This window comes from Actinophytocola sp., from assembly GCF_035762905.1.
Classification (GTDB): Bacteria; Actinomycetota; Actinomycetes; order Mycobacteriales; family Pseudonocardiaceae; genus DASYTH01.
In genome coordinates this window covers 1-47,682 of record NZ_DASUCC010000078.1, presented here as the reverse complement: position 1 = coordinate 47,682, position 47,682 = coordinate 1, and the positions used below count along the sequence as shown (strand labels likewise).

Sequence of the window (47,682 nt, the reverse complement as noted above, 5' to 3'; positions counted from 1 at the left end):
GTCCGGTGGCCAGCGCCGCGCCGGCGGTCCGGCGGCCGGGCCGCCGGCGTGACCCGGGGCGAGATCAGCGAGACCACATGGACTCCTTGCGCACCAGCGGAATCAGCTGCCGCTGGACAGGGACTCCGTGATCGCCGGGTTGTGTTTGTCGAGTGCGTCGGAGACCCCGATGTCACCGAAGATCGCTTCGATCGCGGTGCCGGTCCACGGCCCGTTCGGGTCGTTGTAGGTCTTGCCGAAGTTGACCGAGATCGGCGTCTGGCCCGCACCGGCGAGCTTGTTGAACGTGCCCAGCCGCGGATCCTGCTTGGCATAGGTGTTCTCGGCCAGGTCACTGCGCACGGTGATGTTCTTGTTCTTCGCCACCACCTCGACCTGCGCCTGGTCGGACAGCGTCCAGGAGATGAAGTCCCAGGCCTGTGCGGCCTTCTGGCTGTTGGCCGAGATGCCGAGCACGTCGCCGCCGACGAACGAGGAGGTGCCGCCGGTCAGACCGGGGATCGGCGCCACACCCACCTCGAGGTCGGGTCCCTCCTTGACGCTCTGCAGCACCGTGGAACCCAGTGGCTGGATGCCGATCTTGCCGTTGGTGAAGTCCTGCGTCCAGGTCGGACCGTTCTCGTTCTTGGCCGTCTGCGGGACGATGCCTTCCTGGAACATCTTCCGGTACAGCGTGTAGACCTCGGTCGCCTGCTGGTTGTTGATGGTCGAGGCGGTGCCCTCCTCGTTGAGCACGGAGCCGCCGGACGCCCAGATCATCGGCCAGGTGGTGAACAGGATGCAGCCGGGGCACTGGCCGCCGAAGAAGTAGCCGCTCGCGCCGGTGCCCGCCGCGCTGATCTGCTTGGCGTGGTTGTACAGCTCGGTGAGGTTGGTCGGCGGCTTCTCCGGGTCGAGACCGGCCTTGCGGTAGAGGACCTTGTTGTAGAACACCGCGGACAGGTCGATGTCGTGCGGCACGCCGTAGATCTTGTCGTCGTGCGTCGCGGTCTTCATGTGCGCGGGCGCCAGCGTGTCCTTGAAGGGCAGCTGGTCGACCCGCGCGGTGATGTCCAGGAAAACGCCCTTGGACGCGTAGTTGGGTGCGTAGACGACGTCGGCGGCCAGCACGTCGGGCAGGTCGCGCGCGCCGGCCGCGGTGCCGACCTTCTGCTGGTAGGAGTCGGCCGGGATGACCGTGAGCTGCACCTTGTTCTTGTGGCTCGCGTTGTAGGCGTCGATCAGCGTCTGGGTGAAGGTTGCCGTCGGGGCCCTGGTCCACATGGTGATCGTGCTGCCGTCGTCGGTGGCGCCGGTGTCCTGTGGGGACGAGCCTTCGGGCGCGCTCTGGCAGGCGGCCAGGAGCACTGCCGAGCCGAGCACGGCGACCAGGGAGGTGGAGAGCCTCATCGCTGCTCCTCGCGGTCGGAAAATCCGGAAACCGATTTCCGGATCTTAGGTTCGCCCTGGGCGGGCTGTCAATCGTCGGGTTACCCTGTAGCGACCGGTTAGGACGGTAAGGACATCGGAAAATGACGCAAACCGCAGGAAAAAGGTCGGACCCGGTGACGATCAGCGACGTCGCCGCGCTGGCCGGGGTTTCGGTGGGCACGGTGTCCAAGGCGCTCAACGGCCGAGGGTCGCTGCGCCCGGAGACCCGGGACCGGGTGCGCGAGGCGGCCGAGCGGCTCGGCTTCCAGGCCAACGCCGCGGCCCGCAGCCTGAACACCGGCCGCACCTACACGGTCGGGATGATCACCACCGACACGATCGGCCGGTTCAGCATCCCGCTCATGATCGGCGCGGAGGACTCGCTCGGCGCCGGGCAGATGTCGGTGTTCCTCTGCGACGGTCGCGACGACCCGATCCGGGAGCAGTACTACCTGGACACCCTGCTGCGCCGCCGGGTGGACGGCATCATCGTGACCGGCCGCCGGGCCCGGTCCCGGCCGCCGATCCGGGCCGGCCTGCCGGTCCCGGTGGTCTACGCCTTCGTCAGCTCGACCGACCCGCGGGACTGCTCACTGGTGCCCGACGAGGGTGGCGGCGCGGCCAAGGCCATCGAGCACCTGCTCGCCGTCGGCCGGTCCCGCATCGTCCACGTCACCGGTCCCGAGCACCACCACTCCACCCAGGTCCGCGCCGCCGCCGCGGCGGCGGCCGTCGACCTCGCCGCGCCCCCGATGTTCGGCGAGTGGAGCGAGTCCTGGGGCCGGCACGCGATCGGCATGCTGCTCGCCACCGGCGCCGAGTTCGACGCCGTGTTCTGCGGCAGCGACCAGATCGCCCGCGGCTGCGCCGACGCGCTGCGCCTGGCCGGCCGCCGCGTCCCCGACGACGTCGCCCTGGTCGGCTTCGACAACTGGGACGTCATGGCACTGGCCTGCCAACCCCCGCTGAGCAGCGTCGACCTGGAACTCCAGGCCCTCGGCCGCGCCGCCGCCGACCGCCTCCTGGCCGCCATCAACGGCTCCCCCGCCCCCGGCCTGCACACCCACCCCTGCCGCCTGATCGTCCGCGAGTCGAGCGCCGCTCCCCTGCCCGGCTGACGCCGGCGCTAGCGCGGCGCCGGCCGCGGCTCCCCGGCCAGGCACCAGTGCGGGCCGACCGACCAGCCGAGCAGCCGCCGGCCCGGCCCGCCGCGGTTCGTCCCGGTGAACGCACCGCCGGCCACGACGTGCGCCAGCCCGTCCACCGCCGGAGCGAACCGAACCAGCCCGGCCTCGGTGACCCGGTCGCGCAGCGTGCCGATCGCCACCTCCTGAACCTCCCGCTCGCAGAAGCTGAGGAAGAACACCGCCTGCCGCCAGCCGTAGGCGACGTTCTTGATCATCTGGAGCGCGGCGTGCCGGTCGGGGCACGGCATGGCCTGCCGGCGCACCACCCAGCGCAGGATCCGGTCGGCCAATTCCGGGGCCACGTCCCGGATCTGCTCGCGCAGGTCCAGCGCGTCCACGAGCACGGCGAGGTTGTGCGTGGACAGGATCTGGCTCTGCTCCAACACCGTGCCGTTCCTGGCGACCGGCTGCCGGCGTCGAGCTGCGCCTCCCTTGCCCGTGCCGCGCAGGCCGCGGCGAAATCGTCCGCGGTCCGCCGGGCCCAGCGCGGCCGCTTGCGCCGCGGGCGCGGCGCGGCGGCCCAGGTGCCGGCGTCCGGCAGGTCGTAGTAGCGGGCATAGAGCGACCCGGCGAGCAGCGCGCTCGCCCGCTCCGCCGCCAAGCGCCACTTCACGGTGAAGGTGCCCATGAAGATGTCGGCGGCCACCTCCTCGACCAACGGCACCGACAGCCCGGCCTCGGTGGCCAGCGCGCCCAGCTCCCGAACCAGCGGGTTGGGCAGGATGGCCGCCGGGAAGGCGGTCAGGGCCAGCATCGTGGCCTGCCGCAGAGTGCCGAGCGCGGCCCGCTTCGTGTCCGGCCGGTGCGCGCGGAGCGGCTCGAGGGCGGCGATCCAGGGCAGCTCGCCGAACTGCACCTGGTGCTCGAGGTTGAGCAGCAGGAGGCTGCGCCGGCGCCGGAAGGCGGCGTAGGTCAGCGCGTAGACCGGCTCGATCTCCGCGTCGTCCAGGTTGGCCGCGAGCAGACTCGCGGTCAGCTGCGGCAGGACCTTGGCCAGCACCTCGCCGGAGTTGATCACGCCCCGCGCCACCAGCTCGTCCACCGGCGCCTCGAGCGCCCGGGGCACCTTCGCGACCACATTGTCCGGAACGGCCACGCCGGCCGGGATGCCCGGCGCCTCGCCCACGGCGGTCTCGGCCGTGACCGGGTCGAGCTCCGGGAGCCCGCCGTCGGCCGGGTAGCGATCCAAGCGCCAGCCGATCGGCGGTTACTTGATGCCGGCCGCGTCCATGCCGCGCAGTTCCTTCTTCAGGTCGGCGATCTCGTCGCGGAGGCGGGCGGCGAGTTCGAACTGGAGGTCGCGGGCGGCGTTCATCATCTGGTCGGTGAGTTGTTGGACGAGGTCGGCGAGTTCGGCGCGGGGCATGGTGGAGACGTTCTCCCGGACGTAGACGCCGGAGGAGCGGCCACCTGGTTCGCCTGCGGCGCGGCGGCCACGGGAGGCGTTGCGGCCGGAGCCGCCGATCGGGACCTCGGAGTCGGAGGCCTCGGTGTAGACGCGGTCCAGGATGTCGGCGATCTTCTTGCGCAGCGGCTGAGGGTCGAGACCGCGTTCCTCGTTGTAGGCGATCTGCTTGGCGCGGCGGCGGTTGGTCTCGTCGATGGCGTGCTTCATCGAGTCGGTGACCGTGTCGGCGTACATGTGGACCTGGCCGGAGACGTTGCGGGCGGCCCGGCCGATGGTCTGGATGAGGGAGGTGCCGCTGCGCAGGAAGCCCTCCTTGTCGGCGTCCAGGATCGAGACCAGCGAGACCTCGGGGAGGTCGAGGCCCTCGCGGAGCAGGTTGATGCCGACCAGCACGTCGAACTCGCCGAGCCGGAGCTGGCGGAGCAACTCCACCCGGCGCAGGGTGTCCACCTCGGAGTGCAGGTAGCGCACCCGCACGCCCAGCTCGAGCAGGTAGTCGGTGAGGTCCTCGGACATCTTCTTGGTCAGCGTGGTGACCAGCACCCGCTCGTCCCGTTCGGCCCGGGTGCGGATCTCGTGCACCAGGTCGTCGATCTGGCCCTCGGTGGGCTTCACGATCACCTCGGGGTCGATCAGGCCGGTCGGCCGGATCACCTGCTCGACGAACTCGCCGCCGGCCTGGCCCATCTCGTACGGCCCGGGAGTGGCCGACAGGTACACCGTCTGACCGATCCGGTCCTGGAACTCCTCCCAGGTCAGCGGCCGGTTGTCCAGCGCGCTCGGCAGCCGGAACCCGTGCTCGACCAGGGTCCGCTTGCGCGACGCGTCGCCCTCGTACATGCCGCCGATCTGCGGCACGGTCACGTGCGACTCGTCGATCACCATCAGGAAGTCGTCCGGGAAGTAGTCGATCAGCGTGGCCGGCGCCGAGCCCGCGCCCCGCCCGTCCAGGTGCCGCGAGTAGTTCTCGATCCCCGAGCAGAACCCGACCTGCCGCATCATCTCGATGTCGTACGCGGTGCGCATGCGCAGCCGCTGCGCCTCCAGCAGCCGGTTCTGCTTCTCCAGCGTGGCCAGCCGCTCCGCCAGCTCGGCCTCGATGGTGCGGATGGCGTGCTCCATCCGCTCCGCGCCGGTGACGTAGTGCGTGGCCGGGGAGATCCGCACGGTCTCCACCTGCCGGACGATGTCGCCGGTGAGCGGGTGCAGGTAGTACAGCGCCTCCACCTCGTCGCCGAAGAACTCGATCCGCACGGCCAGCTCCTCGTAGGCCGGGATGATCTCGACGGTGTCCCCGCGCACCCGGAACGTGCCGCGGGTGAACGACAGGTCGTTGCGGGTGTACTGGGTGTCGACCAGCGCGCGGAGCAGCACGTCGCGCTCGACGGTCTCACCGACGGCCAGCCCGATCGTGCGGTCCAGGTACTCCTGCGGGCTGCCGAGGCCGTAGATGCAGGACACCGAGGCGACCACGACCACGTCCCGCCGGGACAGCAGGCTCATCGTCGCCGAGTGCCGCAGCCGCTCGACGTCCTCGTTGACCGAGGAGTCCTTCTCGATGTAGGTGTCGGTCTGCGGGACGTAGGCCTCGGGCTGGTAGTAGTCGTAGTAACTGACGAAGTACTCCACCGCGTTGTCCGGGAAGAACTCGCGCAGCTCGTTGGCCAGCTGCGCGGCCAGCGTCTTGTTCGGCGCCATGACCAGGGTCGGCCGCTGCACCCGCTCGATCAGCCAGGCCGTGGTGGCCGACTTGCCGGTGCCGGTCGCGCCGAGCAGCACCACGTCGCGCTCCCCGGCGCGCAGCCGCCGCTCCAGCTCGTCGATGGCCGCGGGCTGGTCGCCGGCCGGCTGGAACGGGCTGGCCATGCGGAACCGGCCGTCGGCCCTTGGGATGTCGCCGATCGGTCGCATCGCGGAGTGTGAGGTCACGATTGCCACGCCGACGAGGCTACGCGCGGCCCCCGACAATCTCAGGCGACGACCTCGAGCCGGCCGCCCCGGATCCGCTCCAGCGCCACGCCGGTGCCCAGCACGGACCGGGCATGCGAGCTGCACCAGTAGAACCGCACCGCGTGGTAGACCGTGGCCGGGTCGCAGGCCAGCCGCGCGGTGCGCACCGACTGCCGGCGGCGCCCGCAGCGGATGACGATCGCGTTGCGGCCGAACGCGGTCACGGCCTCGACCGCGGTGATCTCGTCCCACGGGATCAGCCGGGTGCCGGCCCCGGCCTCGAACACCACCCCGGCACCGGCCAGCAGTACCGACGGCGGCTCGGTCCGGTCCCGGCGCAGCCCGGTGAGCGCGGCGCCGGCCAGCATCCCGCCGGCCACCGCGCAGACCACCGCGCCGATCAGGAACGCCGGCGCCCGCCGGGTCAGCGCCAGCACCACGCACAGCACCCCGCAGCCCACCAGGACCACGGCCAGCACCGCCCACCCGGCCAGCGCGGGGTTCGGCGCGCGCATCGGGAACCGCGGGCCGCGCAGCACGCCGCCGGCCAGCGTCACCTCGCCGGTGGCCACCCGCACCGGCCGGTCCCGGCCGAGCAGGAACGCCGCGATCAGCACCGCGACCGCGGCGAGGGCGAACAGCGCCCCGGCCACCGGGTCGTCGAGGGAAACCACGACCGCCGCCCCGAGTCCGACCACCGCGACCGGCATCGCCGGAGCGAACCAGGCCCCCGGGTCACGCCGTGACCAGGGCGAGGTGCGCGTGGTCGTCGCCGGCTCGGTCACGGGGCGAGACTAGCCAACGGTGTGCCAACCTCGCGGTGTGAACGGCGCACTTCACCCACCCAAACTCGAGGTGTTCGACATCGAGGCGATGACCAACACCGATCCCAAGGGCTTCGTCCGCCCGGTGGACGAGTACCGGCTGGTGGAGCACGGCCTGTTCATGGCCCGTCCGGTGGCCGGCCATCCCGATCTCGCGTACTTCCAGTCCTGGCTGCTCCCCGGCATGGGGCTGCGGGTGAACAAGTGGGACCGGCACCCCGGCGTACCGTCCGACCTGGACTTCTACATCGACGTGGTGGACATCGAGACCGGTCCGGCCTGGCGCACCACGGACCTGTACCTGGACATCGTCGTGCGCACCGGGCTGGACCAGCGCCTGCTGGACGCCGACGAGACGCTGGCCGCGCTGACCGCCGGACTGATCGACCAGGACGCGGCCGAGCGGGCGTTTCGCCGGGCGTTCCGGGCGGTGGACGGGATCGCCGCCGCGCGGTGGGACGTGGACGCCTGGCTGGCCGCCCAGGGTGTCGCGATCACCTGGCGGCACTAGTCAAGGCCCTGAATCGATCTTTGTTCGGATCGGTATCCAACCGGGTGCCAGACGTGACATAACGAATCAGGACCCGCCGTCACGGCCCGCACGCTGACGACTACCCTCTGGACCTGTGGGAACGGCGATCACCCCGCAGCTGGTTGATGTGGTTGACACGGTCACGGCGGTCCGTAGTTACTCGTCGGGTACGGCCCGGCAGTTGCGGACGTGCCAGGAAGAGCGCTGGGGGTTGCGCACCGAGTGCCCCACGCCCGAGGACCCGTTCTACGACTCCGAGGTCAGCTGGCTGATCCCGGAGGCGAACCTGCGCCTGACCCACCGGCGGCCGCGGTCCCGGCACGCCAAGGGCGCGCCCAGCGAGCTGACCGCCGTCCGGGTGTTCCACGACGGTCGCTACTGGCGGACCACCGACCTGCTGCTCGGCCTGGCCGCGCCGGGCGGGTCGAGCGCACGCATCATCCGGTCGGAGGAGTTCGCCGCGGCGGTGGCCGGCCGGGTGCTGCTGGTCGGCGACGCCGACCTGGCCCTGCGCACCGTGCACAAGACGCTCGAGGAGCTCAGCCGACACCGGCACGACGTGAGCGCGTGGCTGACGTTCAAATACATCTTCGAGGTATGGCCGCCGTTCTGATCCGGCATCCACCGATCGGTTGATCCAGGCTCTGGCCGGCCAGGTGATTCGCCCGCGTCCGCGCGCCGGCAGGCTCGTCGCATGGCGATCATCGAGGTCTACGACCTGGTCAAGCGGTACGGCGACAAGCCGGCCGTCAACGGTGTGTCAATCACGGTGGAGCAGGGCGAAATCTTCGGCATCCTCGGCCCGAACGGCGCCGGCAAGACCACGACCGTGGAATGCGTCGAGGGCCTGCGCCGGCCCGACGGCGGCACGGTCCGGGTGCTCGGTCTCGAACCCGACGACCCCCGGCTGCGGCACCGGCTCGGCGCGCAGCTGCAGGAGAGCGAGCTGCCCGACAAGATCACCGTGCGGGAGGCGATGGAGCTCTACGGGTCCTTCTACCGCACCCCGGCCGACTGGCGCGAGCTGCTGAGCACGTTGGGTTTGGGGGACAAGCACGACGCGCAGTACCGCCGGCTGTCCGGTGGGCAGAAGCAGCGGCTGTCCATCGCGCTGGCGCTGGTCGGAGCGCCGGAGGTGGCCGTGCTGGACGAGCTGACCACCGGCCTCGACCCGCAGGCGCGCCGGGACGTGTGGGAGCTGATCGAGACGGTCCGGGCCCGCGGGGTCACGATCCTCCTGGTCACCCACTTCATGGAGGAGGCCGAGCGGCTGTGCGACCGGCTTGCCCTGATCGACTCGGGGCGGGTGGTCGCGCTGGACACGCCGGCCGGCATCGTGTCCACAGTGGACGATGAGCAGCGGATCCGGTTCCGCCCGTCCGCCCCGCTGGACGACGCCCTGCTGACCGCGCTGCCCGAGGTGACCGCGGTGAGCCGATCCGGTCCGCAGATCCTGGTCACCGGCAAGGGAAACGTGCTGCACGCGGTCACCTCGGTGCTGGCCCGCAACCAGATCATCGCCGCCGACCTGCGGGTCGAGCAGACCACCCTGGACGACGCGTTCGTCGCGCTCACCGGCCGCGCACTCGAAACCGACAAGGAGAACCGATGAACCCGCTCGCCCGACTCACCCTCACCGAGTCGAAGCTGTTCTTCCGCGAGCCGATCGGCGTGTTCTTCACGCTCGTCGTCCCACCGCTGCTGCTCGTGATCCTCGGCTCGGTGCCGGCATTCCGGGAGCCCCAGGAGGGCCTTGGCGGGCAGCGGGTGATCGACCTGTACGCACCGATCATCATCGCGACGGTGATCGTCATGTTCGCGCTCAACGGGTTGCCGCAGATGCTGGCCTCCTACCGGGAGAAGGGCATCCTGCGCCGGATGGCCACCACCCCGGTGCGCCCGCTGACGATGCTCACCGCGCAGCTGGCGATGTGCACGGTGCTGTCCATCGTGGCCAGCGTCGGGGTGCTGGCCATCGCCCGGATCGCCTTCGCCGTGCCGCTGCCCGACCAGATCGTCGGCTACGCCCTCATGTTCGTGCTGTGCACGGTCGCCTCGCTGTCCATCGGGCTGCTGATCGCGGCGGTCGCGCCGAGCGGGAAGGCCGCCGGGGCGATCGGCTCCATCCTGTTCTTCCCGGTGATGTTCTTCGCCGGGCTGTGGATTCCGCGGGCCGTCATGCCGGACGTCCTGGTTCGGATCAGCGACCTCACCCCGCTCGGGGCCGGAGTGCAATCATTGCAGGACACGGCGAGCGGGTCGTGGCCGCAGCTGCTGCACGTCGCCGTGATGCTTGTGTGGACTGTCGTCGCGGGCGCCGTGGCGGTTCGGTACTTCCGCTGGGAGGCGGCAAGGTGACCCACCCGCACCTCGAGGAGCAGCCGTGGGAGCGGCGGGAAACCGTGATGCTGCGGGTCATGCCGCTCGGGCTGCTCGGCGTCTCGACGGTGATCACCTTGGTGCAGCCGGCGCCGTCCGGGTCCGAGCTGCTGGGCACCCTCGCCGTCGCGGCCGTGGCGGCGGCCTGGGTGCTCGCCCTGGATACGTTCCACCCTGGCTGGAAGCTGGAGCGGCGCCGGCTGCCCGTCGTGTACTACCTCGGTCTGCTCGTGCTGTTCGCGATTCTGATCACCCAGGCGTCGTGGTACGGCATCTTCGCCTTCACCGGCTACTTCCGGGCGTTCGAGTGCCTGCCCGGCCGCTGGAGCTTCGCGGGCATCGCCGCGACCGCGGTGTTGCAGGCATATTCGCAGGTCGGCGGGCCGCAGTACGTGCAAGCGGTTGGCATCGTGTCGTTCGCCCTGCTGGCCCTGCTGAACATCACTCTGGCCGCGGTGATCTCCTACTTCGGCTGGCGGACCATCGAGCGGGATCGCGAACGCAAGCAGGCGCTCGCCGAACTGGCGGCGGCGCTGGAGGAGAACGCCGGCCTGCACAAGCAGTTGCTCATCCAGGCGCGCGAGGCCGGCGTGCTCGACGAGCGGCAGCGCATGGCCAGGGAGATCCACGACACGCTGGCTCAGGGCCTGACCGGGATCATCACCCAGCTCGAGGCGGCCGAGGCACGCCCGGCGGACTGGCTCCGGCACGCGGACACCGCCATGACGCTGGCCAGGGAGAGCCTGTCCGAGGCACGCCGTTCGGTGCACGCGGTGCGGCCGGTGGCGCTGGACAACGCCCGGCTGCCGGAGGCGATCGCCGACGTGGTGCGGCGCTGGTCGGAGATCAACGGGGTACCGGCCGAGGTGACCACGACCGGCACGGCCCGCCCGATGCACCCGGACGTCGAGGTGACCCTGCTGCGCGCCGCCCAGGAGGCACTGGCCAACGTCGCCAAGCACGCCGGCGCGTCCCGGGTCGGGCTCACCCTGTCCTACATGGAGGATCTGGTGACCCTGGACGTGCGCGACGACGGGGTGGGGTTCGCGCCCGGCCGGGCGAGCCGCAACGGCTCGAGTTTCGGGCTGACCGCGATGCGGCAGCGGGTGCGCGGACTGAACGGACGGCTGGAGATCGAGTCCGAACCGGGCGGCGGAACCGCCGTGTCGGTCAGCATTCCGGCGGGAGACTGACGTGCCGATCACGGTGCTGATCGTCGACGATCATCCGGTGGTGCGCGACGGGCTGCGCGGCATCCTCACCGGCGGGGACCGGTTCGAGGTGATCGGCGAGGCCGCGGACGGCGCCGAGGCGGTCACCCTCGCCGAGGCGCACCGGCCCGACGTGGTGCTGATGGACCTGCGCATGCCGCGGATGGACGGGGTGGCGGCGATCGCCGAGTTGGCCCGGCGCGGGGTGCCGTCCCGGGTGCTGGTGCTGACCACCTACGACACCGACAGCGACGTGCTGCCGGCGATCGAGGCCGGGGCGACCGGGTACCTGCTCAAGGACGCGCCGCGGGAGGAGCTGTTCCGGGCGGTCGAGGCCGCGGCCCGCGGGCAGGCCGTGCTGTCCCCCGCGGTGGCCACCCGGCTGATGGGCCAGATGCGCGCGCCGGCCTCGGATGCGTTGTCCCAGCGGGAGTTGGAGGTCCTCGGCCTGATCGCGCGCGGCTCGACCAACCGCGAGGCAGCCGCCGCGCTGTTCATCAGCGAGGCCACCGTGAAGACCCACCTGCTGCACGTCTACGCCAAGCTCGGCGTGAACGACCGCGCCGCCGCGGTGGCCGTGGCGTTCGAACGGGGGCTGCTCAGCCGGCGCCGGTAAGCGCACCGTCCAGCACCCGCGCCCATTCCTTCAGGATCCGGCGGCGGCGTTTGCTGTCGTCGGTGAGCAGGTTGGCCAGGCCGAGGCCGCGGGCCATGTCCAGGGTCGCCTGGACGATCTCGCGGACGCCGGGGGTGGACTCCTCAACACCGAGGAGTTCCAGTGCCACCCGGTGCGTCTCCCGGCCGACCCGGGCCTCGAGCGGCACCACCCGGGCGCGCAGTTGTTCGTCCGAGGTGGCGGCGAGCCAGAGTTGCAGGGCGGCGCGGAACAGGTGGCCGGTGTACATCCGGTCGATCAGGTCGATCACGGCCTGGACCCGGCCGGGACCTTCTGGCAGCCCGGCGAGGTGGTCGCGAAGGCGCGCGGTGCGTTCCTCGGCGACGTACTCCACCGCGGCGGTGACCAGGTCCTCCCGGGTGGGGAAGTGGTGCTGGGCGGCGCCCCGGGAGACGCCGGCCCGCTCGGCCACCACGGACACGGTGCTGCCCGCCCAGCCCAGCTCGGCCAGGCATTCGATGGCGGCCTCCAGCAGCCGCTTGCGGGTCGCGCGGCTGCGATCCTGTTGCGGCTGCCGGAGTGCTCCGTTGTCTACGACAGGACTCATATCAATATGACTTGGGCAGGCCGAGCGAGTGCTGGGCGACGAAGTTGAGGATCATCTCCCGGCTCACCGGCGCGATCCGGTTGGCCCGCGAGGAGGCGATCAGCCCGGCGAGGCCGTACTCGGCGGTCAGTCCGTTGCCGCCGTGGGTCTGCACCGCCGCGTCCACCGCCTTGACGCAGGCCTCGGCCGCGGCGTACTTGGCCATGTTCGCCGACTCGCCCGCGGCCAGGTCGTTGCCGCCGTCGTAGAGCCAGGCCGCCTTCTGCATCATCACCTTGGCCAGCTCCAGCTCGATCTTGGCGATGGCAAGGGGATGCTGGACGGCCTGGTGCGCACCGATCGGGGTTTTCCACACCTGCCGGGAGTTGGCGTAGCCGACCGCCTTGTCCAGCGCGTACCGGCCGAGCCCGATGGCAAACGCGGCAGCCATGATCCGTTCCGGGTTCAGGCCGGCGAACAACTGCAGCAGCGCGGCGTCCTCCGACCCGACCAGCGCGTCGGCCGGCAGCCGGACGTCGTCGAGGAACAGCATGAACTGCTTGTCCGGCGAGATGATGTCCATCTCGATCGGGGTGAACTCGAACCCGGGCGTGTTGGTCGGCACGATCCACAGCGCCGGCTTGAGCTTGCCGGTCTTCGCGTCCTCGGTGCGCCCGACCACCAGCACCGCGTCCGCCTCGTCGACGCCGGAGATGAACACCTTCCGTCCACTGAGGACCCACGAGTCGCCGTCCCGCCGGCCGGTGGTGGTCAGCTTGTGCGCGTTGGACCCGGCGTCCGGCTCGGTGATCGCGAACGCCATCCGCACCGACCCGTCGGCGAACCGGGGCAGCCAGTGGGCCTTCTGCTCGTCGGTGCCGAACCGGGCGATGATCGTGGCGCAGATCGCCGGCGAGACCACCATCAGCAGCAGCCCGCAGCCGGTCGCGGCCAGTTCCTCCATCACCGCGGCCAGGTCGCCGATCCCGCCGCCTCCGCCGCCGTACTCCTCCGGCACGTTCACGCCGAGGTAGCCGAGCTTGCCGAACTCGTCCCACAGCTCGGTGGTCTTGCCACCGGTGCGGGCCTTGCGGGACATGTACTCCGGCCCGTACCGGCGGGCCACCTCCGCCACGGCCGCGCGCAGCGCCTGGCGTTCCTCGGTCTCGACAAAGCTCATGACAACTCCTCCACTACGGCAAGCACGCGACCCACCTCGACCTGATCGCCCGCGGCCACCGCGAGCTCGGCCACCACGCCGTCGGACGGCGCGGCGATCCGGTGTTCCATCTTCATCGCCTCCAGCCACAGCAGCGGCTGACCCTCGGTCACCTTGTCCCCCAACGACACCGCGACCCGCACCACGGTGCCCGGCATCGGCGCGAGCAGCGATCCGGCGGCCACCTGGGACGCCGGGTCCGGGAACCGGTCCACCGGGGACAGCGGCACCGACCCGAGCGGCGAGTCCACCCAGACCTGACCCGGATACCGTGCCACGTCGAAGGTCCGGCGCACACCGCCGAGGAGCAGCACCACCCGCTCCGGAGTCGCCTCGAGCACGCGGAGACCCTCGTGCCCGGCAACCGTGACGCCGGACCGGGTGTGCCGGTAGCGCACCTCGACCTCGTCCGGCCCGCACCGGTACCGCTTCACCTGCGGCGCGGCGCCGACGTTGCGCCAGCCGCTCGGGATCCGGCCGAGCACGGTGGCCGCCGCCCGGTTGGCGGCCGCGTCGGCGAGCGCCGCGGCGACCACCGAGACCGCGGTGGACTCCTTGTCCGCCAACGGTTCGGCCAGCCCGGCCAGCCCGTGCCGGTCGAAGAACGCGGTGTCGGTGTCGCCGGCGAGGAACGCCGGATGCCGCAGCACCCGCACCAGCAGGTCCCGGTTCGTTGCCAGGCCGTGGATCCGGGACCGGGTCAGGGCGCCGGCCAGCGCCCGCGCGGCGGCGTCCCGGCTCGGCGCCCAGGCGATCACCTTGGCCAGCATCGGGTCGTAGTGCACGCTCACCACCGACCCGGTGCGCACGCCGGAGTCCAGCCGGATGCCCGGGCCGGCCGGGTTGCGCAGCTCGGCGGTCACCCCGGGCACCTCGAACCGGTGCAGTGGCCCGCTCTGCGGCCGCCAGTCGGCGGCGGGATCCTCGGCGTAGAGCCGAACCTCGATGGCGTGCCCGGACGGTGCCGGCGGCTCGGCCGGCAGCGCCGCGCCGCCGGCCACGGCGAGCTGCAGGGCGACCAGGTCCAGCCCGGTCACGCACTCGGTCACCGGGTGCTCGACCTGCAGCCGGGTGTTCATCTCCAGGAAGAAGAACCGGCCGGACTCGTCGGCGAGGAACTCCACGGTGCCGGCCCCGACGTAGCCGATCGCCCGCGCCGCGGCCCTGGCCGCGTCGAACAGCCGCTCGCGCATCCCGGAAACCCGCTGCACCAACGGAGACGGCGTCTCCTCGACTACCTTCTGGTGCCGGCGCTGGATCGAGCACTCGCGCTCCCCCACCGCCCACACCGTGCCGTGCGCGTCGGCCAGGATCTGCACCTCGATGTGCCGGCCGGTGGCCAGGTACGGCTCGCAGAACACGGTGGGGTCGCCGAACGCCGAGCCGGCCTCGGACCGGGCCGCCTCGAGCGCGCCGGCCAACTCGGCCAGCGCCCGCACCACCCGCATGCCCCGACCCCCGCCACCGGCGGATGCCTTGACCAGCAACGGAAGATCGGCCTCGGTCACCGCGTCCGGGTCCAGCTCGGACAGCACCGGAACCCCGGCGTCGGCCATCAGCCGCTTGGACTCGATCTTGGATCCCATCGCCGCGATCGCCTCGGCCGGCGGGCCGATCCAGGTCAGCCCGGCCTCGGTCACCGCCCGGGCGAACGCGGCGTTCTCGGACAGGAAGCCGTATCCGGGATGCACCGCGTCCGCGCCGGCCCGCTTCGCGGCGCCGATCAGCGCGTCGGCGCGCAGGTAGGTCTCGGCCGGCGCGTTGCCGGGCAGCCGCACCGCGGCGTCCGCCTCGGCCACGTGCGGTGCGCCGGCATCGGCGTCGGAGTACACCGCGACGGTGCCGATGCCGGCGTCGGCGCAGGTGCGGAACACCCGGCGGGCGATCTCGCCGCGGTTGGCCACCAGTACGTTCGTGATCACGGTCATCACATCCGGAAAACGCCGAAGCGGTCGGTGCCTTCGACGGGGTTGTTGTGGATCACGGACAGACAGATGCCGAGCACGGTCCGGGTGTCCCTCGGATCGATGATGCCGTCGTCGTAGACCATGCCGGACAGGAACATCGGCAGCGACTCCGCCTCGATCTGGCCCTCCACCATGGCCCGCATGGCGGCGTCGTGCTCCTCGTTGTACTCCTGGCCCCGGCCGGCCGCGGCCTGCCTGGCCACGATGGACAGCACGCCGGCCAGCTGCTGCGGGCCCATCACCGCGGACTTGGCGCTGGGCCAGACGAACAGGAACCGGGGATCGTAGGCCCGGCCACACATTCCGTAGTTCCCGGCACCGTAGGAGGCGCCCATCAGGATCGAGATGTGCGGCACCCGCGAGTTGGCCACCGCATTGATCATCATGGCGCCGTGCTTGATGATCCCGCCCTGCTCGTAGTCCTTGCCGACCATGTAGCCGGTGGTGTTGTGCAGGAACAGCAGCGGCGTGTCGATCTGGTTGGCCAGCTGGATGAACTGCGCCGCCTTCTGCGACTCCTCGCTGAACAGCACGCCCTGCGCGTTGGCCAGGATGCCGACCGGGTAGCCGTGCACCCGGGCCCACCCGGTGACCAGGCTGGTCCCGTACAGCGGCTTGAACTCGTCGAAGGCCGAGCCGTCCACCACCCGGGCGATCACGTCCCGCGGGTCGAACGGGACCTTCAGGTCGGTCGGCACGATGCCGAGCAGATCCTCGGCGTCGTACTCCGGCTCGGCGAAGTCGGGGGCGGGCGCCGGGCCGTGCTTGCGCCAGTTCAGCCGGGCCATGATCCGCCGGCCGATCCGGATCGCGTCGAGCTCGTCGACGGCCAGGTAGTCGGCAAGGCCGGAGATCCGGGCGTGCATCTCCGCGCCGCCGAGCGACTCGTCGTCGGACTCCTCGCCGGTGGCCATCTTCACCAGTGGCGGCCCGCCGAGGAACACCTTGGCCCGCTGCTTGACCATCACCACGTAGTCGGACATGCCGGGCAGGTAGGCGCCGCCCGCGGTGGAGTTGCCGAACACCAGGGCGACGGTCGGCACCTTCGCGGCCGAGGACTTGGTCAGGTCGCGGAAGATCCGCCCGCCCGGGATGAAGATCTCCTTCTGGGTGGGCAGGTCCGCGCCGCCGGACTCGACCAGGTGGATGGCCGGGAGCCGGTTCTGCGCGGCGATGTCCGCAGCCCGGTAGCCCTTCTTGGCCGACCACGGGTTGCTCGCGCCGCCCTTCACGGTCGGATCGCTGGCGCTGACCATGCACTCGACCCCGGACACCACCCCGATCCCGGTGACCACGCTGGCCCCGACCGTGTAGTTGCTGCCCCACGCGGCCAGCGGGGACAGCTCGAGGAACGGCGAGTCGGGATCGAGCAGCAGCTCGACCCGTTCCCGGGCAAGCAGCTTGCCGCGCTTGCGGTGCCGGTCGACGTACTTCTCCCCGCCGCCGGCGATCGCCTTGGCCTGCTCGGCCTCGATCTCGGCGAGCTTGACCAGCATCGCCTCCCGGTTGGCCTGGTGCTCGGCCGACCGCGGGTCCACCGTCGATCTGAAAATGCTCATTCGTGGTATCCCAACAACTTGGCGGCCAGGTCGACGAGCACCTCGGTGGCGCCGCCGCCGATGCCGAGGATCCGCGCGTCCCGGTAATGCCGCTCCACCTCGGACTCGCGCATGTAGCCCATCCCGCCGTGCAGCTGGACGGCCTGGTCCACCACCCAGTCGCAGGCGGCCACCGCGGAGTTCTTGGCCAGGCACGCCTCGGCCACCGGCTGCTCGCCGGCCGCCGCCCGGACGCAGATCGCCCTTGTGTAGGTGCGGGCCAGCTCGATCCGGGTCCGCATCTCCACCAGCTTGTGCCGGACCACCTGCCGGGAGATCAGCGGCCGGCCGAACGTCTGCCGGGTCCGGACGTGCGCGACGGTCAGGTCCAGCGCCCGCTGCGCCACCGAGTAGGCGTGCGTGGCAAGGCCGAGTCGTTCCATCACGAACTGCTGCATGATCAGCACGAAGCCGCCGTGCTCGGCGCCGACCAGGTTGGCCGCGGGCACCCGGGCGTCCACAAAGGACAGCTCGGCGGTGTCCGAGCAGAGCCAGCCCATCTTGTCCAGCTTCCGGCTCACCGTGAAGCCGGGCGTGTCGCGGTCGAGCACCAGCAGGGAGATCCCGCCGTGCCCGGGTCCGCCGGTGCGCACCGCGGTGGTGACGAAGTCGGCCCGCACCCCCGACGTGATGAACGTCTTGGCACCGTTGACGATGTAGTGCTCGCCGTCCCGGACCGCCCTGGTGCGCAGGGCCGCCACGTCCGATCCGCCGTCCGGCTCGGTCACGCCGAGCGCGCCGATCAGCTCGCCGGCCAGGGTCGGGCGGACGTACCGGTCGATCAGGTCCCGGTTGCCCACGCTGATCATGTGCGGCACCGCGATGCCGTGCGTGAACAGCGCGGCCAGCAATCCCGACGAGGCACCGGCCTCGAGGAACGCCTCGGTCACCACGGTCGAGTCGATCACGTCACCGCCGCCGCCACCGGCGTCCTCCGGCGCGCCGACCCCGAGCAGTCCCACGGCCGCGGCCCGCTTGTGCAGCTCGCGCGGCACCTCACCGGCCCGCTCCCAGTCGGCCAGGTGCGGCCCGATCTCCCGGCGCACGAAAGCCGTGCAGGTGTCCCGGAGCGCCCGCCGTTCCGGCGTGTCGAAAACATTCACAGCGGCACCTCGCAAGCTCGGAGCCGCCGAACCCCGCCGCCTCGCAAGCTCGGCGGCGGGGCAGTGCTCGATGGTTCGCTCGCAAGCTCACTCACAGCAACACCTCCGGGACCTCGACCGTCCGCGAGCGCAGCCACTCGCCGAGCGCCTTGGCCTGCGGGTCGAACCGGGTGGACGCGGCGACGCCCTGGCCGAGCAGGCCGTGCAGCACGAAGTTCAGCGCGCACAGGTTGGGCAGCGGGTGCCGTTCGATCTCCAGATCCTTGGCCTCCGGCAGGAGTTGGCGCAGCCGTTCGATGGTCAGCTCGTGCGCGAGCCACGCGTAGGCGGCCTCGTCCCGCACCCACACGCCGAGGTTGGCGTCGCCGCCCTTGTCGCCGGACCGTGCCCCGGCCACCGCACCCAGCGGCATCCGCCGGGTCGGCCCGCCCGGAACCTCCGCCCCGGCCGCCCATTCGATCGCCCAGGTCGGCTCGGCGAACTCGGTCGGCGCGGCGACCGGCCGGCGCTCGCCGCCGGGCAGCACGGCGACGTGCTCGACGGCGGCCTGTGGCACGAACTCCGGCCGGTACACGCCGACCGGGGTGCCGTCGGCCGGCGGCGCGGTCAGCGTGAACCCGGGATACGAGGCCAGCGCGAGCTCGACGCAGGTGCGGGAGAACGCCTTGGCCCGCTGGGCATCCGGCGTCTTGATCGTGGCGTGCAGCAGCGCGCTCGCGGTCTCCTCGGTGTCCGCGTCCGGGTGGTCGGTGCGGGCCAGCGTCCAGGTGACGCCCTCGGCACCGACCGCCCGCTCGACCTGGTGGCGGGCCAGCGCCGCCTTGCGCTCGATGTCGAGTCCACACAGGACGAACGTGGTGCTGTTGCGGAACCCGTCCAGGGTGTTCAGGCAGACCTTGAGGGTGGCCGGCGGCGGGGCGCCGCGCACGCCGGAGATCCGCACCCGGTCCGGGCCGTCGTCGGACAGCGTGATCGTGTCGAACCGGGCGGTCACGTCCGGGCCGAGGTAGGCCGGTCCGCCGATCTCGTAGAGCAGTTGGGCGGTCACGGTTTCCCGGGTCACCGCGCCGCCGGTGCCGGGGTGCTTGGTGATCACCGACGAGCCGTCGGCGTGGAGCTCGGCGATCGGGAAGCCGGGTGCGGCGAGGTCGGCCAGCTCGGTGAAGAACGCGTAGTTCCCGCCGGTGGCCTGGGCGCCGCACTCGATCACGTGCCCGGCGACCACGGCTCCGGCCAGCGCGTCGTAGTCGTCCCGGGCCCAGCCGAAGTGCGCCGCGGCCGGCCCGACGACCAGGGCCGCGTCGGTGACCCGGCCGGTGACCACGATGTCCGCGCCGGCGGTCAGGCACTCGGCGATGCCCCAGGCGCCCAGGTAGGCGTTGGCGGTGAGCGCCCCGGTGAAGCCGAACTCGGCGGCCCGGGTGCTCAGGTCGTCCCCCTCGACGTGGGCGATCGCCGGATGCAGCCCGAGCCGGTCGGCCAGCTCGCCCAGTGCCGCGGCCAGCCCGGCCGGGTTGAGCCCACCGGCGTTGGCCACGATCTTCACGCCCCGGTCCAGGGCCAGACCGAGGTTCCCCTCCATCTGGCGCAGGAACGTCCTGGCGTAGCCGCGGTTCGGGTCCTTCATCCGGTCCCGGCCGAGGATCAGCATGGTCAGCTCGGCCAGGTAGTCGCCGGTCAGCACGTCGAGCGGGCCGCCGGTGAGCATCTCGGACACCGCGGCGAGCCGGTCGCCGTAGAACCCGGATGCGTTGCCGATCCGCAGCACGGAGGTCATACCCGTTCCCCGGGTTTACGCCCGTCCCCAGGCAACCCGGCAAACGCCTGCGCGATGTCCAGCCACGTGTCGGCGTCCGGTCCGACGGCCACCAGCGCGGTGTCGTCCCGGTGCACCCGCTGGGTGACCAGCAGGCAGAAGTCCAGCGCCGGGCCGGTGATCCGCTGCGCGGCGTCCTGCGGTCCCCACGTCCACGACTCGCCGTCCGGCGCGACCAGCTCGATCCGGAACGGCTCGGCCGGGGCGTCCAGGTTGTGCGCCGCGTAGGCCCAGTTCCGGGTGCGCACGCCGATGTGGGCCACGTGCCGCAGCCGCGCGGTCGGCGCCCGCCGGATGCCGACCGCGTCGAACACGTCGGTGGCGTGCGCCCAGGTCTCCATCAACCGGGCGGTGGCCATCGAGGCGGCGGTCATGTCCGGCCCGTACCAGGGCAGCCGGGTGCCGTCCGGCACCGCGGCGAGCGCCGCCTCGAGCCTGGCCCGGCCGGACCGCCAGCGCTCCAGCAGCTCGGCCGGCGGGACCCGGGCACCCTCTTCAGCGGTCTGGTTCACCCACTCGTTCGGCTCCATGTTCTCGGCCAGCGCCTCGATCGTCGCCAGCTTGAACGCCTCGCCGTCGGTCGCCGCGAGCAGCGCCTGGTCGTCGGTCCAGGCCAGGTGCGCCACCTGGTGGGCGATCGTCCACCCGGCGGCCGGCGTCGGCCGGGCCCACTCGGTCTCCGGCAGCCGCGCCACCAGCTCGTCCAGCTCGTCGCCCTCGGCACGCAGATCACCGAGCAGTCCGGTCAGGTCCACCATGCGAACACGGTGGCACGACCCGCGGCGGCATTTCAAGCATTCATGCTTGTTTTTTTCTTCACACGGGCGACCTGCAGGTCGCGCAGCGCGGTGGTGGCCGCACGCAGCACCTCGGGCGGGACGGTGCCGAACAGCTCCTCGTGCGCGGCCGCCACCGCCCGCACCACCTCCTCGGCAAGGGCGATGCCCCGGGCGGTGAGCCGGGTCAGCGTGCTGCGGCCGTCCCCGGGGTCGGGCTCCCGCTCCACCAGACCCTCGGCCACCAGGTGGTTGATCACGTTGCTGGTGCCGCCGGAGGACAGCAGCAGCGAGCGGCTGAGCTCGTTGGGCTTCAACCGGTACGGCGCACCGGACCGGCGCAGGGTGGCCAGCACGTCGAACTCGGCTGCGGTGAGGCCGAACCCGGCCAGCTCGGTCTTGGTGGACGCGGCCAGCAGACCGGACAGCACCATGATCCGCTTGCTCAGCTCGGAACTGGGCCCGAGGACGTCGGGCAGTTCGGTCTCCCAGGCGCCGATCAGCGCCGCGACCGGATCGGACTCAGCGGGCATCGTCGCATGCTAGTTGACACAGTTGATAGCTTTCACAAAAGCTTTCTTCTGGGAGGTCCTCATGCGCATGGTCATCCGCGGCGGAGACGTCATCGACACCGAGCCGGAGCCGGTCGTGCACCGCGGCGCCGACGTCCTGATCGACAACGGCCGGATCGCCGCGGTCGGGCCGAACCTGCCGGCCGACGGCGCCGAGGTGCTCGACGCCACCGACCGGATCGTGCTACCCGGCTTCGTCGACACCCACCGGCACCTGTGGCAGACCCCGCTGCGCGGCCTGACCGTCGGCCTGGACCTGCGCGCCTACCTCGGGCTGGTGATCGCCCGGATCGGGCCCCGCTACCGGCCCGAGGACCTCCGGGTCGCCACGCTGGCCGGCGCCCTCGAGTGCCTCGACGCCGGGATCACCACCGTGCAGGACTTCAGCCACATCCAGTACACGCCGGAGCACGGCGAGGCCACGCTCGACGCGCTGCGCGAGTCCGGCATCCGCGCGGTCTACGGGCACGGCTACCCGGTGTTCGAACCGGACCGCCGGCAGCCGGACAACACCCGCAGGATCCGGGAGCGGCACTTCCCCGGCGACGGCGGGCCGATCACCATGGCGCTCGCCCCGGTCGGGCCGTCGTTCGCGCCGATCGAGCTGGCCGAGCAGGACTGGCGGCTGGCCGACGAGCTGGACCTGCCGATCGTCGTGCACGTGGCCAGCGGACCGGTGGCCAGTCGGCCGGTGCACGAGCTGCGTCGGCGCGGCCTGCTCCGCCCGAACACCCTGTACGTGCACGGCAACTCGCTGCCCGACGAGGAGCTGGCGCTGATCGCCGACTCCGGCGCCGCGGTGTCGATCACCCCGTCGACCGAGGAGCTGATGAGCCTCGGCCCCCCGGTGCTCGACCGGCTGCGCGCCGCCGGGATCACCACCGGGCTCGGCGCCGACGTGGTCACCACCGTGGCCGGCGACATGTTCTCGGTGATGCGGGCGACCCAGCTGACCAGCGCCCCGAACGGCCGGCCCCGGGTGGCCGCCGCCGACGTGCTGCGGATGGCCACCCTGGACGGGGCCAGGGCGCTCGGCCTCGGCGAGACGACCGGCTCGCTGCGCCCGGGCAAGGCGGCCGACCTGGTGCTGCTGCGCACCGACACGGTGAACATGGTCGCCGCGCACGACCCGATCACCGCCGTGGTCACCGCCGCCCACCCGGGCAACGTGGACACCGTGCTGGTGGCCGGAAGGGTGGTCAAGCGGGACGGCCGGCTGGTGCACCCACACCTGCCGGCCGTCCTGGACGCCGTTCGCGCGGCGGCCGACCATCTGGTCAGCCCGTGACCGCGATCGGCGACCCCTTCTCGTCCACCAGCACCCGGTTGCCAAGCGGCTTGGCCAGCCGGAACCGGTACTCGGCCATCCTCAGCATCGCGACCTGCTCGCAGAAGCCGCCCGAGGCCGGTGGATGGAACCGCACGGTGACCTCCACGGCGGTGTCCGTCTCGGTGGCCAGGGGCTCGGTTCGGGTGGGTTCCTCGCCGGGACACGGCGGTGACGGCGCGGGCAGCGTCACGGTGAGCGTGCCGTCCGCGCCCAGCCGGGCCGGGCCCGCGTGCACCGGGTACGGCTTGTCGTGGGCGAAGAACGCCTCCTCCGGCAGGGCCGGCCAGGCCATCGGGCTGAGCGTGTCGGTCGAGTGGAACCGCCACGCCGGCAGCACCAGCTCACCGCGGTCGGTGCGGAAGGGCGCGGTGCCCAGTTCCGCCCGCTGGATCCGGATCGGCGTTGTGGGCTCCGGCGACGGCGTCCCGGTCTCGCGCATCGCGGCCAGCGCTCCCTCGGCAGGCAGGGTCCGGAACTCGACCGGGCCGTCCGGGAGCTGGGCGGTGACCGTCGGCGGAGCGTCCGGGAACGGACCGGTCATCTCGTAGTTCCCGACCTCGCCCGCCATCTTGGCTTCCCCGCTGGTGTACCCGTCCAGCACGGGCGACCGCAGGGTCAGCACGAGCGGCCGCGGAACCTGGTCGACCGGGAAGGACGACCAGGGGTCCAGCCCGGGACTCGACACGGCCACCGGCGTGGCAATCGGCAACCCGTCGCGTGGCGGCCCGCCGCACGCCGCCACCCCCAGCAGAAGAATCAGTCCAACCCCAGTAAGTACTCGCATACCCGGCAGACGGACCGGGACGGCCGGTTGGTTGCCCGGCAGCTCACCCGATCATGGCGTAACCGCGATCGGCGCGCCCTGATCGTCCACCAGCACCCGGTTGCCGAGCGGGGCGCCGAGCCGGACCTGGTACTCGGTGAAGCGCAGCATGGCGTCTTGGATGCAGTCGCCGGCGGGCTGGGGCGGGTCGAACCGGATGGTGACCGCGACCGCGGTGTCGGTCTCGGTGACCACCGGCTCGGCGCGCTGCGGTTGCTCGCCGGGGCACGGCGGGGCGGGGGCGGGCAGCGACAGGGTGAGCGTGCCGTCCGGGCCCAGCCGGGCCGGGCCGGGTCCGCCCACGGTCGCGCCGGCCTTCCAGAACGCCTCGTCGGGCAGGGCCGGCCAGGCGATCGGGCCGGTGGCCTGGTCCGAGTGGAACAGCCAGGCCGGCAGCGCCAGCCCGCCCCGGTCGGTGCCGAAGGTCGCGGTGCCCAGCTCCACCTTCTGGATCCGCAGCGGTTGGGCGGGCTGGGTGCCCGCGCCGGATCCGGCCGCGCGCAGCCCGGCAAGCGCCGCCTCGGCCGGCAGGGTGCGGAACTCGGCGGGGCCGTCCGGAAGCTCGGCGGTGACCGTCGGCGGAGCGTCCGGGAGCGGGCCGGTCACCTCGTAGCTCCCGGCCACGGCGGCCAGCTTCCCCTCGTCCGAGCTGAAGCCGGCCAGCATCGGGGGCCGACGGGTGAGCACGATCGGCCGGGGCACCTGGTGCACCGGGAACGATTCCCAGGCGGCCAGGCCGGGCCCGGGGACGGGAGCGGCGATGGGACCGGTGGCGATCGGCAGCACGACGTTGGGCTCGCCACCGCACGCCGCCACCCCCAACAGCAGCGTGACACCGATCAGAATTCGCATGCTCCCTGGACGGAATCCGGCGCCAGGACGGTTGCCCGAGCTACCAGGCGCCGCCCCGATCGGGTGACGCCAGCGGGTTGCGGGCCCGGCCGAACCGCACGTCGAACTCGTCGTCCCGCTCGACCTTGTCGAACCCCTTGCCGGCCAGGTGCTCGCGGTTGAGACAGACCCGCTCGACGTCCTGCGCGAACAGCTGACACGCGTCGAACCGGGCGGCCACCTCGGGGTGCTCCGCCCGGTAGCCGCGCACGATCGACCGCACCAGCTCCCACAGCCGGCCCCGGGCGAAGCCGAGGTCGTCCAGCAGGATCTCGGCCAGGAACCGCAGTTGTCCGGCGAACACCGAGCTGAACAGCGACTGGGCCAGCAGGTGCGGCGGCCAGCGCAGCATGTGCGCCCGGGCCTCGGCGGGCAGGCTCGCGTACGCCGGCAGCTCCTCGTTCAACAGGTCCACACCCTGCGCGAAGTCCTTGATCGCCACCCGGAGCGGGGCACCGGCCGCGTCGGTGATCAGGATCAGGTTCTGGCCGTGCGGGCAGAACCCGACGCCGTGGGTGAGCAGCCAGTGCAGCAGCGGGGTGAGGGTCAGGTCGAGCAGCCGGCGCAGCCAGGCCTCCGGCTCGGCGCCGGAATCCCGGATCAGCCGGGTCAGCACCGCTTCGCCGCCCGGTCCGCGGTAGGGCAGGGCGGCGAACGAGATGGCCCGCTCCCCGGCCGCCAGCCGGGTCCGCACCGGCTCCCGCCACAGCGCGCCGAGCGTCTCGTGGAACCGGTACGGCAGCTCCTCGATGTGGCCGAACAGGGGGTGCCGCACGGACACGCTGGCCACCTCGCCGAGCAGGTCGAAACCGTAGGAGCGGAGCAGCGGGTCGTCCGCGTGCACCGACCGGAGCCAGGTGGTCACCGCGGGCGCGGCCAGCGTCGCGGCCGAGTCGAGGCCCCGGTAGACCAGCGTGTTGCGCACCGACACCGCGGTCTTCACGTCCAGCCGGGTGGGGTGGTCGGCATTGGCCAGGGTCCGAACCGTCTGATGTGGACGGTAGTGGTCGGTGCTCTCGCCGACCCGAACCACCGTGCCGGCGGCCAGCTCCGCCGCGTAGAGCGTGCCCACGATCTCGTCCGCCTGCCAGGGATGCACCGGCATCAGCAGGAAGTCGGCCGGGTCGGCCAGCCCGGCCCGGAAACCGGCAAGCAGCTCCGGCCCCAGCTCGGCGGTGAGCAGCCGCTCCTCGTCCAGCTCGGCGACGCACCGGAACGAGGCCAGGTCGCGGTGCACGGCCAGCCACGGCAGCCGGAACGGCACCCCGGCCTCCGGCGCGTACCGCTCCCGGTCGGCCGCCGAGAAGCCCATCCGGCCCTTGTTGAGCACCAGCCGCGGATGCCCGGTCAGGTGCCCGTCGGCCCGGTCGTAGTCCATTGTGGACAAATCGGCGGCGGTGGGCGCCCGGGACAGCCGGGCCGCCTCGTTGGCCACGGTCGCGGTCAGCTCGCTGAGCACGTCGGCCAGCCGCAGCCCGGTCAGCCCCAGCTCGACCCGGGCGTCCGCGACCAGCGTCCTGGGATCCTCGGCCGGCGCGTCGCCCCGCCGGGCGCTGCCCGGCTCGACCACCCAGCACTCGAACGCGCCGCGCCGGGCCCGGAACCGGTAGCGGGTCCCGCCGGCCAGCTCGAGCAACCAGCCGCCGTCGCCGTCCGGCACCGGGCAGAGCAGCCCCTCGTAACTCAGCTCGCCAAGCATCTTGTGTGTCACAAGGGAACCGGCCGCCCGCCACGCCTCACTCATCGAGACCTCCCAACCCGAACGTGGTGTACGCGGTCCGGTCCGGCAACCGGTGCACCGGCCGTCCGCACACCTCGTTCAGAATGGTCGCCGACCGCCACGCGGCCAAGCCCAGATCGGGCGCGCCCACCCCGTGCGTGTGCCGCTCGGCGTTCTGCACGAACAGCGATCCGGTGACCTCCGGTGCCAGCCCGACCCGGTAGTCGGTGCCGACGGCCAGCCGGCCGGAGCCGTCCCGGTGCAGCTGACCCGTAAGCGGGGCAAGCAGATCGCCGAGATCGCGCTCGGCGTACCCGGTGGCACAGACCACCGCGTCGGTCAGCACCGTGGCGGTGCCGCCCTGCTGGACGTGCCGCAGGGTCAGCTCGATCCGGCCGTCCCGCTCGCCCGCCGCGGTCACCTCAACAGCCGGGGCGAGCGTCACCCCCGGCCAGCCCCCGCCCACCGTGCGCTGGTACAGCTCGTCGTAGATCTCACCGATCGTCTCGGCGCTGATTCCCTTGTACAGCTGCCACTGCGTCGGTTCCAGCCGGTCCCGCACCGCCTCGTCCAGCCCGTGGAAGAACCGCACGTAGTCGGGCGTGAACTGCTCCAGCCCCAGCTTGGAGTACTCCATCGGAGCGAACGCGGGCGTGCGGGCCAGCCAGCGCAGCCCGCCATCCGGCCGCCGCCGGAGCAGGTCCAGGAACACCTCGGCGCCGGACTGCCCGGACCCGAGCACGGTGACGTCTCCGGCGGCGAGCAGCCGCGGCCGCTCCGGCAGGTACTCGCTCGAGTGCAGCACGCCGGGCAGCGAGCGCAGCGGTGCCGGAACCCGCGGCGCGGTCCCGACGCCGAGCACCACGTTGCGGGCCAGCACCCGCCCGCCCGGGCGCACCTCGACCGCGAACGCATCGTCCACAGTGGACCATTCGATGCACAACACCTCGTGCGCGAACCGGCAGGCCGGCAGCCGTTCACTGGCCCACCGGCAGTAGGCGTCGTACTCGGCGCGCGGAATGTGGAACCGCTCGGCGAAGTAGAACGGAAACAGCCGGTCGCGGTCGCGCAGGTAGCTCAGGAACGACAGCGGGCTGGCCGGGTCGACCAGCGACACCAGGTCGGCGAGGAACGGCACCTGGATCGTGGTCCCGTCGATCATCAACCCGGGATGCCAGCGAAACTCCGGCGTCCGCTCGAAGAACGCCGCGCGTAACTCCCCGACCGGAGCGGCGAGTGCGGCCAACGACAGGTTGGCCGGGCCGATGCCGACACCGGCCAGGTCTAAGACCTCGGTCACCGGACGACCAGCGCCCGATCCAGGTCGGCGACGACGGACTCCAACTCCTGGTGTGCCCTGGCGGCGACGATGTCCAACAGCGGCAGGTAGTCCCGCAGCTCGGCAGTGGGGTGCAACAGGGTCAGCTTGAGCCACAACCGGCTCGCCCCGTCGTCGCCGTCCGAAGTGGACGGTCCGGCGGACGCCCGGCCGAGCACCGCGACACCGTCCTCGAGCAATCGCCTGCGCACCCGGGCCACCAGGATGTCGCCCGCCTCCGCCCCCAGCTCGCCGGCCAGCTCGTCGGCGAGCAGTGGCCGCACCAGCACGGTGGACAGGTCCGGCCGGCCCCACAGCCGCAACCCGGGATGGGCCGCCACGGCACCGGCCAGCTCGGCGGCCGTGGCGCAGCAACGCTCGACCAGCCCGGCCAGGCCGGACCGGCCGAGCGCCCGCAGCGTCACGGCGATCTTGAACACGTCCGCTCGCCGGGAGGTGCGCAGCGACCGGCCGAGCAGGTCCGGCAGGCCGGCCTCGGTGTCGTCCGCCGCGTTGAGGTACTCGGCCCGAACATCCAGCGCGGTCAACGACTTCGTGTCCCGGACGGCGAGCAGCCCGGCGGCGATCGGTTGCCAGCCGAACTTGTGCAGGTCCACCGACACGGTGTCGGCCAGCTCCAACCCGTCCAGCAGCGGCCGCAGTCGCGCACTGCACAGGACGCCGCCGCCGTAGGCCGCGTCCACGTGCAGGAAGGCGTTCGCCGACCGGCACAGCTCGGCGATCCGGGGCAGCGGGTCGATCACCCCGGCGTCCGTGGTGCCGGCGGTGGCCACCACGATCGCCGGGTCGTACAGGTCGGCGAGCACCTCGGCCAGCGCGTCCGGGCGCATCCGCCCACCGTGGCAGGGCACCACGATCGGGCTCGGCAGGCCGAGCAGCCAGGCCGCCCGCGCCACGCTGTGGTGGGCGTTGGCCCCGCACACCGTGCGCACCACCGAGAAACCCTGGTCCGCCGCGGTCTGCCGGGCCAGCAGCAGACCGAGCACGTTGGACTCGGTGCCGCCGCTGGTCACCACCGCGTCCGGGGACGGCGCGGCCGGAAAGCACAGCCGGGCGAACTCGGCGGTCAGCTCGCGTTCCAGCTCGCTGCCCATCGGCGCCTGGTCCCAGGAGTCCATCGACGGGTTGAGCACCGCGGCCACCAGATCGGCCACGGCGGCCACGGCCAGCGGCGGGCCGTGCAGATGCGCGGCGCACCACGGATGGCTCGGGTCCACCGAGCCGGCGGCGAGCAGCCGGGTCAGCTCGCGCAGCGCCGCCTCCGCGCCGATGCCGTTGTCCGGCAACAGATCCACGCCCTGTGCGGCGAGCATCGCGGCCACCGCGGCCGGCCCGCCGGCCGGCGCCGGCCCGGACCGGTCGACCGCCCCGTCGGCCAGTGCCCTGGTCGCGGTCTCGACGAGCTCGAGCACCTCCTCGGCACCGGCCACGCCACCCGCGAGCCTCGGGCGGGTCTCCGGGCGCACGTGTGCCCGCACGTCAGCCGAGGTGTGCATATGCAGGGCTTCCCTTCGCCAGACCCAGTCTCCCGCACAATACGGGCGCCCGGGCCCCCTCTTTCGGGTGACCCGGGCGATCAACCTACCGGGTGGGCGCGAGCGCCCGTACCTGGTGGAACGGATCCTCTCCGGTGGGCAGCAGCGCGATCGCCGGAGTGTCCAGTCCGGCCTCGAGGTAGGCGGCGATCCGCTCCCGGCAGTACGCCGGGCTGCCGTGCACGATCAGGTCGTCGACCACCTCGTCCGGGATCGCGGCGTTGGCCCCGGCCCGGTCGCCGGCCGCCCACGCCTCGTGCATCGGACGCAGCACGTCACCGCGTCCCAGCCAGTCGTGGAACGCCGCGTACACCGGAACGGTGATGTAGCTGGAAATCAGCAGCCGGCCGAGCCGGCGGGCCGCGTCCACGTCCTCGGTTGGACAGACGAAGATCCGGGCGACCAACTCCCGGTCCGGACCGATCTCGGCGCGTACCTTCGGCACGTCCGTCGGGGCCAGCCAGTTCGTGATCGCCCCGTCGGCCTCCCGCGCGGCCATCCGGAGCATCCCCGGCCGCAGCGCCGCGATCATCAGCTGCGGTGGCTGCTGCGGCGCCCGCTCCAGCCGGAACTTCTCCACCGAGAAGGTCGGGTACTGCTCGCTGACCTTGGCCCCGGCCAGCGCCGCCCGCAGGAACCGCACCGTGTCCCGGGTCCGGGCGTACGGCTCGGTGAACGGCACGCCGTTCCAGCTCTGCACGATGGTCGGCGTCGAGGTGCCGATGCCGAGCACGAACCGGCCGGGGGCGAGGTCGGCGATGGTCGCCGCGCTCATCGCCAGCAGCCCGGCGCCGCGCGTGTAGACCGGCACGATCGCGGTGCCCAGGCGCAGTTCGGGCGCCCACTCGGCGGCCAGCGCCAGCGGGGTGAACGCGTCCGACCCGGCCGTCTCGGCCGACCACGCGTCGGTGTAGCCCAGCGCCGGCAGCTCGCGCACCAGCTCCCGGTGCGCGGACAGCGGAACTCCGGTCAACGGCAGGGTGATTCCCCATCTGGTCACGGTTTGTCTCCGATCCCGAGTGCGTCCCTCAGCCAGTGCAACTGCACCAGCATGAAGTTCTCGGACACCTCGTCGTCAAGCGGAGTCATGTGTGTCACACCCGGCAGCGGCAGCAGCGAGTGCGGCCGGCCGGCGGCCAGCAGCGCGGAGGACAGTCGCAACGAGTGCGCGACCACCACGTTGTCGTCGGCCAGACCGTGGATCAGCAGCAGCGGCCGGGTCAGGTTCGGCGCGTCGCCGAGCAGCGAGTTGCGTTCGTAGACTTCCGGGCGCTCGTCCGGGTGGCCGAGGTAGCGCTCGGTGTAGTGCGTGTCGTAGAGCCGCCACTCGGTCACCGGTGCGCCGGCGATCGCGGCGTGGAAGACGTCCGGCCGGCGCAGCACCGCGAGCGCCGCGAGATACCCGCCGTAGGACCAGCCCCGAATGGCCACAGTGGACAGATCGAGCTCGGGATAGGCCCGCCCCACCGCCTCCAGCGCGTCCACCTGGTCGGCCAGCGTGGTGCCGGCGAGGTCGAACGCGATCGCCCGGTCCCAGTCCGGACCCCGGCCCGGCGTGCCGCGCCCGTCCACGATGAGCACCGCGAAACCCTGGTCGGCCAGCCACTGCGCGCCGAGGAAGGCGTTGCGGCTGGCCAGCACGCGCTGCGCGTGCGGGCCGCCGTACGGGTCGAGCAGCACCGGAAGCCGGCCGTCCTGCGTCCGGTAGCCGGTGGGCAGCAGCAGCGCCGCGCGCAGCGCCCGGTCGCCGATGGTGAACAGGTGCAGGTTGGGCACGATCGGCGGGGTCACCGCGAACGAGGCCACCTCGGCGATCGGCTCGGCGCCGCGCAGCACCGTGATCCGCGGTCCGGAGTGCTCCAGCGACCACGAGGTCAGCACGGTCACCGCGCCGGACCGGGTAGCGCCGTGCACTCCGTCCACAGTGGACACTTGGATCGGCTCGGCGTCCCCGACCCGGTACACGTGCACCTGGGTGGGATCCTCGGCGGACGCGGTGAACAGCACGTCCGCCGCCACGTCCAGCACCGAGCGCACCTGCAGGTCCGGCCCGGTGACCTCCTTGTCGGCCACCACCAGGCGATACGCGCCGTCCCGGGCGGACACCCGGACCAGCCGGCCGTCGGTGGTCCAGGCCGGCACCCCGGCCACGATGTCCACCCAGTGCGCGTCGGTCTCCTCGTGCACCAGGCCGGTGCGGCCGGTGTCCGGGTCGACCGAGCGGATCTGCATCGTGCGCTGGTCCCGGGTCTGCACCGCGATCAGCGGCGGTCCGCCGGCCGACCAGTGCACGCTGGCCAGGTAGGGCAGCGTCGCGCCGTCCCAGTCGACCTCGACCCGCCCGCCGGCCACGCCGATCACGGCCAGCCGGACCTCGACGTTGTCGGTGCCGGCGGCCGGGTAGGCCACCACGTTCGGCGGCGCCGCCGGGTTGGCCGGGTCGGCGATGTGCCAGCGCCGCACCGGCCGCCGGTCGGTGTGCGCGACCAGCAGCCGGGTGCCGTCCGGGGACCACCAGTACCCGCGCGAGCGGCCCATCTCCTCGGCGGCGATGAACTCGGCCAGCCCGCAGGCCCGGTCCGGCCCCTCCGGCTCGGCCAGCGCGCGGTCGCCGGTCCCGTCCACCCCGACCACCCGCAGCGCGTCGCCGGCAACGTAGGCGACGTGCCGGCCGGTCGGGTCCGGCCGCGGGTCCACCACCGGAGCCGCGGTGTCCAACTCGCGCACCTCGCCGCCGACCGCGTCGGCCACGAAAAGCCGGCCGGACAGGGCGAAGGCCACCACCCGGACCGCGTCGTCGGTGGCGTTGCCGAGCACGCCGCCACCCTGCTCACGGGACCGCTCCCGGCGGGCCCGCTCCTCGGCGGGCAGTTCCTCGTCGCCCCCGGCGAGCAGCTCGGCCGGATCGGCCAGCCTGCTCTCCGTGCCGGTGGCAAGATCCAACCGCCACAACAGGTGCCGACGGTCCTCCCCGGACTCCGAGCGCAGGAACAGCACCCGGGAACCATCCGGCGAGATCCGGAACTCCCGGGCGGTGCCGAGGGTGAAGCGCTGAGTTCTGGCCTGCAGCCGCAGGAACGAGGTCTCTGAGTTCACCCCTGAAACCCTACGGTCCGCTCCGGCTCACAAGTACATAGGCCGGAACCGGGGGTCGGTGTCCGGCTCGACTCCGGCCATGTCGCCGAGCAGCGCGCGCACCGTCTCCACCGCCGCGCGCCCGTGTTCGCGCACCAGCCGCCGCTCGTAGCGCTGGTGGAACCGCCGGGCCGCGGCCAGCGCGTCCCGGCCGCGTTCGGACAGGTGCAGCAGCCGGGCCCGGCGGTCGCTGGGGTCCGGACGGCGCTCAACGTAGCCCCGGCGCTCCATGTCCTCGACGATCTGGCCGGCGCCCTGCTTGCTCATGTGCAGCCGCTCGGCCAGTTCGCTGGTCGTCATCGGCCGGGCACCCAGCGACCGCAGCACATAGCCGTCGGAGGGTCCCTGGTCGTCGAACTCCCGGGCCAGCTCGGCCCGCAGCTCGGCGACGAACTCCTGGCAGGCGAGGACGAGCAGGATGCCGAAGTCGAGCCTTGTGGCGGTCATGCCGGTCATGATAGACAAGCGCAATTGAACAAGCTGACTTGTCTATCTGGAGGGAAGAACATGACGGTGATCCGGTATGCGGACGCGCCCCGGTTCCAGCTGCCCGGGGTCGAGTTCACCGCCCTTGCCGCGCCGAGCCGGGGCTCGGCCGGGCTGTGCACCTGGCGCCTTTCGGTCGAACCGGGCCGGACCGAGCCACCGCCACACACGCTGGACCAGGACGAGGTGTTCATGGTGCTGTCCGGCACGGTGCGGGTGACCCCGGACGGCGACGAGGCCGGGCCGGGCGACGCGGTGGTCGTGCCGGCCGGCGCGCCGATCGCGCTGGTGAACACCGGGGACGGGCCGGCCGAGCTGTACGTGGCCATCCGCGCCGGGTTCGTCGGCACCGGCGCGGATGGCAGCAAGATCAGGCCGCCGTGGGCGCAGTAACCGCAACGTACCGCCCGAGGTTGTCCGACCAGCCGTTGGACGCGTCGACCCCGCGCAGCACGTCGGCGGCGCCGTCGTGCCGCTCGATGTGCCGGTGCTCGAACTCGACCCGGGTCCGGTCCGGGCCCTCGGCCAGGAACCGCACCTCCACCTCGCTGGCCTTGGCCGGGTCCGGGTTGAACTTCCAGTCCCCCTGCAGGTGCCAGGCCAGCACCAGCCGGTGCGGCGGCTCGTAGACGAGCACCCGGCCCCAGTCGTGCTCGGAGCCGTCCACGTTGCGCTCGTAGAGCCGTCCCCCGGCGGCCGGCTCGATGATCGCCTCGGCCAGGTCGGCCTCGCCGAGGTGGTGATCGCGCGGCCACCAGGTGCCGAACCGCTCGGCGAACACCACGAAGGCGCGGTCCCGTGGCGCGTTCACGATGAGGGTCCGGCGGATCGCGGTGCCGGTCCGCTCGGCCTGCTGGGTCATTGCTCGGTTCCTTCCTCGGTACGTTCCACGGCGTCGGCGAAGGCCGCCAACGCCTTGTCCCACAGCGTGTCCAGATAGGTCCGCAGGGCCTGCACGCCGCGGGGGTCGACCCGGTAGAGCCGCCGGGTGCCCTCGGCCCGGTCCAGCACCAGACCTACCTCCTTGAGCACCCTCAGGTGCTGGGAGACGGCGGGCCGGCTGATCGGCAGCTCCCGGGCCAGCTCTCCGACGGCCATCGGGCGGGTGGCCAGCCGCTCGAAGATCGCCCGCCGGGTCGGGTCGCCGAGCGCGCCCAGCCCGGCGAGTTGGTAAGTGGGCACGAACGGTAAGCTACAACTTACCTAGTCTTCTTGGCAAGACCTGCGGGTATTCACAGGTTGCTCTCACGCCTGGGTCGCATCGTTGAACCATGACCGAGAACCCCAGCACCCCCGCGCAGCAGCAGCCCTTCGCCTACCAGCCGTGGATGACGCCGGTCGCGCCGCCGACACCACCTGCCCCGCCGCGCCGGGTCCGCCGCGGCACGGTCGCTCTCGCCGCCGCGGTCACGCTCGTCGCCGGCGGGCTGGGCGGCGCGGTCGGCGCCCTCGTCTTCGCGCCGGACAGCCCGGTCGCGGTCAGCACCGGCGCCTCGGCCCAGCCGGTGTCCGCCAACGCCCCGACCGACGTCACCGCCGTGGTGGCCAAGGTGATGCCGAGCGTCGTGCAGGTCAACGTGAGCGCCGGCGGTTCGCAGGGCGTCGGCTCCGGCGTGATCATCAGCACCGACGGCAAGATCCTCACCAACAACCACGTGGTGTCCGGCGCCGATCAGATCACCGTGACGCTCTCCGACGGCCGGACCGTGCCCGCCGCCGTGACCGGAACCGACCCGAGCAACGACCTGGCCGTGCTGACCGCGCAGGGCGTCGACGGCCTGACCGCCGCCACGCTCGGCGACTCCGGTGCGGTGAAGATCGGCGACGAGGTGATCGCGATCGGCTCGCCCGGCGGCCTGCAGGGCACGGTCACCACCGGCATCGTCAGCGCGCTGGACCGCGAGGTGAACGTGCCCGACTCGGAGCGCTCGCAGAGCCCGTATCCGTTCTCCCGCGGCGGCGCCGACCCGTCGGTGAGCTACCACGCCATCCAGACCGACGCCTCGATCAACCAGGGCAACTCCGGCGGGCCGCTGTTCAACGCCGCCGGCCAGGTGATCGGCATCAACTCCGCCATCTACTCGCCGGTGTCCGGGCCGGACGGCGCGGCGGGCAGCGTCGGGATCGGGTTCGCCATCCCGATCAACTCGGCCAAGGAGGTGATCAGCTGAACGCTGTACCAGAGCGGGCCACCGCGCCGAACGCGGTGGCCCGCCGTCATTCCGGGTCCTCGGTCCTGAGGTCCGCCCGCACCCGCCCGGCCCGCTCCGCCTCGCCGATCGCCGCCTCGGTCCTGGTCAACAGCCAGTCGACCCGGCGGACCTCCCGCCCGAGCCGCCGGGCCAGCGCCAGCAGTACCGTCGCCCCGACCAGCAGCACCAGCCCGGCCGCCAGGACCAGGTCAGCGGACACGGTGCAGCCGCACGTCGGCCCGCACCCCGGAGCTGGCCAGGTTCGCCCGCACCCGGCCGACCAGCCGCCGGTGAATGGCGTCTCTCAGCAGTCTCGGGGTGAGCAGGCTCAGCGGCCTGGCCACCCAGGTCTCCCGGTGTGCCAGCTCGAACAGGTTGAGCAACTCCACCGAGATCACATGCCGGTCCTCGGTGCCGAGCACCTTCGACAGATCCGGCGGCAGCGCCTCCACCCGCCGCGCCGTTCGCGCCGCCCGCTCACCCAGCCGCCGCACCTCCCCGCGCAGCCGCACCACCGCCGCCACCCCCACCGCGACCGCGACCACCCCGACCCCGAACACCACCACCGCGACCGTCTGCACAGCGGGATTCTCCCCCCACAACGCCCACCACACCGGCCACCTCTCCTATGGCCGACACCATCCCACACAGCGCCCAGTGCACCGGCCACTCCCCGCCGGCCATCCCTCGCTCACAGCGCCCGGTGCATCTCCTGTAACCGGTGCACCAGATCGCGGTGCGAGGCGGGAGCGATGAAGATCCGGTTGTCGCCGTTGCCCACCGGGGTGGTCTGGTTGAGCCAGCGGCCGTTGGGTGTGTCGGCGAACCGCAGCGGATGCGGGCTGGCCTTGCGCCGGCCGATGCCGTCCCGGACCGCCACCGACAGCTGCCCGCCGCCGGTGGTGGGCTGCTCGGCGATCTTCTGCGCCAGCCGCACCTCGGCGCTGGCCATCCGGGTGCCGACCCCGGCCTCGGTACGCCGATGCCCGCCGGCCGAGGCCAGCGCCTCGGACTGCAGCATGCTGAACGCGTCGCCCCGGCCGGGCGGGATGTCCGCGCTCTGGCCGACCAGCGACTCGGGCAGGGTCTCCGGTCGGATCTGGCTCAGCGTCACCTGGTCGCCGGTGCGCACGGCCAGCACCGCCTCCCGGCCGATGGCCGCGGCCAGCACCCCGATCGTCGTCTCGTCCCGGCTGATCCAGCCGTAGAACTCCACCCCCGGCCGGCACAGCACGGCCAGGCTCGCGACCAGCTCCACGTCCAGCCGGCCCCGGCGGTCGAACAGGCCAAGGCGCCGGAACTCCGCGCGTGCCCGGGCTTCCTCCTCGTCCTCGAGGTGCCGGGGCCGCCACATGGCCGGCGGCTTGAGCGTGATGTGCAGTTCGCCGAGGCTCTCCAGCGCGACCATCCGGGCCAGCGTCTCGGCCGGCAGGGTCAGCCGCTTCGGTAGCACCACCGTCGTTATTCCCCGATCACCGGCGGTGCGGTGACCTCGTCGGTGCCGAACGTCTCGTCCGGGTCGGCCTCGACCAGGAACGACGGCCGCTTGTGCTCGGTGTCCTCGTCACCCTGGCCGCGCGCGCCACCCATCGGCATGCCGCCCATGCCGGCGGCCCGCCCACCGGCCGCGCCACGCCCACCGCCCCCTGCGGCCTCCGCCGCCGCGGCCGCACCCGGCCCCAGCGCCGTCGCGCCGCCGCGAGCGGCCATCCGGCCCTCCTCGCCGAACGGTGCGCCACCGCTGACCGGCCCGAACCCCCGCGCGCCCTGGCCACCCGGCCCGCCCGATCCCCCGGGCCCGGCGCCGCGGCCACCCGGCCCACCGGGTCCGCTCCCGGTGCCACCGCCGCCGCCCGTCGGGTTGAACGTGGGCACCGGTCCCGGCCCCGGCATGAACACCGGCGGCTGACCCGGGTTGGGCCCCGGATTGGGAATCGGTCCCGGCCCCGGCGTCGGTCCCGGCCCCGGCACGAAGTTGTCCGGATCGGTCCCCCCGGGCCCTGGCCGGGTCGGCCCGGTCGGCCCCGGACCACTCGGATTCCCCGACCCACCCGGCCCCGGCACCGGACCCGGCCCGCCGGTACCCCCACGGGACCCGCCTCCCCCGGTCGACACCGACGGCGGCGGCTGCGCCTGCCCGATCTGATCCTGCGCCTGCCGCTCCTGAATCCCGATCGCCGAATGATCCGGCTGAATCGACCCGTAAGACGTCGGCATCCCCGAAGTATTCTGCCCCGTCACATCTTCGTAGGTCCGCATGGCCGTAACATTGCGCTCATTAGCGGCGTTATACTCCTCCTGCTCCCGCTCATAAGTCCGACTGGCCCCGCCCAACGAAGTAAAATTGTCCCAAAACCCAGGCTCCTGCGGCATAGGCGGCACCGGAACAACCGAGTTCTTGGTCTTCTCGAAAACCGCCACCTGCCGATCAATCATGCTCTGCGCCGTATTCATCTCCGGCGCCGCCATCCCATGCTCCACCGCCAACGGCCCCGCCCCCCGTCGAGCCGCCCCCGAAGCATCCCCCTGCCAAGCCGACTCCATCCGCACCGTAAGGTCGCTAATCGATTGGAGCCGGTTCTCGTAGTTCCCGATCAGCCCCTTGAGCCGGTCCGATGCCGTGATGAGCCGTGCAGGTCCGGCGCCCTGCTGGAAGTTCTGGTAGATGGCGTCACCGGACATGCAGGAGGACGCGCCGCCGCCGTCCATTTCATTCCCCCTTCAACGATGTGATTACCGCGGCCGCTATCTGCTTGGCACCCTCACACGATTGCGTACCACGTTTCCGGTCCCACGACTCGGCGGCCCGGAATGCCAACGTGTTGGAAATTCCGACCGTGATGTTGCAGATCCCCCTGCTCCGGCCATCGACCAGGTCGTTGAACACTGCCGGATAACCGTCCACCTCTGCGGGCTCGAAATAGCCGGGAAACGCCGCTCGCCCACCCCGGATCGTATCGGCCAAGCCATTCTTGTTACTTACGAGAAATCCGACCGAAATTCCTCGCGGCACGGGATCATCGGAACTCCAGTTACAATAAGGTCCGGTGGACCTGGCCGTCGGATCGTCAGTGTGCGGAGTACCCGGGTTGCTGATGTTGAACGCTTGCAGTTGGGTCGGGGAAAGCACTGCGCAGGGCTGGGACAGGAACCGAGTGGCATCCAGCGGCGCGTCGATCTTCGGCGAATTGTTGGTGCCGGACGGCGACCCGGTAGAGCCCGTTGTTCGAGTGCTCGTGTCGCCGCCGGTACCGGGTGTGGGCGTCGCGGTGCCCTCCTGCTTGGCCGTGCACCCGGCAAGCAGGACCAGCGCCACGGCGGAGGCGACGGTCAACGTGAGGGGACCCGAGGGCACTGCATCAACCCCTGTCTTCGCTGGTCATCCGGTCCCGGCCGGTCAGGTCGCTGTTCACCATGCTTTGCCGGCTGGCCAGCAGCTTGTCCAGGTACTGGGTGGCGTAATCCTGCATGGCGAAATTGTGCTCGAGCAACGTCGTCAACGACTTCCGGGCGGCGTCGGCATGGCCTGTGCTCATCCCGTCATCGGCCGGTTCTCCGATGTCGGCCACTGCCTGCTGGATCTCGTTGCCGTCCGCGGAGATCGCCTGAACTTCGGCCCGCCACTGGGCGATGACGCTGTCCAGTTGTTCGATGCTGGCGAACATGAATTGGCCGCCGGTGCCGCCGCCGCCTGCGGTGGGGGCGGTCCAGTTGGAGCCGAAGAGGCCGCCGAGGGTGTCGATGACGCGGGAGAGGGCGATCTCGGTCTGGATCTGGTCGCCGGGGGCGGGCGGGGGGTCGGAAGCCGTGGGGTCGGAGGAGGGGGGTTGGTTGGTTCCCGTGGTTCCGTCTGGCACGTCGACCTCCCCTTACTGGCTGCGTGCGGGACCTGCCGGCAGCTTACCGGCGGTGAGCGACATCCGTTCGGACGGTGGTCACCCGGCGGTGGTTCCGTGCTCGTGGGGGTACGTGGTCACGACTTCGCCGGGCGGGTAGTGGGACCAGAGGGGCGGGGTCGGTTCGGTGATCAGGACCTGACCGCCGGCGACCGGGTCGCCGCGCGGGTCCCAGCCGGCCGGGGCGCGGGCAAGGGTAGGGGCAGGGGCAGGGGGGCGGGTGGGGTCGGCTTGGTACTCGGTGCGCTCCGGGGCGGGGTGGCCGGGCAGGCGGGGTGGGTTGGCCGCGTGTCCGTGGCGGTAGACGTACGCCGTGCCGGGCGGGGTGTAGTGCGGGCACGGGGTCAGGCCGAGGGGGTCGGCCCAGGTTGTGGGGTTGTGGACGTAGGTGTGCGGGTTGGGGGCGGGGGCGAGGCCGAGTGGGTCGGCGCTGGCGTAGCGGGCGCTGGCCGGGTCGTAGTGGCGGAAGTAGTTGTAGTGGTGGCCGGTTTCCTGGTCGTGGTACTGGCCGGGGAAGCGCAGGGGGCAGTCCGGGCCGGCGGGGGCGGGGGTGGTGATCAGCAGGCCCCAGGCGGTGCTCAGGCGTTGCCAGGCTAGCCGTCCGTTCGGGTCGATGAGTTCGGTCGGGGCGCCGACCAGGTCGGTGATCAGGGCGTAGAACTGCTGGTCGATCCATTCCTGGGGGGCCTCGCGCACTCGGATCCGCTCGGTCTGGGTCAGTGGGCGGAACTCGCCTGCGGCCCAGTTCCAGGTGATGGCGTGGCCGCGCGAGTGGATCTGTTCGGCGAGCACCAGGCCGTCCCAGCTGAAGTCGATCTGTTCGGCGACGCCGGTGTCGCCCAGTCGCTGCTTGGCGATCCGGCGGCCGAGCGGGTCGTACAGGTAGCGCCACCGGGTGCCGGTCGGGGTGACCACGCCGACCAGCCGGTCCTCGGCGTCCCAGGTGAACCGCCAGCTCAGCGTCTTGCCGGACAGGGTGCGGCGCTGGCGCAGGATCATCCGGCCCTGCGCGTCGTGCCGGTAGTGCATGTTCCCGGCCCGGGAGATCAGCGTGCCGGTGTACTCGCGCCGGCCCTGGTCGTCGCCGCCGGAGGCGTCCGGCGGCAGCGGCCAGGTGGCGGCGCTGATGTTGCCGGACGGGTCGTAGCCGTACCGCTCGGTCCAGTCATCACCGAGCACGGCGAGGAGCCGGCCGGCCGGGTCCAGTTCGAACCGCCGCGTTCCCCCCGCCTCGTCGTGCACGCCGACCAGTTGGCCGTTCGCCCGGTACCGGTAGTCCCGCCGCCGCACCTGACGCGCCCGCCGGGCATCCTGCGGCGCGTACAGGTCCGGCGCGGTGACCGCCTGCGCGGCCAGCCGGCCGTTGGGGTCCCAGGTCTGCGCCAGCACCGCGCCGGCACCGAGGCCGCGCAGGATCTCCCGGCCGGCCCGGTCGTAGCCGAACCGCATGGTGTGCCCGCCGGTGTGCAGCGCGACCGGCCGGTCGTTGGGGTCGTACTCCCAGCGCGCGTCCGCCCCGGACGGCGTGGTCAGCCGCAGCCGGCGCCCGGCCACGTCGTACACCGAGGACACCGCCCGCCCGTTGACCGACTCGACCAGCACCCGCCCCATCGGGTCCCGCTGGAAGATCACCTCGGCGTCCGGGTTGCTGGCGTGCACCAGCCGGCCGATCGTGTCGTAGCCGAACGTCGTCAGCACGCCGGCCGCGCGCTTCTCGGTGATCCGGCCCATCGTGTTGCGGGTGTACCGGACCGTCTCGCCGGCACCGTTGGTGCGATGGATCAGCTGGTTGGCCCGGTCGTAGCCGTAGGCGGTGCGCCGGCCGTTGAAGTCGGTCTCGGACACCAGCCGCCCGGCCGCGTCGTAGCCGTAGCTCCACACCAGGCCCTGCGGGTCGGTCACGGACACCAGCCGCAACTCGGTGTCGTAGCCGAACTCGTGGCGCGCCCCGTCCGGCCCGATGCGGGCGGCCGGCAGGTCGAAGCCGGTGTACTCGGTGCGGGTGACCGCTCCGGACGGATCGGTGTGCTCGATCGGGTTGCCCTCACCGTCGTAGCGCCAGTGCTCGGTGGCGCCGTCCGGCAGGGTGCGCGCGATCAGCCGGCCCTCGACGGTCCACCGCAGCCGGGTGACCCCGCCCTCCGGATCGATCACCTGGGCCACCCGGCCGAACACGTCCCGCACGTAGCGCCGGGTGGCGCCGAGCGGGTCGGTGACCGCGACCGGCAGCCCGGCGGCGTTGGTGGTCACCCGCCGGGCGTGGCCGAGCGGGTCGGCGATCGAGGTGAGCCGCCCGTTGGAGGTGTAGGAGTACCGGGTGGTGGCGCCGGCCGGGTCGGTCTCGGACAGCAGGTTGCCGCGTTCGTCGTACTCCCGCCGCCACACCGCGCCGTCCGGGTCGATGACGGTCAGCGGCAGCCGCAGCGGGTTGAACGTGACGGTGGTGCGGCTGCCGTCCGGATGCACGACGGCGGTCGTCTCGCCGTTGTCGTCGTAGTCGTACCGGATCGTGCGGCCGAGCGGGTCGGTGCGGGAGAGCAGCCGGTCGTGCCGGTCCCACTCGGAGACGGCGGCGTGGCCGAGCGGGTCGACCTCGCGGACCACCTGGCGGGCCTCGTTGAAGTGGTACCGGGTCTGGTGGCCGTAGGAGTCGGTGACGATCGTGAACCGGTCCCGGTAGTCGAAGCCGCCGGCCAGGAAGCCGCCGGAGCCGTCGGTGCGGATGCACTGACCGCGCCGGTTGTAGGTGTAGCCGTACCACTGGCCGTTGCGATCCTCCCACCGCACGATCCGCCCAGCGGTGTCGTAGCCGAACCGCAGTGCGGCGGCGGAGGAGTTGGTCACCTCGGTGAGCCGGCCGTCCTCGTCGTAGCCGTACCGCAGCAGCCGCACGTCGCCGGAGCCGTCCTGGCTGATCAGCCGCAGGCCGGTGATCAGGCCGTCGGCGCTGTCGATGCCGATCCGGTAGCCGCCGGAGTGCCGGACCTCGGTCGGCCGGCCGTCGGCGTCGCGCAGCACGTCGATCCGGTTGCCGTTGCGGTCGCCGATCGCGGCCAGCGGCACGGTGTCCGCGGCGGACCCGGCGAAGTGCAGGATCCGGCCGCCGTCGGTGATCACCTGGTGGCCGTCGCCGGTGACCGACAGCGGCCAGCGCGGACCCTCCTCGGGCAGCACCGGATCGTCGCCGTCCGGCCGCGGGTAGACCAGGATCATGCCCTCCTCGGCGACCAGCACGACGCCGTCGGCATCGAACTCCAGCCGCTGGTCCAGCGTGGTGGACCAGGACCGGCCGAACGAGCGCCCGGCGCGGTAGGTGGAGACGTGCGTGCGGGTGAGCACCAGCGGCATCCGCCCGTCGAGCTCGACGTCCACCTGGTGCAGCACCATCTCCCCGGACGACACGTCGACCGGGTCGTTGCGGCAGCGCCGCCCGGAAACCGGGAAACAGGTGGTGCGTGGGTTGTCCGGCCGGCTGGTCCGGCCGGCGGGCGGGACGGCGGTGCCGCCGTTGGCCGGATCGGCCGCCGCGGGAACGTCCGGTGGGTCCGAACCGACCGGGCCGTCCGGGGTCCCGGCCGGCGCCGTGGCCGGTGCGGCCGGCGGTGGCGCCGGGACCGCTCCGGACGGCGTGGTCGTTCCCTCGGCATCGCGGGTCAGCTTGGCGATGATCTCGTCCAGCTTGTCGAGCACCCGGCGGATCCGCGGCGCGACGTTGCCGATGGTCCGGACCAGCTTTCGCACCAGGTCGGCGACCGCGCCGACGGTCTCGGAGATCGCCGCGGTGGCCCGCGCCAGCACGGCCGGGGTGGCCAGCCCGGGTGTGCCGGCCGCCGCCATGGTCCACGAGATCAGCCGCCCGACCAGATCCCCCACCAGGATCTGGATGCGCTGCCGGACGAACGCCACGGCCTCGCCCATGATCATCGCGCCGGCGGAGATCCCGGACGCGAGCGCGCCCAGTCCGGCCACCGCGTCCGCCGCCCCGCTGGCCTGCCCGCGATAGGCGTCCCCGGCCTCCCCCCGCCACCCGGTCGTACCGGCCGCGGCCTCGGTGACCAGTTCGCCGGCCACCCGGTCCACCTCGGCGGCCACCCCGGCCCAGGTCTCGGCGAACGCCCGGATCACCGGCGGGTTCCCGGCAAAGGCGTCCAGCGCGTCCTGCAACGGCCGGACAAGATCGATCGGCCACGTCACCCCGTAGGACGTCAGCGTTCCCACCGGGTCGACCACCAGCGACAACACCTCGAGCCCGGCGTCCGTCCCGCCGAGCCCGGCATCCACCCAGTCCCCGTTCGACAACCCGTGCGCCACGTCGGCACAGGACTCGGCGAGTCCCGTCCCGGTCGCCTCCGTGGTGGTGTCCACGGACGAGGCACCCGGCGGGTTGCCTTCCGGCACTACAGATCGCCCTCCATGCCCTGGTACTGGGCGGCCTCCGAGGTGTCGGTCGTCGTGTAACCCTTGGCGGTGTCGCGCACCTTGCGCGCGGTGTCGGCGAGCGCGTCGACGCCCTGCCGCAGCGCCCGCACCCCCAGCTCCTCGAACGGTTGCAGCAGCTGCGCGAACGGCTGGCAGACCACGCCGTAGGCGTCGTTGTTCATGGTGACCTGGTTGGCGGCGTCGGCCGCCGTCCGTAACCGGTCGGTCAGCCCGTCCACCCGCCCGGCGTGCGCGTCGAGCTCACCGGTCAGCACCTCGTAGCCGTCCATGGGCAGTGGCCTCTCCGTCAGCGGTAGATCGAGCCGTCGCCGAAGTCCTCGTCCCCGCCGTCGGTCGGCGCCCGGCGCGGCGGCTTGACGGGATGGGGCGGGGGCTCCTCGTCCTCTTCGACCCCACCGATGTTCATCCGGCCCGGCGTGCCGAGCGGGCGCCCGGCCGGCTCGGCCGGCTCGTCCGGCACGGACGGGAAGCTCTCCTCCGCCTTGGCCAGAATGTGCCGGGCCGCCGGGTCCTCGGTGCCGACCGTCTCGGCCAGGATCTCGGCCAGCCGCTGCGGGTAGCGCGACTGCGCCTTGCGCATCGCGGCCATCACGTTGGCGGCGATCTCGTCCGGCTCCATCGACCGCACCCCGTCGGACATGGCCACGTTGGTGGGCAGACCGTTGGATCCGACGGTCACGCTCACCGCACCGTTGGCCACCGACTCGGTGATGGTGACCTGCTCGACCTGCTCGGCCATGCGCTGGAACCGAGCCGCCTTCTCGGTCGCGTCCCGCTCCCAGTCGTCGACCATCCGCATCGCTTCGGAGACCGAGTCAACCATCCAACACTCCCCACAATGGCGCGGTCCGGGTCAGGGCAACTGCGAAGACAATACGGGCAGCGCCCGGCAACCGTTACCGGTTCGTGGGTTCTTGTCCGGTCAGTCGTTGCGTGGGAATCCGAGGTTGATCCCGCCGTGCGACGGGTCCAGCCAGCGGCCGGTGACGACCTTGGTCCTGGTGAAGAAGTGGATGCCGTCCGGACCGTACGCGTGGGTGTCGCCGAACAGCGAGTCCTTCCAGCCGCCGAAGGAGTAGTAGCCGACCGGCACCGGGATCGGCACGTTCACGCCGACCATGCCGACCTCGATCTCGTTCTGGTACCGCCGGGCGGCTCCCCCGTCGTTGGTGTAGATCGCCGTCCCGTTGCCGTACGGGTTGAGGTTGACCAGTTCGACCGCGGCCTCGTAGCTGGGCACCCGGACCACGGACAGCACCGGCCCGAAGATCTCGTCGGTGTAGATGGACATCTCCGGCTGGACGTGGTCGAACAGGGTCGGGCCGAGCCAGTAACCCGAGTCGTCGCCGTCCACCGGGTGGTCGCGGCCGTCCACCGCCAGCGTCGCCCCCTGCGCCACCCCGGCGTCCACATAGGACGCGACGCGGTCCCGGTGCAGGCGGGTGACCAGCGGTCCCATCTCGCAGCCGGGTCGCCGGCCGTCGCCGATGCGCAGCCCGGCCATCCGCGAGCCGATCTTGCCGACCAGCTCGTCACCGACCGGGCCCACCGCGACCACCACGGAGATCGCCATGCAGCGCTCGCCTGCGGAGCCGAACCCGGCCGACACCGCGGCGTCCGCGGCCAGGGCGAGGTCGGCGTCGGGCAGCACCACCATGTGGTTCTTCGCGCCGCCGAGGGCCTGGACCCGTTTGCCGTTGCGGGTTCCGGTCTCGTAGACGTACCGGGCGATCGGCGTTGAGCCGACGAACGAGATGCCGCGCACGGTCGGATGGTTGAGCAGCCCGTCGACCGCCTCCTTGTCCCCGTGCAGCACGTTGAGCACGCCGTCCGGCAGGCCCGCCTCGGCCCACAGCTCGGCCAGGAAGTTCGCCGCCGACGGGTCCTTCTCCGACGGCTTGAGCACAACGGCGTTTCCGCAGGCGATGGCGTTGGGCACGAACCACAGCGGCACCATGGCCGGGAAGTTGAACGGCGAGATCACCCCGACCACGCCGAGCGGCTGGCGGATGGAGTAGACGTCCACCTTGCGGGACACGTTCTCGCTGAACCCGCCCTTGAGCAGATGCGGGACGCCGCAGGCGAACTCGACCGCCTCGAGCGCGCGCTGGATCTCGCCGCCGGCGTCGTCGAGCACCTTGCCGTGCTCGGCGGTGACGATCTCGGCAAGGTCGCGCTTGCGGGCGTTGAGCAGTTCCCGGAACGCGAACAGCACGTTGCTCCTGGTGGCCAGGGAGGCGTGGCGCCATTCGCCGAACGCCCGGGCCGCGACCGACACCGCTTCGTCCACTTCGGACGGTCCGGCGAAGTCGACCAGCCCGGTGCGCGCTCCGGTGGCCGGGTCGAACACGTCCCCGGTCCGGCTCGGCACGCCGGCCCAGGGCTTGCCGTCGATCCAGTGGCTGATCCGTTTGGGCTGCACGGTCACCTGCTCCCTCCGGCGGCCTCGATCGCCCCGGCCAGCGCCTCGAGTGCCTCGTCCACCTCATCCTCGGTCACCGTCATCGGCGGGGCCAGGCGGATCACGTTGTTGTGCAGTCCGCCCTTGCCGACCAGCAGGCCGCGCGCCCTGGTCTCCTCGAGCACCGCGGTCGCGGCCGGCACGCTCGGCGTGTTGCCGCCCGGCTCGACCAGCTCGATGCCGATCATCAGGCCCTTGCCGCGCAGGTCACCGACCACGGCGGACCGCTCGGCGATGGTGCGCAGGCCCTGCATCAGCCGGGCGCCCTGCTTGGCCGCGTTCGCCTGCAGGTCGTGGTCGAACACGTAGTCCAGCACGGCCTTCGCGCCGACCGTGGCGACCGGGTTGCCGCCGAAGGTGGAGATGGAGTTGGCCGCAAGGCTGTCCATCACCTCGCCCCTGGCCACCACGCCGCCGATCGCCAGGCCGTTGCCGAGGCCCTTGGCGAAGGTCATCATGTCCGGTACCACGCCGTGTGCGTCGATGCCCCAGAAGTGCTCGCCGGTGCGCCCCCAGCCGGTCTGCACCTCGTCGGAGATGAACAGGATCCCGTACTCGGCAAGGACTTCGGCGAATGCGCCGTACAGCCCGTCGGGCGGCACGCAGAACCCGCCGACGCCCTGGATCGGCTCGGCGATCATGCAGGCCACGTCGCCGGAGGTGGTGGTCTGGATGATCTCGCGCAGGTCGTCGGTGCACGCCTTGATGTAGTCCACATCGGACAGTGCGCCGAACGGGCTGCGGTAGCGGTAGCCGCCGTGCACGTAGCTGACCTTCACCGGGGACAGCGAGCTGGCCGACCAGCCGCGGTTGCCGGTGATGCCGACCGTGGCGAACGCGCGCCCGTGGTAGGAGTTGCGCATGGCCAGCACCTGGTTGCTGCGCCGGTACTGGGTGGCCAGCATCAGCGCGGTCTCGTTGGCCTCGGTGCCGGAGTTGGTGAAGAACACCTTGGCGTCCGGGATCCCGGACAGCTCGGCGATCCGCTCGGCCAGCTCGACCTGGCTGCGGATCAGGTAGAGCGTCGAGGTGTGCATGATGCCGGTGTCGAGCTGCTTGCGGACCGCGTCGCCGATCTCGGCCACGTCGTAGCCGATCGCGTTGGTCAGGATGCCGGCGAAGAAGTCGAGATAGGTCTTGCCGTGCGAGTCGGTGACCCGCCGGCCGTGGCCGTGCACGATCTCGATCGGGTCGGCGTAGTACAGCGCAAGCCAGTTCGGCAGCACGGCACGATGGCGGTCGATCAACCCTCGGTCACCCATGCGTTCGAGTGTGGCCGGGGGCCAGGGTGGGCGCCAATGGACAACCTGTATCGCCGTCACCACTCGAGCCTTACAGTGTGCCCGTGTACCCCACGGTCTCGGACGCGATCGCGCTGCCCGCGATCCGGCAGGGCCGGCCGAAGGTGGTGGCCGGGGCGGCCGGGCTCGGGCGTCGGGTGCGCTGGGTGCACGTGGCCGAGATCGCCGACATCGCGCACCTGCTGCGCGGCGGGGAACTGGTGCTCACCACCGGAATCGCACTGCCGGACGATCCGGCCGCGCTGACCAGGTACGTGGACGAGCTGGCCGACACCGCGGTGGCCGGGCTGGTGGTGGAGCTGGTCCGGCACTGGAGCGACGCGCTGCCCGAAGCGCTGGTGTCGGCCGCGGAGCGGCACGGCATGCCGCTGGTGACGCTGTCCAGGGAGACCCGGTTCGTCGCGGTGACCGAGGCGGTCGTCGGGCTGATCGTGGACGCGCAGGTCGCCGAGCTGCGCGCGGCCGAGCAGGTGCACGAGACGTTCACCGCGCTGACCGTCGCCGGCGCCGAGCCGACCGAGGTGCTGCGCGAGGTGGTCCGGGCGTCCGGGCTGCCGGTGGTGCTGGAGACGCTGGCGCACGACGTGCTCGCCTACGACACCGCCGGCGGCGACCCGGGCGAGCTGCTCACCGAGTGGGCGCGCCGGTCCCGGGCGGTCACCGTCACCGAGCGGACCAGCTACCACGCCGACGCCGGCTGGCTGGTCACCGTGGTCGGCGCCCGCGGCAACGACTGGGGCCGGCTGGTGCTGCTCTGCCCGGACCCGCCGCAGCACCGCCAGCTGGTGATCGTCGAGCGGGCGGCGTCGGCGCTGGCCGTGCACCGGCTGGTCGCCCGGGACCGGGAAAGCCTGGAACGGCACGCGCACCGCACGCTGCTGACCGAGCTGCTCGCCTCGCCCACCCCGCCCGCCGACCTCACCGCCCGCACCACCGCGCTCGGCGTTCCGCTGGACCGGCGCCAGCTCCTCGGCATGTC

The 47,682-nt window shown here is 72.2% G+C and carries 45 protein-coding genes; 11 read left to right on the top strand and 34 right to left on the bottom strand.

Annotated features, from left to right (window positions below; all coding sequences use genetic code 11):
• Positions 1 to 102: 102 nt before the first annotated feature.
• The gene (locus tag VFV67_RS16345; RefSeq protein WP_326470960.1) at positions 103 to 1,389 is read right to left on the bottom strand and encodes a sugar ABC transporter substrate-binding protein; all 1,287 of its coding nucleotides are present in this window, start codon (positions 1,387 to 1,389) and stop codon (positions 103 to 105) included.
• Between the two features lie 155 nt (positions 1,390 to 1,544).
• Between VFV67_RS16345 and VFV67_RS16340 the strand changes: the two genes are divergently transcribed.
• Positions 1,545 to 2,528, top strand: a complete 984-nt coding sequence (locus VFV67_RS16340; protein ID WP_326470959.1) for a LacI family DNA-binding transcriptional regulator — start codon at positions 1,545 to 1,547, stop codon at positions 2,526 to 2,528.
• Positions 2,529 to 2,536: 8 nt separating this feature from the next.
• On the opposite strand, the gene VFV67_RS16335 is transcribed toward VFV67_RS16340, so the two are convergent.
• Genes VFV67_RS16335 through VFV67_RS16320 form a run of 4 tightly spaced genes read right to left on the bottom strand, consistent with a single transcriptional unit; the run spans position 2,537 to position 6,740 of the window.
• Positions 2,537 to 2,845 (bottom strand): hypothetical protein, encoded by a 309-nt coding sequence (locus tag VFV67_RS16335; RefSeq protein WP_326470957.1) that lies wholly within the window; start codon positions 2,843 to 2,845, stop codon positions 2,537 to 2,539.
• A complete protein-coding gene (locus tag VFV67_RS16330; RefSeq protein ID WP_326470955.1) occupies positions 2,809 to 3,786 on the bottom strand; it encodes a hypothetical protein in 978 nt (325 codons plus the stop codon). The genes VFV67_RS16335 and VFV67_RS16330 overlap by 37 nt, the downstream gene beginning before the upstream one ends.
• Before the next feature lie 18 nt (positions 3,787 to 3,804).
• Positions 3,805 to 5,916: an excinuclease ABC subunit UvrB gene (uvrB, locus tag VFV67_RS16325; protein WP_326470961.1), complete on the bottom strand. Its 2,112-nt coding sequence runs from the start codon at positions 5,914 to 5,916 to the stop codon at positions 3,805 to 3,807.
• Positions 5,917 to 5,975: 59 nt separating this feature from the next.
• Positions 5,976 to 6,740, bottom strand: a complete 765-nt coding sequence (locus VFV67_RS16320) for a hypothetical protein (RefSeq protein ID WP_326470953.1) — start codon at positions 6,738 to 6,740, stop codon at positions 5,976 to 5,978.
• Between the two features lie 37 nt (positions 6,741 to 6,777).
• On the opposite strand from VFV67_RS16320, the gene VFV67_RS16315 reads away from it, so the two are divergent.
• The 6 genes from VFV67_RS16315 to VFV67_RS16290 all read left to right on the top strand — a co-directional run bounded on the left by VFV67_RS16315 (position 6,778) and on the right by VFV67_RS16290 (position 11,517).
• Positions 6,778 to 7,290, top strand: coding sequence for a DUF402 domain-containing protein (locus VFV67_RS16315; protein WP_326470950.1), 513 nt, complete (start codon positions 6,778 to 6,780; stop codon positions 7,288 to 7,290).
• Between the two features lie 115 nt (positions 7,291 to 7,405).
• The gene (locus tag VFV67_RS16310; RefSeq protein WP_326470948.1) at positions 7,406 to 7,924 is read left to right on the top strand and encodes a hypothetical protein; all 519 of its coding nucleotides are present in this window, start codon (positions 7,406 to 7,408) and stop codon (positions 7,922 to 7,924) included.
• An 81-nt stretch (positions 7,925 to 8,005) separates the two neighbouring features.
• On the top strand, positions 8,006 to 8,923 hold the full coding sequence (locus VFV67_RS16305) for an ABC transporter ATP-binding protein (RefSeq protein WP_326470946.1): 918 nt from the start codon (positions 8,006 to 8,008) through the stop codon (positions 8,921 to 8,923).
• Positions 8,920 to 9,669, top strand: coding sequence for an ABC transporter permease (locus VFV67_RS16300; RefSeq protein ID WP_326470944.1), 750 nt, complete (start codon positions 8,920 to 8,922; stop codon positions 9,667 to 9,669). The genes VFV67_RS16305 and VFV67_RS16300 overlap by 4 nt, the downstream gene beginning before the upstream one ends.
• The gene (locus VFV67_RS16295) at positions 9,666 to 10,883 is read left to right on the top strand and encodes a sensor histidine kinase (protein WP_326470942.1); all 1,218 of its coding nucleotides are present in this window, start codon (positions 9,666 to 9,668) and stop codon (positions 10,881 to 10,883) included. The genes VFV67_RS16300 and VFV67_RS16295 overlap by 4 nt, the downstream gene beginning before the upstream one ends.
• A gap of 1 nt (position 10,884) precedes the next feature.
• A complete protein-coding gene (locus VFV67_RS16290; protein WP_326470940.1) occupies positions 10,885 to 11,517 on the top strand; it encodes a response regulator transcription factor in 633 nt (210 codons plus the stop codon).
• Here VFV67_RS16290 and VFV67_RS16285 read toward each other — a convergent pair.
• The 8 genes from VFV67_RS16285 to VFV67_RS16250 form a co-directional block, all read right to left on the bottom strand.
• A complete protein-coding gene (locus tag VFV67_RS16285) occupies positions 11,501 to 12,124 on the bottom strand; it encodes a TetR/AcrR family transcriptional regulator (RefSeq protein ID WP_326470938.1) in 624 nt (207 codons plus the stop codon). The two genes, VFV67_RS16290 and VFV67_RS16285, sit on opposite strands and share 17 nt — an antisense overlap.
• Before the next feature lies 1 nt (position 12,125).
• A complete protein-coding gene (locus tag VFV67_RS16280) occupies positions 12,126 to 13,283 on the bottom strand; it encodes an acyl-CoA dehydrogenase (protein ID WP_326470936.1) in 1,158 nt (385 codons plus the stop codon).
• Complete coding sequence (locus VFV67_RS16275; RefSeq protein WP_326470933.1) at positions 13,280 to 15,244, bottom strand: acetyl/propionyl/methylcrotonyl-CoA carboxylase subunit alpha; 1,965 nt, start codon at positions 15,242 to 15,244, stop codon at positions 13,280 to 13,282. The genes VFV67_RS16280 and VFV67_RS16275 overlap by 4 nt, the downstream gene beginning before the upstream one ends.
• A gap of 5 nt (positions 15,245 to 15,249) precedes the next feature.
• A complete protein-coding gene (locus tag VFV67_RS16270) occupies positions 15,250 to 16,848 on the bottom strand; it encodes an acyl-CoA carboxylase subunit beta (protein ID WP_326470931.1) in 1,599 nt (532 codons plus the stop codon).
• Positions 16,845 to 17,990 (bottom strand): acyl-CoA dehydrogenase family protein, encoded by a 1,146-nt coding sequence (locus tag VFV67_RS16265; RefSeq protein WP_326470929.1) that lies wholly within the window; start codon positions 17,988 to 17,990, stop codon positions 16,845 to 16,847. The genes VFV67_RS16270 and VFV67_RS16265 overlap by 4 nt, the downstream gene beginning before the upstream one ends.
• 91 nt (positions 17,991 to 18,081) lie before the next feature.
• On the bottom strand, positions 18,082 to 19,767 hold the full coding sequence (locus tag VFV67_RS16260; protein WP_326470928.1) for an acyclic terpene utilization AtuA family protein: 1,686 nt from the start codon (positions 19,765 to 19,767) through the stop codon (positions 18,082 to 18,084).
• Complete coding sequence (locus VFV67_RS16255; protein WP_326470927.1) at positions 19,764 to 20,564, bottom strand: TIGR03084 family metal-binding protein; 801 nt, start codon at positions 20,562 to 20,564, stop codon at positions 19,764 to 19,766. Before VFV67_RS16255 ends, VFV67_RS16260 begins: the two co-directional genes overlap by 4 nt.
• 32 nt (positions 20,565 to 20,596) lie before the next feature.
• The gene (locus VFV67_RS16250; RefSeq protein ID WP_326470926.1) at positions 20,597 to 21,115 is read right to left on the bottom strand and encodes a MarR family winged helix-turn-helix transcriptional regulator; all 519 of its coding nucleotides are present in this window, start codon (positions 21,113 to 21,115) and stop codon (positions 20,597 to 20,599) included.
• Positions 21,116 to 21,176: 61 nt separating this feature from the next.
• On the opposite strand from VFV67_RS16250, the gene VFV67_RS16245 reads away from it, so the two are divergent.
• Positions 21,177 to 22,442, top strand: coding sequence for an amidohydrolase family protein (locus tag VFV67_RS16245; RefSeq protein WP_326470925.1), 1,266 nt, complete (start codon positions 21,177 to 21,179; stop codon positions 22,440 to 22,442).
• Here the strand turns inward: VFV67_RS16245 and VFV67_RS16240 are convergent.
• The 8 genes from VFV67_RS16240 to VFV67_RS16205 form a co-directional block, all read right to left on the bottom strand.
• Positions 22,432 to 23,169, bottom strand: coding sequence for a hypothetical protein (locus VFV67_RS16240; protein WP_326470923.1), 738 nt, complete (start codon positions 23,167 to 23,169; stop codon positions 22,432 to 22,434). The two genes, VFV67_RS16245 and VFV67_RS16240, sit on opposite strands and share 11 nt — an antisense overlap.
• A gap of 150 nt (positions 23,170 to 23,319) precedes the next feature.
• Positions 23,320 to 24,159: a hypothetical protein gene (locus VFV67_RS16235; RefSeq protein WP_326470921.1), complete on the bottom strand. Its 840-nt coding sequence runs from the start codon at positions 24,157 to 24,159 to the stop codon at positions 23,320 to 23,322.
• Between the two features lie 40 nt (positions 24,160 to 24,199).
• Positions 24,200 to 25,942: an IucA/IucC family protein gene (locus VFV67_RS16230; RefSeq protein WP_326470920.1), complete on the bottom strand. Its 1,743-nt coding sequence runs from the start codon at positions 25,940 to 25,942 to the stop codon at positions 24,200 to 24,202.
• The gene (locus tag VFV67_RS16225; protein ID WP_326470918.1) at positions 25,935 to 27,218 is read right to left on the bottom strand and encodes a lysine N(6)-hydroxylase/L-ornithine N(5)-oxygenase family protein; all 1,284 of its coding nucleotides are present in this window, start codon (positions 27,216 to 27,218) and stop codon (positions 25,935 to 25,937) included. Before VFV67_RS16225 ends, VFV67_RS16230 begins: the two co-directional genes overlap by 8 nt.
• A complete protein-coding gene (locus tag VFV67_RS16220; protein ID WP_326470916.1) occupies positions 27,215 to 28,753 on the bottom strand; it encodes a pyridoxal phosphate-dependent decarboxylase family protein in 1,539 nt (512 codons plus the stop codon). Before VFV67_RS16220 ends, VFV67_RS16225 begins: the two co-directional genes overlap by 4 nt.
• Before the next feature lie 85 nt (positions 28,754 to 28,838).
• A complete protein-coding gene (locus tag VFV67_RS16215) occupies positions 28,839 to 29,792 on the bottom strand; it encodes an LLM class F420-dependent oxidoreductase (RefSeq protein WP_326470915.1) in 954 nt (317 codons plus the stop codon).
• On the bottom strand, positions 29,789 to 31,888 hold the full coding sequence (locus tag VFV67_RS16210; protein ID WP_326470914.1) for a S9 family peptidase: 2,100 nt from the start codon (positions 31,886 to 31,888) through the stop codon (positions 29,789 to 29,791). Before VFV67_RS16210 ends, VFV67_RS16215 begins: the two co-directional genes overlap by 4 nt.
• A 27-nt stretch (positions 31,889 to 31,915) precedes the next feature.
• A complete protein-coding gene (locus tag VFV67_RS16205) occupies positions 31,916 to 32,374 on the bottom strand; it encodes a MarR family winged helix-turn-helix transcriptional regulator (protein ID WP_326470913.1) in 459 nt (152 codons plus the stop codon).
• A 60-nt stretch (positions 32,375 to 32,434) separates the two neighbouring features.
• On the opposite strand from VFV67_RS16205, the gene VFV67_RS16200 reads away from it, so the two are divergent.
• Positions 32,435 to 32,806, top strand: coding sequence for a cupin domain-containing protein (locus VFV67_RS16200; protein WP_326470912.1), 372 nt, complete (start codon positions 32,435 to 32,437; stop codon positions 32,804 to 32,806).
• Here VFV67_RS16200 and VFV67_RS16195 read toward each other — a convergent pair.
• Both VFV67_RS16195 and VFV67_RS16190 read right to left on the bottom strand, forming a co-directional pair.
• Positions 32,784 to 33,275 (bottom strand): SRPBCC family protein, encoded by a 492-nt coding sequence (locus tag VFV67_RS16195; protein ID WP_326470911.1) that lies wholly within the window; start codon positions 33,273 to 33,275, stop codon positions 32,784 to 32,786. The genes VFV67_RS16200 and VFV67_RS16195 overlap by 23 nt on opposite strands.
• Positions 33,272 to 33,595, bottom strand: coding sequence for a metalloregulator ArsR/SmtB family transcription factor (locus VFV67_RS16190; protein ID WP_326470909.1), 324 nt, complete (start codon positions 33,593 to 33,595; stop codon positions 33,272 to 33,274). Before VFV67_RS16190 ends, VFV67_RS16195 begins: the two co-directional genes overlap by 4 nt.
• Positions 33,596 to 33,684: 89 nt before the next feature.
• On the opposite strand from VFV67_RS16190, the gene VFV67_RS16185 reads away from it, so the two are divergent.
• Positions 33,685 to 34,584, top strand: a complete 900-nt coding sequence (locus tag VFV67_RS16185) for a S1C family serine protease (RefSeq protein WP_326470908.1) — start codon at positions 33,685 to 33,687, stop codon at positions 34,582 to 34,584.
• Between the two features lie 46 nt (positions 34,585 to 34,630).
• Here VFV67_RS16185 and VFV67_RS16180 read toward each other — a convergent pair whose 3' ends face one another.
• The 11 genes from VFV67_RS16180 to VFV67_RS16130 form a co-directional block, all read right to left on the bottom strand.
• On the bottom strand, positions 34,631 to 34,825 hold the full coding sequence (locus VFV67_RS16180; protein WP_326470906.1) for a hypothetical protein: 195 nt from the start codon (positions 34,823 to 34,825) through the stop codon (positions 34,631 to 34,633).
• Positions 34,815 to 35,186 carry a hypothetical protein gene (locus VFV67_RS16175; RefSeq protein WP_326470904.1) on the bottom strand — a complete coding sequence of 124 codons (372 nt, stop codon included), beginning with the start codon at positions 35,184 to 35,186 and terminating at the stop codon, positions 34,815 to 34,817. Before VFV67_RS16175 ends, VFV67_RS16180 begins: the two co-directional genes overlap by 11 nt.
• Positions 35,187 to 35,296: 110 nt before the next feature.
• Positions 35,297 to 36,061 (bottom strand): ESX secretion-associated protein EspG, encoded by a 765-nt coding sequence (locus tag VFV67_RS16170; protein WP_326470902.1) that lies wholly within the window; start codon positions 36,059 to 36,061, stop codon positions 35,297 to 35,299.
• Between the two features lie 5 nt (positions 36,062 to 36,066).
• Positions 36,067 to 36,315 carry a hypothetical protein gene (locus VFV67_RS16165; protein ID WP_326470900.1) on the bottom strand — a complete coding sequence of 83 codons (249 nt, stop codon included), beginning with the start codon at positions 36,313 to 36,315 and terminating at the stop codon, positions 36,067 to 36,069.
• 1,000 nt (positions 36,316 to 37,315) lie between these two features.
• On the bottom strand, positions 37,316 to 37,921 hold the full coding sequence (locus VFV67_RS16160; protein ID WP_326470898.1) for a DUF3558 domain-containing protein: 606 nt from the start codon (positions 37,919 to 37,921) through the stop codon (positions 37,316 to 37,318).
• A 43-nt stretch (positions 37,922 to 37,964) separates the two neighbouring features.
• On the bottom strand, positions 37,965 to 38,462 hold the full coding sequence (locus VFV67_RS16155) for a hypothetical protein (protein WP_326470896.1): 498 nt from the start codon (positions 38,460 to 38,462) through the stop codon (positions 37,965 to 37,967).
• 78 nt (positions 38,463 to 38,540) lie between these two features.
• Complete coding sequence (locus tag VFV67_RS16150) at positions 38,541 to 42,866, bottom strand: RHS repeat-associated core domain-containing protein (protein ID WP_326470895.1); 4,326 nt, start codon at positions 42,864 to 42,866, stop codon at positions 38,541 to 38,543.
• 32 nt (positions 42,867 to 42,898) lie between these two features.
• A complete protein-coding gene (locus VFV67_RS16145) occupies positions 42,899 to 43,210 on the bottom strand; it encodes a type VII secretion target (protein ID WP_326470894.1) in 312 nt (103 codons plus the stop codon).
• A gap of 17 nt (positions 43,211 to 43,227) precedes the next feature.
• Complete coding sequence (locus VFV67_RS16140; protein WP_326470893.1) at positions 43,228 to 43,764, bottom strand: YbaB/EbfC family nucleoid-associated protein; 537 nt, start codon at positions 43,762 to 43,764, stop codon at positions 43,228 to 43,230.
• Between the two features lie 99 nt (positions 43,765 to 43,863).
• Positions 43,864 to 45,369: a CoA-acylating methylmalonate-semialdehyde dehydrogenase gene (locus tag VFV67_RS16135; RefSeq protein ID WP_326470892.1), complete on the bottom strand. Its 1,506-nt coding sequence runs from the start codon at positions 45,367 to 45,369 to the stop codon at positions 43,864 to 43,866.
• Entirely contained in the window at positions 45,366 to 46,664 is a 1,299-nt protein-coding gene (locus VFV67_RS16130; RefSeq protein WP_326470891.1) for an aspartate aminotransferase family protein, read from the bottom strand. The genes VFV67_RS16135 and VFV67_RS16130 overlap by 4 nt, the downstream gene beginning before the upstream one ends.
• A gap of 83 nt (positions 46,665 to 46,747) precedes the next feature.
• Here VFV67_RS16130 and VFV67_RS16125 point away from each other — a divergent pair.
• A partial coding sequence (locus tag VFV67_RS16125; RefSeq protein WP_326470889.1) for a PucR family transcriptional regulator ligand-binding domain-containing protein occupies positions 46,748 to 47,682 on the top strand: 935 nt, incomplete at its 3' end.

Bases quoted from the DNA above. Each gene is read 5' to 3' on its own strand.
- VFV67_RS16345 (WP_326470960.1), bottom strand. From the start codon at position 1,389: ATGAGGCTCTCCACCTCCCTGGTCGCCGTGCTCGGCTCGGCAGTGCTC.
- VFV67_RS16335 (WP_326470957.1), bottom strand. From the start codon at position 2,845: ATGCCGTGCCCCGACCGGCACGCCGCGCTCCAGATGATCAAGAACGTC.
- uvrB (WP_326470961.1), bottom strand. From the start codon at position 5,916: ATGCGACCGATCGGCGACATCCCAAGGGCCGACGGCCGGTTCCGCATG.
- VFV67_RS16305 (WP_326470946.1), top strand. From the start codon at position 8,006: ATGGCGATCATCGAGGTCTACGACCTGGTCAAGCGGTACGGCGACAAG.
- VFV67_RS16300 (WP_326470944.1), top strand. From the start codon at position 8,920: ATGAACCCGCTCGCCCGACTCACCCTCACCGAGTCGAAGCTGTTCTTC.
- VFV67_RS16285 (WP_326470938.1), bottom strand. From the start codon at position 12,124: ATGAGTCCTGTCGTAGACAACGGAGCACTCCGGCAGCCGCAACAGGAT.
- VFV67_RS16280 (WP_326470936.1), bottom strand. From the start codon at position 13,283: ATGAGCTTTGTCGAGACCGAGGAACGCCAGGCGCTGCGCGCGGCCGTG.
- VFV67_RS16270 (WP_326470931.1), bottom strand. From the start codon at position 16,848: ATGAGCATTTTCAGATCGACGGTGGACCCGCGGTCGGCCGAGCACCAG.
- VFV67_RS16260 (WP_326470928.1), bottom strand. From the start codon at position 19,767: ATGACCTCCGTGCTGCGGATCGGCAACGCATCCGGGTTCTACGGCGAC.
- VFV67_RS16255 (WP_326470927.1), bottom strand. From the start codon at position 20,564: ATGGTGGACCTGACCGGACTGCTCGGTGATCTGCGTGCCGAGGGCGAC.
- VFV67_RS16250 (WP_326470926.1), bottom strand. From the start codon at position 21,115: ATGCCCGCTGAGTCCGATCCGGTCGCGGCGCTGATCGGCGCCTGGGAG.
- VFV67_RS16245 (WP_326470925.1), top strand. From the start codon at position 21,177: ATGCGCATGGTCATCCGCGGCGGAGACGTCATCGACACCGAGCCGGAG.
- VFV67_RS16235 (WP_326470921.1), bottom strand. From the start codon at position 24,159: ATGCGAATTCTGATCGGTGTCACGCTGCTGTTGGGGGTGGCGGCGTGC.
- VFV67_RS16230 (WP_326470920.1), bottom strand. From the start codon at position 25,942: ATGAGTGAGGCGTGGCGGGCGGCCGGTTCCCTTGTGACACACAAGATG.
- VFV67_RS16220 (WP_326470916.1), bottom strand. From the start codon at position 28,753: ATGCACACCTCGGCTGACGTGCGGGCACACGTGCGCCCGGAGACCCGC.
- VFV67_RS16205 (WP_326470913.1), bottom strand. From the start codon at position 32,374: ATGACCGCCACAAGGCTCGACTTCGGCATCCTGCTCGTCCTCGCCTGC.
- VFV67_RS16200 (WP_326470912.1), top strand. From the start codon at position 32,435: ATGACGGTGATCCGGTATGCGGACGCGCCCCGGTTCCAGCTGCCCGGG.
- VFV67_RS16195 (WP_326470911.1), bottom strand. From the start codon at position 33,275: ATGACCCAGCAGGCCGAGCGGACCGGCACCGCGATCCGCCGGACCCTC.
- VFV67_RS16185 (WP_326470908.1), top strand. From the start codon at position 33,685: ATGACCGAGAACCCCAGCACCCCCGCGCAGCAGCAGCCCTTCGCCTAC.
- VFV67_RS16165 (WP_326470900.1), bottom strand. From the start codon at position 36,315: ATGGCCGCTCGCGGCGGCGCGACGGCGCTGGGGCCGGGTGCGGCCGCG.
- VFV67_RS16145 (WP_326470894.1), bottom strand. From the start codon at position 43,210: ATGGACGGCTACGAGGTGCTGACCGGTGAGCTCGACGCGCACGCCGGG.
- VFV67_RS16140 (WP_326470893.1), bottom strand. From the start codon at position 43,764: ATGGTTGACTCGGTCTCCGAAGCGATGCGGATGGTCGACGACTGGGAG.
- VFV67_RS16130 (WP_326470891.1), bottom strand. From the start codon at position 46,664: ATGGGTGACCGAGGGTTGATCGACCGCCATCGTGCCGTGCTGCCGAAC.